We start from the raw sequence: 57,671 nt of genomic DNA, 5'->3' as shown, positions 1-57,671 counted from the left end.
AAGGCTTCAAAAAGTAATTTAAGGCCAAACTGCTGCGCTTCACTGCGCAGTTGCTGTGACTTGGGGTGAGCTTGCAACACCAGTGGTAATTGACCCTGTCCTATTTGACTGACAGCCTCCATCACCACTTTTCTCACCGAGGGGGTTTTCATCATATCGTTATACAAGGCCCCATGGGGTTTAACATGGGTAACCTTAGCGCCTTGGCAAGCAGCCATCCCCATGAGAGCGGCAATCTGATATTGAAGACAGCTTTTCAGTTCTTCTGCAGCCATGGACATAGAACGTCGACCAAACCCTTGTAAATCTGGGTAACTGGGGTGAGCACCAATACTCACATCGTGAGCCAGGGCACTGGATATGGCTTTTTCCATCACTAGCGGGTCGCCACCATGAAAACCACATGCAATGTTTGCCTGATCAATAAGTGGCATAACAGCATCGTCCACAGGCATCGTCCAGATGCCAAAGCTTTCACCTAAATCGCAATTCAACTTCATAATGGTTTTTCTGTTCAACACAATTCGTTATTATGTTACCTGCATTTCTTAAAACAGTCAGTTCCGATGATACAAATTGGCAAAATCAACACATTACAGGTTAAAGAAGCCCTTCCCTTTGGCTTTCACCTTACCTCTGGCGATCCTAACGATCCCTTGGTGTTATTGTCCCACGACAATAATCAGCTCACGGTAAAAGAAGGTGACGAGATTTCCGTGTTTGTGGCTACCGACGAAACCGGTAGTCTCACAGCCTGGACGACCCCTCCTGTAGCCCAGTGCGGTGAAACCGTTATACTAAAAGCGGTTGGCGCCACGCACTTCGGGGCATTTTTTCACTGGGGGTTAAATAAGGATCTCCTCGTCCCTTCCGGTTTACAGGAAGGCCCGATAAATGAGGGCATGAATTATGTCGTGCACATTTTTTATGATGAAAATACCCAACGGGTACTAGGGGCCACTAAGTTACACAAATTTTTAGCTGAAAGCAGTCCAGATATCCAAGCTGGTGATAACGTAAGCTGCATGGTTTACGGGAAAACCGATCTGGGGTTTAAAGTTGTCATCAACAAAAAATATTTGGGTCTTATTTTTCATAGTGATGCTTTTAAAAAGTTAAAAATCGGCGATGAAACAGACGGGGTAATTAAAACAGTTCGGCCAGACGGCAAAATTGATGTGGCCCTACAACGGGTAGACAAAGCCGGTCGGCAATCACTTGAAGAGGCTATTTTAGAAGATCTTCAAGATCACGGCGGCATCTCCACGTTAACCGATAAAAGTCAGCCAGAAGAAATCTACGCACATTTTAATGTGAGTAAAGCGGCTTACAAAAAAGCCCTGGGGGCATTGTACAAAAAACGCCTCATTACCATTGACAAAAACACCATCAGACTTATTTAAAACCAGGAATATTATGAAAGCAAATGTTGTTTGGGATAAAGATCTCACATTTACCGCAACCACCGAATCTGGCTATAAAATGGTGATGGACGGTGAAGGAAAAGCCGTATCACCCATGGAATCCGTACTACTTGCCGCTGGGGCTTGTTCTAGCATTGATGTGGTAGACATACTCAAAAAGGGGCGTTTTAATATCGCCAATTGTGAATGTGAACTAGAAGCCGAGCGTGCCGACTCTGCGCCTAAGGTTTTCACAAAAATCATCGCTAATTACAAAGTATCCGGTCAAGGGCTAACGGAAAAAGCAGTGGCTCGAGCGGTTAGCCTTTCCGCCGAAAAATACTGCTCGGTCATGCTAATGTTAGCGGGCAATGTTGAAATAGAAACCCGTTTCGAAATCACCGAAGCCTAGTCATATGTGTTAAAGCGGTATCTGTTAACGTGGTGCCGCTTCAACACCTTGTTGTGCAACCTCTCCCTTAACCAATTTCGCCATCTATTAGTGGTTATCACTAACAATTGCTTTTCTTGCGCTTTCCCCTTCCTAGCTAAAAACACTTAACTACCTGTTATTTATAGTAAATATTATTTATTCGCGGTGGCATGGCGAATGCAATTTGTCTGCAAATAAATAAAAATTCCAATAACAGGTATTTACCATGGACAAAAAACAAACACACTTACTCATTACTGGGATTCTCTCCATCGGTCTGTGCATGCTGCTTGCCGGTTGTGAAAATGCCGATGCGGTCACTGAAGCAACGGAGGATGAATCCAGTATAACCATTCCCGTGGAAACTCAACTCGTCTCCCGTGGCACCATTAGCTCTACCTATTCCACTACCGCCATATTAGAAGCGCAACAAGAGGCTTTTGTGGTAGCACGTGCTTCAGGCATCATCGAAAGCATTGCCGTGGAAGAAGGTGATTATGTAGAAAAAGGGCAAGTCCTAGCCCAACTCGATCGGCGGCGCTACGAATTAAACTTGTTGAAAGCCAACGCCGATCTAGCCGGTATCGAGCAAGAACTGGCAAAAATCAATCAGGTATATTCTCGTAAATTAGTCAGTGACGATGTGTATGAAAAGCTAAGCGCTACCTTTGAAGCCGCCAAAGCCAACGTAGAACTCGCCAAGCTTGATTTACAGGAAACCACCATAACCGCTCCCATCAGCGGTTACATAGCCGAGCGTAATGCTAAGGTGGGCAACCTTACCGAATCATTTCAACGAGAACGCATGTTCCACATTGTTCAGCAAAATACTTTGCAGGGGATTGTTTACTTACCTGAAAGTGAATTGCCTCATATTAACGTCAAACAACAAGCCACCCTCACGCTCTTGGCATTAAATAATGAAACGGTCACGGCCGTGGTATCAAGAATAAGCCCTGTCATCGATGCCACTACCGGTACTTTTAAAGTGACATTAAACGTACCGAATAGCCATGGTACATTAAAAGCCGGCATGTTTAGTGAAGTAGCGCTAAATTATGCCACCCACGAAAATACCACACTCCTTCCCCGCCAAGCGCTGATCAGTATCGACAATGAAAATACTGTCTTTGTGGTTAGAGATGGTAAGGCGCAGAAAGTCCCCGTGATACTCGGTTTTGAGCAAGGCGACATGGTAGAGATCACCAGCGGCCTTATTGGCAGTGAAACAGTCATTACCTATGGTCACCAAAACCTAAAAGATCAAACCCCTGTCGACATTGTCAACGGTTAACAGGCCCTTAGGAGTAAGCACATGAATATTGTGGATCTTGCCGTTAAGCGGCCTGTGGCTATTGCTATGTTTACCACTGCCATCTTGCTATTTGGCATGGTTTCGTTAAGCCGTTTGTCCCTCAGTTTATTACCGGAACTTTCCTATCCGACGCTCACCATACGAACGGATTACGAAGGGGCATCTCCCCCCGACGTTGAACAATTGGTAAGCCGGCCCGTAGAGGAAGCCGTTGGCGTGGTTAAAGGGGTGAAATCCGTTAAATCTGTTTCTCGGCCGGGCCAGTCTGATGTAGTACTCCAGTTTTCCTGGGGAACAGACATGGATTTTGCCAGTTTGGAAGTCAGAGAAAAGCTGGATGTACTGCAATTGCCGTTAGATGTGGACAAACCCCGTCTTCTTAAATTTAATCCCAGTATGGATCCTGTTTTAAAATTGGGTCTGGCCCTTCCAGCATCCAGTGATACAACAAGTGAAGATGCTGTTTTGCAATTAAAAAAAATGCGCATCTATGCAGATGAGCAGATAAAACGTCGTCTTGAATCCATTGACGGCGTGGCATCGGTGCGCTTAGGAGGCGGTCTTGAAAATGAAATTCAAGTAGATGTAAACCCCCGAAAAGCCAACCAAGTCAATATTAGTCTCGCCCAGGTAATAACGCGCTTACAGCAAGAGAATGTGAATACTGCAGGAGGCCGTATCGATACCGGCAGTGAAGCTTTCTTAGTGCGAACGCTAAACGAATACCAAGATATAGAAGAAATAAGAAATACCTTTATTAGACGCTTTGAAGGACGGGATATTCAGTTAAAAGACATCGCACTTGTGTCCTATCGCTACAAAGAGCCTGATGCCATTACCCGCTTTAATGGTTTATCGGGTATTGAGATTGCTATTTACAAGGAAGGTGACGCCAATTCCGTTGAGGTTGCCAAACGAGTTTCACAAAGACTGGAGACAGTGAAATCATCACTTTTACCCGGTTATCAGTTAGATGTGATTTACGACCAAAGTATTTTTATCAAGCAAGCCATTGACGACGTGAAAACGTCCGCGGTAATAGGTGGTCTATTGGCCATGCTGGTGATTTATCTCTTTTTACGTAATTTATGGACAACCCTAATTATCTCCGTTTCCATTCCTGTATCAGTTATCGCTACCTTTAATTTAATGTACGGCAACAATATCAGTCTAAATATTATGAGCTTGGGCGGTATTGCGCTGGCCGTGGGTTTATTGGTAGATAACAGCATTGTTGTACTGGAAAATATTCATCGACACCGAAGTATAAAAAACGTAACTCACGCCGAGTCAGCCCGATTAGGCACCAAAGAAGTCGCCGGTGCCATCGTCGCTTCCACCTTAACGACAATGGCAGTATTTGTACCGTTAATCTTCGTAGACGGAGTTGCGGGACAACTCTTTGGTGACCAAGCGATCACGGTTTCATTTGCCCTAGCCGCCTCATTAATTGTGGCCCTCACCGTTATTCCAGCGTTAGCAGCACGGACGGCTAATAAACCACTGAACCACGTAGAAACCTTCTCATCAGCAGCAAAAATAACACACCGCTCCCCCCTGCAAAATACAATGATAACCATCGTGTTATTGCCACTTCGCTTTGTATTTGTTTTTGTTCCCGCCGCTATGGTGACCATGCTCCTGCTATTACATAAAATATTGGCAAGGGGCTGCAAACGACTTTTTACGCCCCTTTGCACACTTGTGGCTGTGGCCTTTTCACATTTGCAAAGCGGCTACAATGGGCTTTTACAGTTAGCACTTCGCCATCGAATAACCGTCGTCTTATTGGCCTGTGGAATTACAGTCATTTCATCTTTCTTGGTTCCGCGCCTTGGCATGGCACTGATACCCCGTATGTCTCAGGGTGAATTTAACGTTGAAATCACTCTTCCTCCGGGGTCACGCGTAACCGAAACAGACCAACTGTTAGCTAACATGGCACAAGTAGCAAAAGCGACAGAGGGGGTGACCCGCACCTACTCATTAGCCGGAACAGGTAGCTTACTAAGTGCTGCGCCATCCCAAGGTGGAGAACATTGGGGGCAACTAAATGTCGTAATGTCTGCTGAACACCTGGAACAAGAATTACAGGATGTTCAACAATCGCTACGTACGTTTCTACAACAACAGGCTGGTGTACAGTTTCAGTTTGGCGAACCCGAATTATTTAGTTTTGCCCCGCCTATGCAAATTCAATTACAAGGTTATGATTTAAAGCAATTACAGCTTTACAGCCGCCAGTTAGTTGAATTAATGAACAGCCACCCGCGCTTTAACGACGTGACCACAACGCTACAAACGGGTAATCCAGAACTCAAAATTCGTTTCAACGATGCTCGATTAGCACGCCTTAATTTAACCGCCAAGGAAGTATCCGATGTGGTTGCTGCACAGGTTGGTGGCCAAGTGGCCACGCAACTAGACATCAACGATAGAAAGATCGATGTATTGGTGAGAAACCAACGTAACCTACGAGACAACATCACCGACGTGGCTAACATTATCGTTAACCCCACCAGTGACAAAGGCGTACCTTTGCGCGCGGTGGCCGATGTTTATATGAGTACCGGGCCTAGCGAAATAACCCGTGTGGATCAACAACGGGTGGTACTAATAGAGGCTAATTTAGCCTATGGTGATTTAGCCGAAGCGGTGAAAGACGCGCAACAACTACTCGACACAATTGTTCTGCCGATTTCTTTAACCGCCAGTATTGCCGGGCAAAATGAAGATATGGAAGACAGTTTTGCATCGCTGCAATTAGCATTATTGCTCGCCATATTTATGGTGTATTTGGTAATGGCATCTCAGTTTGAATCCTTGTTACACCCCTTGCTGATTTTGTTTGCGGTTCCGTTAGCCGGTGCTGGCTCAGTATTCGGATTATGGCTTACCGGTACGCATATTTCTGTGGTGGTGTTTATCGGCCTTATCATGTTGTGCGGCATTGTCGTTAATAACGCCATTGTGCTTATTGATCGCATCAATCAATTGCGCGAGACCGGGTGCAACAAACAAACGGCAATTATCGAAGCAGGTAATAGTCGGTTGCGTCCAATTGTCATGACTACACTTACCACCGTGCTGGGCTTGTTACCCATGGCGATAGGCTTTGGCGACGGCGCAGAAGTGCGCACGCCCATGGCGATAACCGTTATCTTCGGGTTGCTGTTTGCTACGGTACTAACACTTGTCTTAATCCCCGTTCTCTACAGCCTGTTCGATAATAAATCCTTCGCATCGACCCCGTCTGTTAGTCCAAGCATACACGCCAAGGAGCAGTACAATGACTGATCCGACAATACCTACAGGCGCATCTTTAGCACGCTATGCACTTAAGCACCCAGTGACAATAGGAATGTGTTTTGTATCCATGCTGCTATTTGGCATTATCGCCGCGGGTTTTTTACCATTGGAAAAATTCCCAGGCATTGATATCCCCCAAATAGTCGTAGAAGTGCCCTATCAGGACGCTACTCCCAGCCAGGTGGAAAGTTTGATCACACGACCTATTGAGGAAGTACTGGCCACCATGTCTGGCATCAAACGAATCCAAGCCACCTCTTACGAAAATCGCGCCGAGGTTTTTATTGAGTTTGATTGGGATGAAAATATTAAAGCCAAAAGCATCGAAGCTCGGGAAAAAATCGATGCCATTCGTCAAACCTTACCAGACGATGTAGAGCGTATTCTTGTTTATAAATTTAATACTAACGATATGCCTGTGTTTCAGTTACGGGTGTCGAGTACTCGGGACCTAAGTAATGCTTATGATTTATTGGAACGAAATTTAAAACGCCCGTTAGAGCGGGTGCCCGGCGTTTCTAAAGTAGAACTGTATGGCGTGCTAAAAAAACAGATCCTTATTCGCTTACAACCAGAAAAAATTTCGGCATTGCATGTCGATACCGCCGCACTAGGCCAAAAATTAGAAGGGGCAAATTTTTCTGCCACTGCCGGTACCCTTGCCACAGAACAAAAAATTGTAATCAACCCTATGGGCGAATATACCAGCGTGCAAGACTTCGAAAACATGCTTGTCAAAGATGGAGTTCGCCTTAAAGATATCGCAACCATAAGTTATGAAACCCCAACACGCACCGAAGGGCGTCATCTCGACCGCACCTATGCAGTTGGATTCAATATTTTCCGCGAATCCGGCAGCAACCTAGTCAAAGTTGCCGAAGAAGTGATGACTGTCATAAATCAAGCCCAGAGCGATCCGGAATTTAATGGCATTAATTTATTTGTCATGGATGATACGGCCAAAAGCGTTAGTTCATCCCTTGGCGATCTGATTACTGCGGGTTTACTGGGGGCCTTGTTGTCAGTGGGCGTGCTGTATTTGTTTCTAAGACAACTCACCACAACGTTTATTGTTGTTTTATCTGTCCCCTTTTCTATCTGTATCACCTTAGGGGTGATGTACCTAATGGGATATTCGCTGAACATTCTTTCATTAATGGGTTTAATGCTAGCTGTAGGCATGCTTGTTGATAATGCCGTGGTTGTCACCGAAAGTATTATTCAAGCGCGCCAAGAAGATCCTAACTCACTGCGCGCAACCCAAACCGGTATAGGCAGAGTTAGCATAGCGGTTATTGCCGGGACAGCCACCACCGCCATTGTATTTTTACCTAATATTGTGGGTGTCAAGATAGACGTAACCGTATTTCTAGAACACGTCGCCATAGCAATATGCATATCTTTGTTTGCATCGTTATTATTAGCACAAACGTTGATCCCTCTATTGGTAGCAAAAATTTCGATACCCAAAACAAAGGGGCAAGCACAACCCCGCTATATTAAAAAATATGGACGAATTTTAGATTGGGCCCTCCATCATCAAAAAACTACCGGCGGGATTGCCCTATGCATCCTGGCCAGCACCATATTCCCTCTAGGTGTAATAAGCGGCGATGATGAAGGGGATGGCGATGAAAGATTATGGCTCGATTATAATATCACTCAATACTACAGTTTGGATGAAGTAGAAAAAGCCGTGAATAAAATGGAAAACTTTCTTTATGAAAATAAAGGGAAGTTTCATATCAAGCAGGTGTATTCTTATTTCGAACCTGGCCATGCGATATCCGGTATTACGCTAGAAGACAACCTCCCCCTTCCCATCGACGAAATAAAGGCGCGAATTCGAAATGACATGCCCAAATTTGTTAGAGCAAGGCCCTCATTTCAGTGGGAAAGCGGAAATGGTGGCGGCGTTCGCCTCACACTACTGGGCGAGTCTTCAGCACGTTTACGGCAACTTGCTAGCGAAATCGTTCCTATGCTTGCAAATATAAGCGAACTAGAAGACGTAAAAGCCGATACCGGTGCCGACAAACAAGAATACCAATTATCCATCAACTCGGAACAAGCATGGCGCTTAGGCATACAACCTGACAATGTTGCTAACCTTATCAGCACGGCATTGCGAGGCACTAATTTAAGAACGTTTCGGTATGGCGATGCTGGAGAAATCGCGGTTCGTCTTATGTACGGAGAATCCACCCAAGGCTCATTAGAAGCACTGTCAAATTTACCCATCGCACAAATCAACGGTCGTCAAATTACCTTAGACATGATTGCCAATATCACTGTAGCGCCACAGTTGTCAGAAATTAAGCGGGTATATCGCCAAACAGCATTATCCATTGGCGCAAACCTAAAAGAGGGCGTCACCGTTGAACAAGCCAGACAACGTTTAGAACAGGCAATGTCACTGATCACCCTGCCAGCAGGCTACACATGGACACTTGATGGCAGCTTCCAACGTCAAGATGAAGCCTTTGCCGTTATGCAATTAAACATGTTGCTGGCCATTATTATGATTTATATCGTCATGGCTGCCTTGTTTGAATCTTTATTACTGCCCACGGCGGTAGTAACGTCGCTGTTGTTTTCCTTTACCGGTGTTTTCTGGGCGTTTTTAGTTACTGACACCCCAATGTCGGTAATGGGGATGATAGGTATGCTGATCTTGATGGGAATAGTGGTGAATAACGGCATTGTATTGGTAGACAGGATCAACCAATTAGTAAACGAAGGAAATCATTTGTATGATGCGGTAAAACAAGGATGTATGACCCGTATACGGCCGGTATTGATGACGGTAGCAACAACAGTGCTAGGCTTAGTGCCTTTGGCGATTGGTACAACCCGGGTAGGTGGGGACGGACCAACTTATGCACCAATGGCTATCGCTATTATTGGCGGACTGCTGTTCTCTACCTTAACCAGTCTAATTTTAGTACCGCTTAGCTACGTCGCGTTACTCAAATTGCGCTTTCACTTCCAGCAGCTGATGGTGTCAAGCAAACTACGGGTAAACCGTTGGCTTTGAATGTTTCAGCTCTCGCTTAAACCGGGTGGGCTACTGCATAAAAAACCGCGGCCACCCGGTATAAAAATACACACCACGTTTAGATACGTGCAATTAAGAAGTCATGAACCGCAGATGCATCCCGCTGAACAGAAAACTCTATAAGGTTTGCGCCATTACACGTTAACCCATCTTGTGCAGTAAGCATGCGTAAAACTTCACGCTCAGTGGCTGCAATACGCCCCACATTGCGACTTAAATTGGCACGCAACGCACGAACATCATCGGTGGCAACCGCTTTACAAAAACCCGCAAACTGGGTATCGCCAATAAAGCGATAATCTTTTGCGGTAACAGGTGCTACTGCAGCAGCGGCAGCAAGTGCAGCGATAAAGGTCTTAGTTAGTGCTTTCATCATCATTTCCTCAACAAGTTTTGGCGAACTTTTTTAATGCCTTTGAACGGACATGCTCAAAGGACACTATTAGTTATGCAATAAATCGAAGGAGAATGCTGTTGTATTATTGTTTCAGGTGAGTAAAGCCTAGGTAAACACAAATGTTAATCAAGTGATAATCACATAAACCACTGTTTTATATAACTTTACTAAAATTATCTATAACTAAAGATGCTTAATATTCTAAATAAAATCTAAATTAAGTCTAAAGAAATACGCCCGATTTGTTTGTATTTTATACTGCTGGTTGTTTTTTTCACAACTCCAGACAGGAGATCGCAACTAAATATGTAATTTAATAACAACTTTAGAAAGTTTACTACGCCAAGTAAAGGTAAAGAATGATGACCTAACCTATAGGGGTACCAGCGGACGCAGCAGGGTTATCGCTATCTGGACGAATACGCATAAATGTAGCGAAACGGGGAATTCCTCTTTTTGTATATCCGTAAAATTTAAACGTTACCCAACTGCCAATCGCAGGAGGATGTCGTCGCTGTTTGTCACTAAAGCCTGATCCTAATTTAAATTGTTTTCCCCCTTTTGTTTTTACCAACAGCGACCCCATCATGCCGGCGTACTTCCCTTTACCAGGAAGAATTGCCACTACTTGTGCTTCATCATCATCAAACTTTTTAAGTTTAAGGAGGTTTTTGTTCCTCCCATGATGGTAATAACTTTGTTTTAAATGCAGCATTAACCCTTCCCCGCCCCCGTTAGTGACCTCAGTTAACCGACTTTCAAGGGCAGCTAATGATGGTAACGTGGATTGGGTAATGACCTGAAGGTAGGGGCTTTGGGTGCTAGCGACAAGATCTTGCATATATTTATACCGCCAAGAAAAGGATTTACCCATAATGGGTAAATCAAACAACATGAAAGTGACCTGTTGCCAGCGATCATCGGGCTGTAGCGACATGACAATAGAGGAAATACGCTCAAAATCATTACGCTTGGTCCATAGCTCGCCATCCATGGGTTGAGAGGGCCAATTTTGGGTGAACCATTGAGGGGCGTGTATTGGGTTGCCATTGCGACTAACAAGTCGCTGGCCTGTCCACCGCGCCCTGATCCCATCAAGTTTTTCACTAACTAGGTAGTCTGGGATATTCACCCTTGCGCTGTAAGACTCAGCGAGTTGTAGTTTACCTAACACCACCGGCTTTGATGCGCTTTGGGCGCCATAGACATGAGTAAAAACGAAGAAAAACAGCACTAGAAATGTGTATTGCATATTTACCCTCCTTTTAGGAGGATAACTATAGGCTGATGTTAACAAATTCACATCCGGCGAAAGGACAGTTTGCTCAACCTTTTCTCGTTGCGCTAGTTTTGTAATAAACCCAATGCAAACCCGTTAAACGACACCTTGTTCTATCATTGCATCTGCCACCCGTTTAAATGCAGCAATATTGGCACCGAGTACAAGGTTGTTAGGTTCGCCGAAATCCTTCGCCGTATCACTGGCTTGCTGATATATGCTTTTGCTGATGCCCTGTAGCTGGTTATCGACTTTTTCAAAAGACCAACGTTGCATACTGGCATTTTGTGCCATCTCTAATTGACTTGTGGCAACGCCACCAGCATTTGCAGCCTTGCCCGGCCCGTAGGCAATACCGGAATCAATAAAACATTCAACCGCATCTTGGGTCGAGGCCATATTTGCGCCTTCACTCACTAGCTTACAGCCATTGGCTACTAACCCTTGGGCATCATTTTTGTTGATCTCATTTTGCGTCGCGCAAGGAAAAGCCGCATCAGCAGTATATTGCCACAGAGCATGACGCCCCTCGGGGTAATCATCTACCGGGGTAAATGTGGCCGACGTATGGGTGTTAAGGTAGTTGGCTAAACTCTCCCGCTTTTGTTCTTTCAGTGTTTTTATTAAGGTTAAATCCAATCCATTCTCATGGTAAAGGGTCCCCGTCGAGTCGCAGCAACCTATGGGCGTAGCACCAAGTTGATAGAGTTTTTCCATCGCATATATAGCTACGTTCCCCGCACCAGACACCAAACAGGTTTGCCCTTGCAAATTCTCACCGCGATCATTTAGCATGCAGTCTGCAAAATATACCGTTCCGTATCCTGTGGCCTCTTTACGTACCAACGAGCCGCCCCATAACAATCCCTTGCCGGTTAGCACCCCCTCATACCGGCCCGTTAAACGTTTATATTGGCCAAAAAGATACCCAATTTCTCGTGCCCCTACGCCAATATCTCCAGCAGGCACATCAGTATTGGGCCCTACATGGCGATACAGTTCTGTCATAAAAGACTGACAAAACGCCATGATTTCTCGATCCGATTTGCCCTTGGGATCGAAATTGGCCCCACCTTTTGCCGCCCCAATAGGTAAACCGGTTAAGGCATTTTTGAAAATCTGTTCAAAGCCAAGAAATTTTACAACACTGGCATTAACAGAAGGATGGAACCGCAAGCCCCCTTTGTAGGGTCCAAGCGCAGAATTAAACTCAATACGGTAGCCTTTATTCACCTGCACGACGCCACCATCATCTACCCAGGGTATGCGAAATATAATTTGCCGCTCAGGCTCCACAATACGTTGAATAATACTGTGCTGCTGATAGTGCTTATTCGTTTCCAGTACGGGAGCTAACGACCGCAGCACCTCTTCCACCGCTTGATAAAATTCTTGCTGGGCAGGACTGCTGACTTTCAGCCCTGACAATATATTGTCAATATAATTCATAGCATTACCTTAAGATAAACAATAAAACATTTTATTTTTAAGTACAGAAAAAATAATTGATTTTACGTTTAACTTCTAAAATATCGATTTTCTGCTTTCCATTTTGCGTCATCCAATGAATACTCTGCCCCCTTTTCAATCCAAGTAAAGCAGAGCCAATTGGCGCGAATACAGATATTCCATCGGGGTATTTATTCATATCAAAAGGCAAGCACAATGTTTTTGTAAAACACTTTTCACTTTTAAATATTTTAAAAGTAACTTGAGAACCAATAGATATGACATCCTTAGGCATATCCTTTGTCTTAACTACGTTAGCTCGAGCAAGTTCATCTTCTAATGCATCATACATTTCTTCAGGCAAATCAACCTCTTCCAGTTGCTTTTCAATCTCTCTCAAATCTTCATAAGAAATTGTAATGTCAGGTTTACTTTGCATAACATCCTCCTTCAAATTATCCCAAAGAAAATAAAATTTATGCACAGGCACAAACCTTCCCTTTGATAATTCATTCAAAGTTAAAATTACAACATTTATAAATGATAGTAAGTCAGCGAAGTGACAAATAGAGCGTGTTATTTTTTACAATAACAAGGAGCAGCCGAACGTAATGCTACGTTCGGCTTAATTGGGTAGGGTGAGTAAAATACTCTTAATTAATTTGCAGTATTTAAACATAATGTCCTCAAAGTCATTATTAGATATTAATGTTTGTAAAAAAAATAACAACCTATACACACAATTTTTTATACTGAATTAGCACGCTTTACAGTATTTAATTTTGCTAATAGCAAATTAACCAAGACATATCACTGATGATTATCCTCTAACCTAGTAGAATCGCGGCGATCCATACAAATTAATTCGTTAACAAACAATGTCTTTGTAGGTTGCCGACGCAATGAATGGATTTGTCTGATTTATATCAACACCTCTATCTCACTATCGGCGTATGTTGTCAGCATAAAAAGAGGTGCAAATATGTCTGATAATAAACTCCTCATGTTGTTAAAAATTATGATGTTTACTGGCATCAGCTTGATTTTGCTTGGCATTTGGTGTCATACCGTAAGTGATACCATAGCATCCATGGGTGTTACCGGCATTGTTATCAGTGCATGTTTGGTTGCCGTTGGTATGATCTTGTCGCTACCGACGAAAATGTACATCACCTTTTTACTGGTCAAAATGGAAGAGGAACATAGAAAAAAGCAGGAAAAAGGGTAATTCACGCAATAGCAAAAGGATTATCACCGCAAAATGATGATAAAGATAACAATTTAGGCTTAACAATTGCCTAGTCAATGCGATAACCTGTCAACCTCTCTCATTTAAGATAGATGCTGTAATGAAACCTGTAGAACGCTCTCATAAACTGGATAATGTATGCTATGACATCCGGGGGCCAATTGCGGCGCAAGCACGCAAGATGGAAGATGAGGGTCACCGCATACTCAAATTAAACATTGGTAACCCCGCGCCTTTTGGCTTTGAAGCTCCTGACGACATTCTTAAAGATGTGATCCATAACCTTCCCACTTCTCAAGGTTATTCAGATTCATCGGGTATTTACGCTGCTCGAGTGGCGGTCATGCAGTATTATCAGCAAATGAATATCGCCGATATACGCATTAACGATATTTTTATTGGTAATGGCGTTAGCGAAATGATCATGATGGCCATGCAGGCACTTTTGAATATGGGCGATGAAGTCTTGCTCCCTAGCCCTGACTACCCACTGTGGACGGCTGCGGTCAGTCTGTCTTCGGGGACGCCTGTGCATTATCGCTGCGATGAACAAGCCGATTGGTTCCCCGATATTGATGATATAAAAAGTAAAATAAACAGCAAAACTCGGGCAATTGTGCTGATTAACCCCAACAACCCTACAGGCGCCGTGTACGATAAAACCTTATTACAGCAAATTGTGGATGTGGCTAAAGAGCATGGTCTTGTTATTTTCTCTGACGAAATTTACGACAAGATCCTTTACGATGGGTACAAGCATACTTGTATCGCATCGTTAACCGACGATGTGTTTTGCGTAACCTTAGGCGGATTATCCAAAAACTATCGTGTAGCCGGTTTTCGTGCTGGTTGGTTGGTGGTAAGCGGCAATAAACGTATCGCAAAAGACTATATTGAAGGCTTAAATATGCTCGCCTCAATGAGGATGTGTGCCAATGTGCCTTGTCAAAGTGCTATCCAGACCGCATTAGGGGGCTATCAGAGCATAAATGATTTGGTTACCGATGGCGGCAGACTCAAACAACAGCGAGATGTTGCCGCTGATATGCTAAACAGCATACCGGGGATTCACTGTGTTAAACCGAAAGGAGCAATGTATTGTTTTGCTCGCGTTGACGCCAGCAAATTTAATATAACCAGTGATGAGCAGATGATCTTTGATTTACTGAACGAAGAGAAAATACTTTTGGTTCATGGCCGCGCCTTTAATTTGAATGAAGGATGTTACTTCAGGTTAGTATTCCTTCCTCACGTGGATATTTTAAAACCGGCGCTTTCCCGTATCGGCAATTTTTTTCAATATTACAACCAACATGATTAGCGGACTTGTTTCACCAGCATATAGGTTAGGTTTATGACCCGTTCCAAAAGCACATTCCTTGCTTGGATCTTACGTATGCCTCTTATTAAGCGATGGGCACTGATGCACACGGTTAAGCGTGAGAATATCGCGGAACATTCTCACCAAGTGGCCGTCATCGCCCATTTGCTAGCCGTTATCCGTAATGAATACTTTTCTGGCACATTAGATCCCCACAAGGCAGCGACCCTCGCGTTGTATCATGAAGTCTCTGAGACAAAGTTGTCAGATATTAACCATGTGACCAAATACCATAACCCGCAAATCACTCGAGAGTTTAAAAAGCTGGAAGAAATTTCCGAACGAGAGTGCCTTTCGTCACTGCCTGAACCGTTACAAAAGCACTTTGCCAGCTTACTGGTACAGTCTAATGTTGAGCCCGAGTATAAAACACTGGTGAAAGCCGCTGATCTTATTTCTGCTTATTTGAAGGCATGTGACGAGATCCAGCTCGGTAACAGAGAGTTCGTGCCTGTTAAACATCGCTTAGACAACATGCTCGCACAATTTAAAGACACCATGCCCGAAGTACAGTATCTATTCGATACATTTGCTGATAACTGTCTTGTCAGTGTGGATGAACTGTCCCAGCAGGACACTTAAAATAGAGAGAAAGCCGTGGATAACGCCCTAAGTGATTTCGACCTGTCCGCTTGGCATGCCAGACGCTTACCCCGTAATCAAAGTCGAGATGGTGATCATCGAAATCCCTATCAACGAGACAAAGCTCGGGTACTTCATTCCGCGGCATTTCGCCGCCTACAAGCAAAAACCCAAGTACTAGGCGCAGGATTAAGCGATTTTTATCGTACCCGCTTAACCCATTCATTAGAAGCAGCGCAAATCGGTACCGGTATTACGGCCCAACTACAAAACAAATATCCCGATGAAACCCATCGACTGCAACTAGATGCCAATCTTATCGAAACCTTGTGTTTAGCCCATGACATCGGTCATCCTCCATTTGGTCACGGTGGCGAAATTGCCCTTAATTATATGATGCATGAGCACGGTGGTTTTGAGGGAAATGCACAAACATTCCGTATAATCTGTCTATTAGAGCCTTATACTCAAGATCATGGAATGAACCTGTGTCGTCGTAGTGTGCTTGGTTTGGTTAAATACCCTAATTTTATCGATACATTAACTAACCCAGCATGTATTGGTGCTCGTCCGGCTTCCCCTAGGCAACTACAAGCGGCTCATTGGCACCCACCTAAAGGGTTGTATCGGTGTGATGAAGGGTTGTTTAACTGGTTGCTTAGCCCGCTAAATAGCGCGGATAACGAACAGTTTAGGCAATATCAGCAAGTTGAAGGCAAACACAGTAAAACCCGCTACAAATCTTTTGATTGTTCGATAATGGAACTGGCCGATGACATTGCGTATGGTATTCATGATCTTGAAGATGCCATTGTAATGAAAATGGTGAGCAAACAAGACTTTGCCACTGCCATTACCGCAGTGTTACTTGACAGTGCTGTGCCCTGGCTTTCGGACGCCATTGAATCACTGACCGAACGGTTGTTTAGCGACCAGCATCACGAACGTAAAAATGCCATTGGCGCCTTGGTAAACTGCTTTATTACCGCAATTACTATTGAAGAGGATCCCCGCTTTACTCATCCTCTTTTCCGCTATCAGGCCGTTATGCCTAGCGAGCACTATCACGCTCTTGGTCTGTTTAAAGATTTTGTCTTGCAAAAGGTCATCAAAAAGCCCGAAGTGCAGTTACTCGAATACAAAGGCCAACAGATTGTTATGGAGCTTTTTGAAGCTTTCAGTGCTGAGCCACAACGATTATTACCGGAAAATACCCGTATCCGTTGGCAACGAGCCCAACAGCAGGGTAACGGTTATCGGGTAATTGCCGATTATATCTCCGGTATGACGGATGAGTTCGCGGCGAGGTTGTACGCCACGTTGTTCACACCTAAACACACCACCCACTTTGATGGATTGATCTAATAAAAAAATAAAGCACTTGTCGTACCCAGCTTCCAGTGCGTGCCCTTGACAAGGCCTCCTATTGTAAATACTCTTTACAATAGGAGTTACGTTATAACATCTTATAAGTATTGTATGGATACAATAAATTCAATATTTTCTGCTATTTCTACAGTTTACGCCAAGTTTTCATAGTTAAGATTAATTCTCCTTTCGCTTCTGCCAATCTCTGGTACTAGATACTCGTTTTGGCGGAATGAATTCATATTCAATTAAAGGCTTTTCAAGCTAACCATGAACTCACATATTAATCGGTTCCTCGTTTTTTCCCTTAGTGTTTTAGCAACCTCAACAACAGCTCAAACGGTTTCGTCAGAAACAAATGAAGCAGCAAAAGAAGAAATTGAAAATATTGTGGTTACAGGCACCCGTTTTGGCCATCGTTTCGCTGCCGATTCCCCTTCCCCCATAGATTCACTTTCAAGAGAAGACCTGTTTGCAGGTGGTGCGATTGAGTTACAAAACATGTTACGGGTTGCAGTGCCAAGTTTTAATACCGCGAGACCGGTAACATCTGGCGTCGCTGATTTTCTGCAATCTCCCACGTTACGAGGCTTATCCACAGGTCAAACACTTGTGCTGGTCAACGGGATTCGCCGCCACACAAATAGCGATTTAAATGTGGGTAACCAAATGGGCAGAGGGGATGTTGCTTATAATTTTAATGCCATTCCTAGTATTGCGTTAAAGCGGGTTGAAATATTGCGAGATGGGGCATCAGCCCAATACGGATCTGACGCCGTGGCTGGCATTATTAATCTTATTTTAGATGATTCTATTGGCGGTGAGTTTACCGCTTTCACAGGGCTAACAAGTGAAGGCGACGGTGAAAAAACCAGTATTAGTGTGGGTTATGGCTGGCAATTAGGTAATGACGGTTTTGTTCGCTTTAGTGGGCAATTCGACAAGCAAGAATTTAGTGATCGATCGCGCTTAGATACCCGCCAACAATATTTTGGTCACGGAGGTACCACTGCTATTTCCAGCGATTATGGCTCTGGCATCGGACTGACGCCATCAAATGGAGAGCTGGATCCTAGAGAACAAACTATTGATAGAAATACCTTTATTTTTGGCCAGCCCGAACGAGACAGTTATAACCTGTTTGTTAACACAAGCCTGCAACTTAGCGACGGGATTGAACTATACGGTTTTACCGGCTATAGCAATTTGTCCGGTAAAAACCCAAACTTTTTTCGCCGCGCGGGACAAGATCAAACCATCAGATCTCTTCACCCTGATGGATTCATCCCATTCCAGAACATCGATCTAATTGATTTTTCTGCTTCCGCAGGTTTACGTGGACAAGACATGCTTGGCTTTGCATGGGATTTATCCACTGTTTTTGGTAGTAGTAAAACCGACCTGGCCTACTCAAATTCAAATAACGTATCGTTAGGTTTAGATAGTCCTACTCACTTCGAGCGTGGTGGCACTCGGCTACGACAATGGACCACTAAGTTAGATTTAACCCGGCAAATCAATTTGCGTAACGAAACCCCTATCAATGTTGCGTTTGGTGTTGAATATAGAAGCGAAAATTTCAAAGCGGTTGAAGGCGAACCGGCCTCCTATAGCTATGGCGGCATCCCTATATTAGATGGCCCGAATGCCGGTAATGTAGCACCTGCAGGCGCCCAACCGGCAGGAGGCACCTCTATGGATGAAACCGTTGATGAAGGACGCCATAATGTAGCCCTGTACGTAGAAATAGAAAAAGAATGGCATGATAGGTTTCTTGTTTCCATGGCTGGGCGATATGAAGATTATTCAGACTTTGGTTCCAGCACAGACTATAAAATTTCTACACGTTACTCTCTTACTGACGCCATTAATTTAAGAGCCACGGTGGGATCTTCTTTTCGAGCACCAGCATTACCACAGCAGTTTTTTCAGCGAGCAGAAGTAAGCTTTGCCACCGGATTGCCTGTTTTGACCCGTATTGTTTCCACTAACTCTGATCTTGCGCCATTAATTGGGGCCGCTCCCCTTAAAGCAGAAACCGCCAATAATCTTTCATTCGGGGCCACCTATAACGTCGGGGCATTTACCGCGTCAATAGATGCTTATCAAATCTCTTTAGACGATAGAATTGTTCTTTCCTCTCAATTCAGTGGCACAGGGCTCACCGATACGTTAAGGGACAATGGCTTTGGCGAAACACAAGCGGTGTCGTTTTTAACCAATGCTGTAGATACCACCACAAAGGGTATTGATTTAAATGCGAGCTACGTATCTGCCTTTTTAGGCGGTACATTACGTTCTAATTTGGCGGCTAACTTTTCCGATACTAAATTCGATCGTATCGGGCAAACTCCTGATGTATTACAAAACTTAGGGGTGACCACTGAGGTGTTTGATTTACGCTCTCAAATACGGCTAAAAGACGGTACGCCCCAATCAAAAATAGCCCTTAATTTTAAGTGGAGTATAGGTGACTGGGCGGTCGACCTGACCAACACCCGTTATGGCGAAGTTTCGCAAGCGGATCTATCGGATCGCACCCTAGCCCAAGCCGATGCTCTTGTGTCAGGGTTTAACACAACGTTAGTACCACGAGAAAACTCAGATAATGTGGATATCATCGAGACCTTTGGCGCCAAAATCGTTACCGATTTAAGTGTGGCTTATGCTTTAAATAAAAATACAACTGTCATACTGGGGGCTGACAATATTTTTGATGTTTATCCCGATGAACAAGTGGCAACCACGGTAGAAAGTACACTCGCAGGTACAAGAGGCTCAGATAACACAGGAATATTCCCGTACTCCTATCTTTCCCCTTTCGGCGTTGCCGGAACCTTTTTCTACGGCTCACTGCGTGTTTCATTTTAGCGCGCCTTTCATCTCTTTTTTGTAACAGGATAAAATCATGAACTCTCGCAGACATTTTCTTAAATTATCAGCAAGTTTAAGTACTGTTTCATTAACTGGCCTAGCCACGGCAAATACCATCACTCAGGGTATTCCTGATCCCTCAAAATCTAGTTTCGATTTGGCCAGAGATGAAAACCATTGGCAACAAATACGGGCGTTGTTTCCGGTACAAGATGAACTTATTAATTTAGAGCATGGTTACTGGGGAAAAATGGCAACGGTGGTAGAAGATGCCCTTGCAACCAATACTCACAGAATTAATAAAGAGTTGTCTTGGTACGCCAGAACCCAATACAAATCGGATTTCTTAGCGGCGAGAAAGTCTGTCGCTAGTGCACTAAACGCCAACGTCAATGAACTAATGTTAACCAGAAATGCCACCGAGTCCTTTGTTAACCTTATTACCCAGTATAAGGGATTAGAAAGTACAGATGCCATATTGTGGGCGGATTCAGATTACCCCAGCTTTCAAAAAATGATGGCGTGGTTAGCCAAAGAACATAATGTGAAGGGTCATAAGATTACGCTTCCGGCAGCGGGCACCCATGAAGATTATATCAATGTATATAAGCAGGCGTTTGATCGCATGCCAAACCTGAAGTTAATGCTACTAACCCATGTAAGCAATCAGCACGGACTGGTGCTTCCCGTTAAGGCGATATCGGAAATGGCAAAGGCACGAGGAATTCAGGTAATTTGCGACTGTGCGCAATCTTGGGGGTTGCTCGACTTTACCGTGGACGACATTGGCGCTGACTGGGCAGTGTTTAACTTGCATAAATGGATTGGTTCTCCCGTGGGTGTGGGTGCGTTATACATGCGCACCGGTACAATGGCGCCGGTTAGTCCTTTTCCAGGCGAAGATCCTAACGATGAAGATGTTGCCAATAGAGTGCACCTAGCCACCTCAGATTTCGCCGCCTTTATAACCGTGCCCAAAGCCCTAGCCGTTCATCAGGCAATTGGCGGTAGCAACAAAGAAGCGCGATTAACCTATTTAAGAGACAGTTGGGTAAATGAGGTTCAACAATTACCCCAAGTAGAAATTCTTGGCGCCAAAGAAACCGATAACGCGTCTGGCATGGGCGGCTTCAGATTACGTCATGCTACGTCAAAAGAAGCGGTATCTCAGCTTCAAAGTAGATTGCAAAATGAGTTTGGTATTTTTACCGTACTACGAGATAGTTTAACCAGCGGTTGCTGTATACGAGTAACGCCGCAAATTTTCACCCCCATTAGCCATATTCACGCCCTCTCCGATGCGATTAAAACAATTGCTAGCACCCAGTAATTAAAATAGCGCCGTCGGCACAGGTAGTAGACGGCTTAACCTCATTTAAACGGCGTCCCATCTAACAAAGCAGGTCCCTACCGCGCTAAAACGGCGAAATCAAACAATGATTGAATCATTGGCTGAGTGGGGATTTTGCTCATATTATTTATTAGCGTGAAATTTTTTACCCCGTCATAGGGTCTGTTTAAACTAATAGAGAAATAATGCTGATGAGACAAATTATGGCTAGGCGATTTACTCCTTCTGTGGTGCTTAAAGACAACGATGTAACAGATGAAGCAATTTATCAACAACGTCGCAAGATCATCAAACAAATGGGCTTTGTTGGTGCAGGTGCGTTACTCAGTAGCCGTGCCAATGCCTTCGGCTGGTTCAGTGATGACGAAAAAGCGGAGGTGGTTAAACCTCGTCCTCTTAATTTTGAAAAAAATACCACCTGGGGTCAGGATGAAACCTTAACGCCTTACGAAAAAGTCACCCAATTTAATAACTTCTATGAATTTGGCACGGGAAAAGAAGATCCCGCCAAAAATGCACAGAATTTTAAAGTGAACCCTTGGACCCTTGCCATCGATGGCATGGTAGAAAACCCCATTACTTTAGGTTATGAGGATTTATTCTCGCAGTTCGCCCTAGAAGAAAGGATTTATCGATTACGCTGCGTGGAAGCCTGGTCGATGGTGATCCCCTGGACAGGGTTTCAATTAAGTCATTTACTTGCCAAGGCCAAACCCCTTTCTAGCGCTAAATACGTGGCATTTGAAACCTTAGATTCACCCACCCAAATGCCAGGTATTAGAAACGCCTTTGTTGGCGGCGGGCTCGATTACCCGTATATAGAAGGTTTGCGTCTTGATGAAGCAACCCATCCGCTAACCATGATGTCTGTGGGTGTTTATGGCAAAACCCTGCCCGGCCAAAACGGCGCCCCCATTCGTTTGGTTGTGCCTTGGAAGTACGGATTTAAGAGTATCAAATCCATTGTTAAAATCACCTTAACGGACAAAAAGCCGCCGACGACCTGGAATCAACTGGCTAAACAAGAATACGGCTTTTATGCCAACGTTAACCCTAATGTGGATCATCCTCGGTGGAGCCAGGCCTCAGAGCGTCGCATAACCCGTGGAGGATTATTCAAGCAAACCCGCATCCCAACGCAACTGTTTAACGGATATTCCGAAGTGGCTCCGCTTTATGCCAACATGGATTTGACGAAACAATTCTGATGAAAAAACTGTTTAATCGCCCCATTAGGATCCCGGCAAAGCAACGTATTCTCACCAAGACCCTGTTTCATCTTTTTGCCGTGGGGTATTTGGTGTGGCTATTTTACGCCGGAATAAACGATCAACTTGGTGGCGATCCGGTAGAAGCGCTACTTAACGCAACGGGAATCATGGCAATCAACTTATTGCTATTTACCCTGGCCTTATCCCCCTTAGCGCAACGGCTGCCTTGTGGCGTTCTGATCACCTATCGACGGATGAGTGGTATTTATGTCTTTGTTTATGCGTTAATGCACTTTTTAACTTACATCGGTTTTGAACTCGGTTTCGATTTTTCCCTTATCGGCAGTGAACTGCTCAAGCGACCCTATATTATGGTGGGGTTTACCGCCTTAATTATTTTACTCTTATTAACCATTACCTCTGTCAATAAAGTACGCCGCAAGATGGGACGGAAATGGCAAACCCTCCACAATTTCGTGTATCTGGCCTTAGGCCTCGCCATACTCCATTACACTTGGGCATTGAAGACGGGTTGGCAATCACCGGTATTTTACTGGATAGGCGCTATCCTGCTTGTACTCAGTCGTCAACGTATTCTGAGACTATTGAAAATAAACAGCTAATCTGTCACCCATTTAAACGCCGCTTCTACAGCGGTGTTTTTTTATGCAAAAAAGACTTGCTTCCTGTTTCATTTACAACTACTGTATATCCATACACTGTACAAACAAACAGGAATGATTATGCAAATTTCAAATAACGTCGCTCAGCTTTCATTTGCCTTTGAAGGTTCCCCGGCTTCCCTTAGTCGGCCTCGGGGTTGGTCTTATTTACTTGCAAATTCCGTCGCCTTTAAAAAAGACACGCCACACAGTATTCGTATGCAAAAACCCACCGAAGAACAAGTCCCCACATGGATAGCTAAGCTCATTACCAGTGGTCAATGTAAAACCATCTATGTTGAAAACTTAATGTTAAAAGGCCAAGACCGTGACAAGATCCGTATGTTGTGCCATCGCTATGCCGTATCTATCGTGAATTTGCAGGTGGTGAATGATGACAATGGCTATGCGTTACAAAACGTGGTGATGGGGCCTTGGTAAACCATTGCTCCGTGCATTTTTGCGGTGTACACTTTTGCCATCATTAAATGTTGTCGTCACCCATGAAATGTTACTGTAATAGCGGTCGCCCCTTCGAGACCTGTTGTCAACCTATCCTACAAGGCACAAAAAAGGCAGCAACTCCCGAAAACCTAATGCGCTCACGGTTTAGCGCTTATGCGTTATCCAACTACGATTATATTTTGGCTACCTACGCTTCGGCTCCAAGAGCCACCTTAAGCCAAAATGATCTTCGCGTATCTGCCGAGCACACCAAATGGTTAACCTTAAATATTATTGCCCTGCCTACACCACACCAGGTGGAATTTAATGCTTGGTATAGCGAAAACGGTAAACTAGGGCAGCTTCACGAAACCTCTTCATTTATACTTGAAGATGATGCATGGCGATATCACTCAGGCGACTTACACAGTGATACTGGCTATGTTAAAAAGGGGCGTAACGAGCCTTGTATTTGCCTTAGCGGTAAAAAATTCAAACAATGTTGTATGTTAAAACTCACTTCATAATTTGCTCTTCTGTGCATAATGTCACTAGTCCTAATCTATGGTTGTTCCAAAGCAGCTGTTGATCCAATCACTTCCCTTAGCCGAACAAATCCCGTCTATTCTAATTAAAGGAGTCATTTATGACGGATGTGCTTGTTATAGGTGCCAGTGGTAACGTTGGTAAAAGGGTAACCAAACAACTTCTCGACAACCAGTTTACCGTTAAGGCATTGGTCCGAGACAGCAGTAAAATCAGCGACTTAAAATGTGATGGCTTAACCATTTGTGAAAGAGATCTAGAAGAAGACTTTTCTGACGCTTTTGACGGATGCAACCAGGTGGTGTTTGCGGCCGGTTCAGGAGGCAGCACAGGCGCAGATAAAACAATACTGATCGATTTGTGGGCCGCCAGAAATGCCGTGGAATATGCTAAGCGCTCCGGCACACAACGTTTCGTTATGGTTAGTTCCGTGGGCGCCGACGCGCCTGATAACCTCCCTTCTGAAATTAAACCCTACCTTGTTGCCAAACACATGGCCGATGAACATTTGATCGCCAGTGGACTTAGATACACCATATTACGTCCCGGCACCTTGCTAGATGATAACGGGACTGGCGCCGTACAAACCGAGATGCCAGAAGATCGCGACGATGCGGTGATCCCAAGAGAAGATGTAGCAACGGCGATTCGATATGCCCTGAGCTCCCAAGGCAGCGATGATCGCATTATCCCTCTGTACAGCGGCTCCCACGCCATTAAGTCGTTTTTCTAGCCATTATTATGGTAAGCACGGCGACAAGATTAGTCGCTAAGGAATAACGGACGTGACGTGCCACTGCCCTTGTTGGTGTTGGTACAGTTCCCGATGTTGAGGATTACCTTTTAAACAAAGGTAATCCCCGCTAACCACCGCAAAGGTAATCACACAAAAGTGCGGCGGAGGATCATTGGGTTGATGATTCACTTTGAGAGGATCATTACCACTTCGCGGGGTTTTAGGGACTCCCCACAAGAATTGTTTTTTACCCGGCTCGGACATGTTGTTCCAATAGGCCCGAAGGGTGTCTCCGTGATCTTGCAAAGACATAATGGTGCTTTTTACGTCAAAGCGGTATTGTTCTCGCGTATCAGAAAAATACCAGCAAATGGCACCTTTACAGTTATGGCGTAAATCGGCAATTTTGTCGGTACGTAAATCCGACACCACAGATAACTCCCCTCGCCTTTTATCCATTGCTCGAAAAACCAAGGTTCTGTTACTCGGCGCTCCTTGATTGTTACAAGTCGCTAATTGAAAGTAGCGACTTTCTGGGCTTTGACGAGTCAGTTGCAGGCTTTTTACTAGTCTCGTCACCCAAGGAATTTCCATTTTATCGACGGGATTGGACATGATGAAACAGCGTATAAAAATTGTCAGTGGTAATGCGGGCAAGTTCGCTCACGCTAACCCCTTTAAGTTGGGCAATGAATTCTGCCACTTCAACCACAAACCCCGGTTGGTTCTCTTTGCCTCTATGCGGCACAGGCGCTAACCAAGGCGAGTCAGTTTCGATAAGGAGTTTATCTAGCGGAATGGCTTTTACCACTTCCCGTAATGACTGGGCAGAATTAAAGGTCACAATACCGGAAATGGAAATATAAAAACCAAGTTCGATGGCCGCTAGTGCCATATCCAAATCTTCAGTAAAGCAATGCAGTACCCCTTTGGTTGTGGGTGCTTTGTACTGACGTAATAAATTTAGCGTGTCCTCACGGGCATCACGAGTATGGATAATTAACGGTTTTTGTAACTCATTGGCAACTTTTATATGATCAATAAACGATGTCAGCTGCACATCCTTGGTATCGGCACTGTAAAAATAGTCTAGCCCTGTTTCCCCAACCGCAACCACACTTTCGTCTGCGGCCTTTGCAAGAAGAGTGTCATAATCACAGGCATCTTCTTGATGCAACGGATGCACGCCACAAGAGATGGAAACATCAGAAAATGGGGTCACTTTTTCTTTCATACTGTCAAAATCTTGCACCGACACGCATACGCACAAAAAATGCTCTACACCCCGTTGGCGAGCAAATGCCAGTGTTTCTGGTAAGGGCGCGTTTTTATCCGAAAGACGATCTAAATGGCAATGAGAATCTACAAACAAACTGTATACACCTGTTAAATAGTTTATTGATTAACTGAGAAAACGTCGAGTAATCCAGATAGGATCACGGTTTTATTCACCCCAGCATGTTGAAGATGTTTCTTGGCTTTTTGACAACACAAGCAAAGTTGGTAATCCTTATGACTTTGCGAGTCAATATAAAGGCGATGCGCTTCAGCTTGCAACCAAGATACCACTAACAGTGCTGAATCCTGCCATTTCGATGCCAAGTGACCGGGTAAAACCTTACCCTGCTTCAGTTCAACAAGCCCTTGGGTGAAGTCTTGGTAACTTACCTCGTCACTCCCTTCATCTAAACTGTCTCGAATCCCAAGAGGAGAATAGCCATATGCCTTGGCATAGGCATCGGTAACATCACCATACCCTTGTTGTTGCAACCATGAAAGGGTGAGAGTGGGAGCAGGAAGGCCATAGGTATGTTTTTCACACCGGCTCAAAATAGTGGGTAACAAACCGTTCTTTTTATCGGTGGTAAGAATGATAAACGTGTTTTTAGTGGGCTCTTCTAAAGTCTTAAGTAATGCGTTTGATGCTGCCTCTGTCATTGTGTCAGCATGGGGTATAATCAGCACCTTATTATTACTTAACTGTGCCGTCCCCGTTAACTTACCGATACCCTCCCGTATTTTATCAACTCCCAATTGTTTCTCAGAGGTCAATAAATAGAAATCAGGGTGACTACCGGCTTTTAAAAGCTGACAACTTTGGCACTCGCCACAGGGCCCATTCACGGTAAGTTGCCGGCATAAAATTACATGACTAAGAGATTCTGCCAATGCTTGTTTACCCAAGCCTGCGGGTCCACTCAACAATAAGGCATGATGTAGATTGCCACCTATGCTGCGTGCAACAAACTGAGAATATGGACTCGTTAGCCAAGGATAAATCATGACAATTGCACCTGTAGGGTCTCTTTCACGTCACGATGTACGTCAGCCATAGGCTGCATGGCATCGATGACAAAAACAGACTTGTCATTCTTTGCCAAGGTAAGATAACGTTCCCGAGTGCGCTGAAAAAACGCAAGCCCAGAGCGTTCAATACGATCTAATTCACCTCTTCCTCGTGCTCGCTCGAGCCCTTGCTCCGGGTCCACATCCAAGTACAAGGTAAGATGAGGTTCAAACCCTTGCAAACACAATTCTCGTAGTGGTGCGATCTTTTCAGACGGGATCCCCCGCCCTCCACCTTGATAAGCCAATGAGCTCATATCATGGCGGTCGCCGATAACCCATGTTCCTTTTGCCAGTGCCGGCTGAATTACATTAACCAACAACTGACGCCGGGCAGCGTACATCAACATTAGCTCAGTTTCTTGGGAAATCGTTTCCTGCCAATCGCCCTTTACACACTCCCGAATAGCTTCCGCCATGGGGGTACCGCCGGGTTCTCGGGTACAGATACACGGTTGACCCAATGCAGTAATAAACCCTTCTACAACATTGATGACAGAGCTTTTACCCGCCCCTTCTAAGCCTTCAATGACAATGAATTTAGCCGTCATGTTACTCTCTATTTTTAGCGCGCTGATACTGATTAACCGCACGGTTGTGCGCTTCCAGCGTAGCAGAAAACTGATGACTGCCGTCACCCTTTGATACAAAATAATACTCATCCGTTAGGGCAGGATGTAACGCCGCATTAATGGCTTCCCGTCCAGGCATGGCAATGGGCGTTGGTGGTAACCCCTTTATAACATAAGTGTTATAGGGTGTTTTTTCCCGTAAATGGGCTCGCGTGAGATTACCGTCAAATTCGTCACCAATACCGTAAATCACTGTGGGGTCGGTTTGTAAGCGCATGCCTTTGCGTAACCGATTAACAAACACCCCGGCTATTCTGGGACGTTCCGTTGCCACTGCGGTCTCTTTTTCGATAATCGAAGCCATAATCAATGCATCGTATGGACTGTCGTAGGGCAAATTATCCCCTCGGTTGGGCCAAGCTTCTTCAAGAAATATCACCATGGCTTGGTTTGCTCTAAGCAAAATATCGCTAATTCGGATCCCTGCCGAGTAATGATAAGTATCAGCAAGAAAAAGTCCCTCAGGATAAGCATCATCAGGCATACCGGATACCCGCTGAAGTTTTAAACGCCATTGGCTGGGCATCTTGCCTTGGGTATCGTCCACGAGATGGGGAGCTGCCAGCAACGTAGACAGCCATTGCTGTAGGGTTAGGCCTTCCACTAAGCTAACCGGAAACTGGTATTCGTGACCCTTTGCTAGCAAGGTAAATACCGAACGTAAGCTCATGCCTGGCCGCAATTGAAATACCCCAGCACGCACTTGGCTAACTTCAGGCTCCACTTTAAACCACAGACGACTGACTACATCAGGCACCGAGGTGATCCCTTTTGTTCGCAGATCATCAATCACTGCGATGGCAGAAGCGCCCGGGCTGACCTCATAAAGCTGAGGCTGAGCAAGATCAATAGGTGTATTAAGCTTATTGACTTGTAGCCAAATATACCCGCCAGCCACCCCGACTAGAATGAATAGTATAGCGACGCCACTATAGAAGGCTTTCATGTTCGTCCAACAATCTTGTTGCCACCTTTTGTTGTAACTCTTTGATTCGCTCTAATGAAAATGTACAGTTTCCACTGGCATCAAAAAGTGTTTTTATCGGCACAATTTGCATCAGCGAATTACACAAAAACACGCTGTCTGCGTTTAATAATTTTTTTCTTGGATAAACGGCTTCACAAACAGGTAGGTTTAACTGAGCGAAAACCGTCAACAAAAAAGCGCGAAACACACCGTTTACACCACACTGGGTAAGCAACGGTGTATGCCAGGCCCCATCAGCGTACCAAAACAGATTACTGGCACTACCTTCAATGAGGTTATCATGCATATCACAGACAATGGCGTCATCGTTGACTATATGCTGTTTAATAAGCACCTGCTCTAATCGATTAAGGTGTTTGATCCCTGCCAGTAAAGGCTGATGGCCAAGTTTCACTGGACTAAAATCTACATCAATGCCTGTTTGTTGCCACTGAGAATAAAAAGGCGGTACTTCATGGGTGGTGAGTGTTACCTGTGGTACAGGCTTAGAAGGTCTAAGATACCCTCTCCCCCCTGCGCCTGCAGACACATGGATCTTTATCACGCCGGTGTCTAATAACTTTGCTTGGGAAAATACTTCTTCTTGTAAAGTATCAATATCTAGCGAAAGCAGGAGGCGACGGCTATCATCCTGTAACCGCAATTTATGCCAATGCCATAATTGTGGTTTACCGTACTTCACCGCTAGCGTAGTAAAGAGACCATCACCGTATTGAAAGGCTCTGTCCCGGTGATTATCCGCACCCATCTTTACCTGTATCCTTGATTCTCATTTGGCAAGGAGTATACCAGTACAAATCATTAAATTCATGCCAACTACTGCCAAGTTCCCTTTTTACACCCACACAAAAAAGGCAGCCGAAGCTGCCTTTTTTCATCAAAGCTTGTACTAGATCCGTTTAAATATCAGCGAACCGTTTGTACCTCCAAAACCGAATGAATTACACAAGGCGTAATCCGCTTCAAAAGGTTTGGCGGTATGGGCCACGAAATCAAGATCACACCCTTCACCAGGGTTATCAAGGTTAATCGTAGGCGGTGCCATCTTGTCTCGCAGCGCCAATACCGTAAAAATAGCTTCTACGGAGCCGGCAGCGCCTAACAAGTGCCCTGTCATTGATTTGGTGGAACTAACCAAAACGTCGTAGGCGTGATCCTTAAAGACACGTTTAACCGCAGCCACTTCAGCCACATCTCCCGCAGGGGTAGATGTCCCATGGGCATTGACGTATCCAATTTGGCTACCATCAATGTTGCTATCTTCAAGGGCGTTGATCATTGAACGAGCCGCACCTTCACCATCTGCTGGCGGAGACGTCATATGGTAAGCATCACCACTCATACCAAAACCTGTAAGCTCTGCGTAAATGGTTGCTCCTCGGGCCACTGCGGACTCGTAGGACTCAAGCATCATTACCCCAGCGCCTTCACCCATGACAAATCCATCTCTGTCTTTATCCCAGGGACGACTTGCCGCTTGAGGCGCATCATTATTTGACGACAACGCGCGAGCGGCAGCGAAGCCAGCAATACCCAGCGGCGTGATAGACGCTTCTGCGCCCCCTGCCAGCATTGCATCAGCATCACCATAGGCAATGGTACGTGCAGCCACACCAATGTTATGCACACCGGTGGTACAAGCCGTTACAATATTAAGGTTAGGACCTTTAAGCCCTTCCATGATGGAAAGAAAGCCAGAAATCATATTGGTAATGGTGGATGGCACAAAGAAGGGGGACACCCGTTTTGGTCCACTTTTCATTAGTTTGATATGATTTTGTTCGATCTGTTCAAGGCCGCCAATGCCGGATCCAATGGCAACCCCCACACGATGCGCATTGTCATCGGTGATGGCTAATCCAGAATCCGCTAAGGCCTGCTTACCCGCTGCAATTCCCAGCTGGATAAACCGATCCATTTTTTTAGCTTCTTTCTTTTCTATATAATCTTGCGGGTCAAATTCGTCGACCTGACCGGCAAAACGAGTGGAATAGTTACTGCAGTCAAACAAGGTGATGTCACCGATACCACTTTCGCCATTCATTACGCGACGCCAGGACTCATCTACCGATGAGGCTAGCGGGGAAAGCATACCCAGACCAGTAACCACTACGCGACGTTTTGTCACAAAAAGCCCTCGTATTGGAACTATGATGGTTAGATACGAAAACGGCTCTTAACAGAGCCGTTTTCGCAAAAAGTCAATGCGCGGTTAAGCGTCTTTGTTTGCGTTGATGTAATCGATAGCAGACTGAACTGTTGTGATTTTTTCAGCTTCTTCGTCTGGAATCTCAGTATCAAACTCTTCTTCCAACGCCATTACCAGCTCGACTGTGTCGAGTGAATCTGCGCCCAAATCATCTACGAAGGAAGCTTCAGCTTTTACTTCTTCTTCTTTAACGCCCAGCTGTTCTACGATGATCTTTTTTACGCGCTCTTCAATGTTACTCATAATTCTAGGTTTCCCTTAAACGTCACTAGATAAAAAGTGTCGCTAGTTTATTTTGCAAGTCTCTGCCTTGCAAGTACCAGTTTATGTAAATCTTCTGGTCGAACCAGCGACTAACCAATTAATTTCTACAATTTTTTAACACCAACGCTTAAACAACACAAGGTTTAAGCGCAAAAACACTGTAATTAATACAGTGCTAACTCATATACATCCCACCATTTACATGGATCGTTTCACCTGTAATGTAAGCGGCTCCTTCACTTACCAGAAAAGAAACGGTAGCAGCAATCTCTTTGGGATCGCCCAGCCGGTTTGCTGGAATATCCTTAAAGATCGCCTCTCGTTGGTCATCTGTCAATGCTTTCGTCATATCCGTATCAATAAACCCCGGTGCCACAACGTTAATTGTAATACCCCGAGAAGCCACTTCTCTGGCCATCGACTTAGAAAAGCCGATAACACCCGCTTTTGCTGCAGCATAGTTAGCTTGACCGGCGTTCCCTGCACTTCCGACCACAGAGCCCACATTCACAATGCGACCACAACGTTTTTTCATCATGCCCCGAAGCACCGCTTTGGATAATGTGAAAATAGACGTTAAGTTAGTATCGATAATATCCTGCCATTCGTCGTCTTTCATACGCATTAACAGGTTATCACGGGTAATTCCCGCGTTATTGATAAGAATATCAATGGCACCAAATTCCTCAGTGATTGATTTTATCACACTTTCCACCGATGCTTTATCTGTAACGTTAAGCATCAGGCCTTTTCCACCTTTATCGGCAAGATAATCCGAGATGGCGGCGGCACCTTTTTCACTTGTGGCAGTGCCAATGACTGTGGCACCTTGTTCTGCCAACGTTTCGGCAACCGCTTTACCAATGCCGCGACTAGCGCCACTGACTAAAGCAATTTTTCCAGTTAATTGAGTCATGGTATTCCTAATTCACGCTTCAACAATGCTAGCAACAGAATCCGGCGTATTTACCGCCACACTGGCTAACGATTTATCTATTCGTTTTGTCAGGCCACTGAGTACTTTCCCAGGCCCAACTTCAATAATTTTATCTACCCCTTGTGCGGCCAAGAACTCAACGGTTTTTGTCCACTGTACAGGGCAATATAGCTGTCTGACCAACGCGTCTTTAATGGCGCCAGGCTCTTGCTCTATTTTCACGTCAACGTTATTAATAACGCTTAAGTTCGGTGATGATAGGGTGATATTGGCTAACGCATCATCTAATTGGTCAGCAGCGGGACGCATAAGTTCACAATGAGACGGTACACTGACCGAAAGCGGTAAGGCCCTTTTTGCGCCCGCCTCTTTACATGCCGCAGCGGCTTGCTCAGTGGCCAGCTTTTCACCGGCGATAACCACTTGTCCGGGGGAGTTATAATTTACCGGCGACACTACATCGCCAGTGGCGATGGCAGTTTGCTGGCAACATTCAGCAATGGTTTTATCATCTAAACCGATGATGGCATACATGGCACCCGCACCGGCAGGTACTGCCTGTTGCATAAATTGGCCACGGGCTTCTACCAACTTAACGGCATCAGGGAACGATAAAACGCCCGCACATACCAGAGCAGAATACTCGCCCAAGCTATGCCCAGCTAAATAATCAACCTCTACCCCTTTTGACTGCAAAATTCGCCAAACCGCAACGCTAGCGGTTAAAAGTGCGGGTTGAGTGATATGAGTTTCGTTTAATTTACCGTCTTCGTCCTGCTGGACCAAAGCCCATAAATCGTAACCCAGAACCTCTGAAGCTTCGGCAAATGTGTCCGCAACTTCGTTATATGACTCGGCCAGTTCTTTCAACATACCGACAGATTGTGACCCCTGTCCGGGAAATACACAGGCTGTTCGACTCATACTGTTTCCTTATTATTATCATAAAGCCGCCTTTTGACGGCGTAGATTTAATATCTTACCAACGCTGAAGCCCAAGCGAAACCGCCACCAAAGGCTTCAAGTAATAAGTTTTGCCCCCGCTTAATGCGGCCATCTCTAATGGCGGTATCTAACGCAGTGGGAACGGTAGCGGCAGAGGTATTACCGTACTTTTCTAAGGTAATCACCACCTGATCCAACGACATATCTAGTTTTTTAGCAGTCGCTTTTATTATACGAAAGTTAGCTTGATGCGGCACCAACCAATCAAGGTCAGACTTAGCCATATTATTGGCCTTTAATGTTTCAAGCACCGTTTCAGAAAGCTTGGTTACGGCAACTTTAAATACTTCATTACCTTTCATCACACCCCAATTTTCATGAACAGAGGCTTCATCACCTCGGGTGGGATTACCCACGGCAAGTAAATCGCCATAAGAACCCGCCGCATGAATGTGTGTGGACAATATACCTGGCTCTTCGCTAGCCTCGATAATAGTGGCGCCGGCTCCATCACCGAATAAAATCACCATGGAGCGGTCTTTTGGATCAACCAAACGGCTAAGGCAATCGCTACCAATAACAAGCACCCGTTTAACCATACCGGTTTTAATATACTGGTCTGCCACGCTTAGCGCATAACAATAGCCGGCACAGGCGGCCGCCACATCAAAGGCGGGAATACCATCTAAACCGAGTAAACCTTGTATTTCACAGGCAGTACTAGGAAGGGAATGTCTGCCACTGGTTGTGGCACAAACAATCATATCGATGGATTTTGGATCTATTTCAGCAGCCTCTATGGCATGACGACTTGCTTCTGCGCCCATGGTCGCGGCTGTTTCGTCTTTACCGATAATACGGCGCTCTCTAATACCGGTACGATCCGTGATCCATTCATCACTGGTATCGACCATAAGTTCAAGATCGGCATTGGTACGCACCTCGCTAGGATAGTAACTGCCCGTCCCGATAATTCGTGAATAATTGCTCAAAGCTGCTCCAACAAAACCGTTTCTATTTTGCTTTTAATTTTTTCCGGAATACCCATTCGTGCTTCTAGCATCGCCTGATGAATTGCATAATAGAATGCATCGGCGGAGGCGTTTCCGTGACTCTTGATTACAATGCCGCGCAATCCTAACAGACTCGCCCCATTATACTGGTCGGGGTTCACTCTGTTGTAAATGCTTTTTAGAAGCGGCAACGCTATTCTGGCCATTATACGGGTTAAAAGGTTCACTTGTGATTGGCGCTTAACTTCAAAAATAACAAGTTTAGCCAAACCTTCGGTGGATTTTAAGGCAATGTTACCCGTAAAACCGTCTGTGACTACCACATCGGCACAATCGGTGAAGATGTCATCACCTTCCACGTAACCTATGTAATTGATCGCGTCGGCCTTGCGAAACAATTGATCGGCTATTTTAACTTGTGCATTGCCTTTGATGTCTTCTTCACCCACATTTAGCAAGGCTACTCGCGGGCGTTCAATACCGGAAACTTGTGCCGCCAATACACTGCCCATAACCCCATATTGAAACAGGGTTTCAGAGGTACAATTCACATTCGCGCCCAGATCAAGTAAGAACACTTTATGTTGGCTCGCGGTGGGCATGGCTGATACTAAAGCCGGTCTATCTACCCCTGGCAAAGTTTTTAATAAATAATAGGCCATGGCCAAAAGCGCACCTGTATTACCGGCACTCACACAAGCATCAGCATCGTGGGATGCAACCAGCTCGATACTTCGTCGCATGGATGAACGCTTTTTATTACGTAGCGCAAAAGCAGGGGCATCTCCCATATCCACCACTTCTTCACAATGAGACACACTTACACGCGCCCGCTGTTCAGGAAGCAGATCATTAAGTGCGGTTTCGATAATTTGACTATCGCCACACAAAATAAATTTGAAATCGGGATGTTGCCGAATGGCTTTTAGGGTAGCGGAAAGGATAACAGGGGGACCATGATCGCCCCCCATGATATCTAACGCAATGGTTAGTTTAGACAAAATATTGTCACCTACAGCAATTAGCGGGCGATAACTTTTTTGCCTTTGTAATAACCATCTGCGGTTACGTGATGACGACGGTGTGATTCACCTGACGTTGAATCGACAGACAAAGTCGCGCCTGTCAATGCATCGTGTGAACGACGCATACCACGCTTAGAGCGCGTTTTACGATTTTGTTGTACTGCCATAACTTACTCCTGGTCTCGCTTAAGTTCTTTCAAAACCGCGAAAGGGTTTGGTCGCTCATTCTCCGGGTCAATTTTTCCAAATGTCATATCGTCTTTACTCACATTACAATCCTCCTCTGCATGAAGGGCTACAATGGGTAGAGAGATAATCAATTCGTCTTCAAAAATCTGAAGTAAATTAACTTCTCCATGGTCGTTGACCTCAACCGGTTCATAAGCTTCGGGTAGCGCTTCGTCATCCTCTGATAATCCCTGCACTGGACTAAAAAAGAAATCACTATGAAGCGGGCGAGTTAACTCACCATTACACCGCTGACAGATTAGTGTTACGTGTGTGTCAAGATGACCGTGAAAAACAGTAAGACCCTGCGCGTCTTTTTCAAACTGTACTTCTACGTTCACCCATTCATCACAACGGACTACAGCTTCATTCAGCCTATCCAGATCCTTACTACTAATCACTCCCCGATAATCGGAGCGTTTCATAGCACTTTTGGCCGGATCGACGGTATGAGGTATTTTCACTTTCTGCATAGGGCGCGCATAATATAGATTTGGCCCCTACCTGTCAAAGTAATAATTGCAATTGTGCGACTTTTAATCGTGAAAGTTCGCTCAACAGCAGATAATTACTTGTACCCTAAGCGCGGCAACGTACAATTGCTTCCTTACGACCATCCTTAACTAAAGAAAGTTCTATGCAATCTTATCCGTTTATTCTTGCCAGCTCTTCATCTTACCGACTAAAACAATTGTCGACCTTAGGTATTCAGGCAAAAGCAATCGCACCAGAAATAAACGAGACCCCGTTAACTGGCGAGTCGCCACAACATCTGTCAGAACGATTGGCGCAGGAAAAAGCCGAAAAAATTGCCAGTCAATATCCCAATCATATTATTATCGCCGGCGACCAAGTGGCCTCTGTAACAGACAAGACAGGCAAGCAGATTTTATTAGGTAAGCCTCATACCTTTGAGGCTGCGGTCTCCCAATTGTCTTTGTGTAGCGGCCAGCATGTGACATTTCACTCTGCCTTGAGTGTAATGTGTTATGCAAAAGGGAAACAAATTACCTCTAGTGAAGTTACAGACGTTTGGTTCAATACACTAACGGCCCAGCATATTAGCGCCTACCTTGAATGCGAAGAACCCTACGACTGTGCCGGCAGCTTTAAATCCGAAGGTAAAGGCATTTTGCTATTTCAACGTATTTCGTCCCGGGACCCTAATGCCTTAATTGGTGTACCTTGCCTGTTATTACGAGACATGCTGGAGGCGTTTGGGGTGGACTTATTGCTGCTGGCTACTCGCAGCTCCGAGTAAAAAGCGTTCTAGTTCATACACACTGTGTACGAGTGCCACTGGGGCAAAACGTTCTAGATGTACTTGGCCGTGCACACCATAGGAAACCCCTATTCTGTCGATTCCCGCATCACGGGCCATCTGCATATCAAAGGTGGTGTCTCCCACCATGACTGCCTCTTCCGGTGACACCTTTGCCTCGGCTAATAGTTGTAAAATCATATCCGGCGAGGGTTTGGATTCAGCATCATCTGCCGTCCGTGAGTAGGTAAAATAGGCGCGGGTTTGGGTGTTATCCCACGCCCGTTCTAACCCTCTGCGGGCTTTTCCTGTCGCCACGGCAAGGATCCGATTGTCGTCCCCTAAGGCCGTTAATAAATCATGCACACCAGGAAATAATGGACTTGGCGTTTGATCCTGCTGCAAAAACACCGTTTTATATGCCTCTACGAGCTTGTCTGTTAACGTGTCGTCGGTAATCTGAAACAGGGTTTGGATTGCTGGACGCAAACTAATGCCAATGATTTGACCCACTTGCTCGAAAGTGGGAACGCCCACATCACAACGTTTTGCCGCCAACTGCATACAGTGTGCAATTTTGGCCGCAGAATCCATCAAGGTGCCGTCCCAATCGAAAATAACAAACTTATATACTTTCATCTAACTGCTTTAATGTATGGGTGAGTTGCCTATCAAGGGGCGCTTGAAACCGTATCGGCTCTTCTGTACCCGGATGAATAAATTGAATGCTTGCTGCATGTAAAAATAAACGCTTCAGGCCAAGCGCCTTCATTCGTTCGTCGAAAGCTAATTCGCCGTACTTCGTATCACACGCAATAGGATGACCAGCATGCAAGCAATGAACTCGGATCTGATGGGTGCGACCCGTAATCGGAGACGCTTCCACTAAAGTGGCACCTTTATATTGTTGCAAAATACGGTATCGGGTTTCAGAAGGTTTGCCGCTATCGCTTACGCTGACAAGACGCTCACCGGATTGTAATACATTCTTTTGCAATGGCGCTTTCACTTTAAAGCGATTCTTTGGCCACTCCCCTGCCACCAAGGCTTGATACCGTTTATCCATTTTCCCATCGCGAAGTTGCGCATGAAGATGGCGCAAGGCAGAACGTTTCTTGGCGATTAAAATACACCCTGAGGTGTCCCTATCCAGTCGATGCACCAGTTCCATAAAATTAGCATCTGGACGTAACGCCCTTAAACCTTCAATCAAGCCAAAACTAAGTCCACTGCCACCGTGCACTGCTGTGCCCGAAGGTTTATTAATCACCAGCAAGCGTTCATCTTCATATAAAATGCAATGTTCTAACTCGGCAACCTTTTCCAGCTTTGGATTTGGGGTGTCTTTTTCCTCTGCAACTCGCACCGGCGGAATACGAACCATATCCTCAGGCTTAAGCTTATAATCTGGCTTCACCCTACCTTTATTTACCCGTACTTCGCCTTTTCGCAAAATCCGATAGATCATGCTTTTGGGCACGCCTTTTAGCTGCGTACGTAAAAAATTGTCAATGCGCTGCCCCGCTATATCAGCGTCAACGGTAAGAAAACGAACTTTATGTTGGATATCATCTTTCATGGCTGGCAGTATACCTGAACTCTTTTTTTAACGGTAAAGCAAATTTTGAAAATATAAGTTCTACCCCGTTTTAAATAGAAGAATATAAATTCTTTACCTTCTTATTCGGCTTTTTAATAGATTATCATCATAAAAAGCGGCTTTTAATAAGAAACGGCTATATCTTTTCTTGCCATGGTTCACGGAAAGGTGAGATAATGAAATCTGATTTTGCCGCCAGACATTGCAGCAAAATCCGGTTCGAACTTAAAATCAAGAACCAACAATGTTGTGTGGGAACATGCTATTCATGTTTTACCGTTTATATCGGCAGCACAAAAGCCTTTAGAACGAAGCACAGAATTTACTGAAAAAATAAAGTTCGCCGTTTAGCAAAACAGAATTAATTTGACCTTCATCCTCCGATTCTATGAGGGTGAACAGAATAGATAGATTAAGGGCCCGTCGTTCCCGACACCCGTAAAGTATCACGCCGGCAATAATAGAAATCTGGCACTGGGTAATACGACTGTACAACAAATCCCGTACACAGCCGTGAGGCTGGGTGATGAGTGTTTGCACGCGTCATTTTGATTTTGTGTCTAAACGGCTGTATTAAACAGAGTTAGATACAATGAAAAGAATGTTAATAAACGCAACTCAACAAGAAGAGTTGCGCGTTGCCCTGGTTGACGGGCAGCGTTTGTATGATCTTGATATTGAAAGTCCTGGACACGAGCAAAAGAAGGCTAACATCTACAAGGGTAAAATTACCCGCGTCGAACCTAGCCTTGAGGCTGCTTTTGTCGATTACGGTGCAGACCGTCACGGCTTCCTCCCTCTCAAAGAAATTGCTCGCACTTATTTCCCAAAAGGCTACAAATTTGAAGGCCGTCCAAACATTAAGGACGTCATCAAAGAAGGCCAAGAAGTCATTGTTCAAATCGACAAGGAAGAACGGGGTCAAAAAGGCGCTGCATTAACCACTTTCTTGTCTTTGGCCGGTAGCTATCTTGTACTTATGCCAAATAACCCTCGTGCTGGTGGTATTTCCCGCCGTATCGAAGGTGATGAAAGAAACGACTTGAAAGACGCCCTATCCCGTCTTACTTTGCCAGATGGCATGGGTCTTATTGTTCGTACTGCGGGTGTTGGAAAATCCTTCGAAGAACTTGAATGGGATCTCAAAGTACTGTTAAAGCATTGGGACGCCATTTCAGATGTGGCTGAAAAACGTGCCGCTCCGTTCCTAATTCATCAGGAAAGCAACGTCATTGTGCGTGCTATTCGTGATTACCTTCGCCGTGATATTGGTGAGATCCTAATCGATAAAACCAGTATTTACGAAGAAGCACTTCAACATATTGAACTGGTTCGCCCTGATTTTGCCAGTCGGGTGAAGCTGTACAAAGGTGATGTTCCCTTATTTAGCCATTATCAAATTGAAAGCCAAATTGAATCGGCTTTCCAACGAGAAGTGCGTCTACCTTCTGGTGGTTCTATTGTTATTGATCCTACCGAAGCCTTAACGTCTATAGACATTAACTCGGCGAGAGCGACAAAAGGCGGCGATATTGAAGAAACCGCCTTCAATACTAACCTTGAAGCGGCGGATGAAATTGCTCGTCAGTTACGTCTTCGGGACCTTGGTGGTCTTGTAGTTATCGATTTTATTGATATGACACCGGTTCGCCATCAACGTGAAGTTGAAAACCGCATGAAAGAAGCGGTTCGTACTGATCGTGCCCGTGTGCAACTAGGACGCATTTCCCGCTTTGGTTTATTGGAAATGTCGCGCCAACGTTTACGTCCATCATTGGGTGAATCAGCGCACCACGTTTGTCCTCGTTGCTCTGGTCACGGTACTATTCGTGGCACCGAATCTCTGGCCTTGTCCATACTACGTATTATTGAAGAAGAAAGTATTAAGGATAATACAGGGCAAATTGAAGCCCAGTTGCCGGTTCCTGTTGCCACATACCTGTTAAATGAAAAACGCAAATCCATTGCTGTTATTGAAAAAAGACACAATGTATCGCTGTTATTGATCCCCAACCCTCACCTAGACACGCCTCACTATGAAGTCAGTCGTCGTCGTCCTGATGAAGTGGTTGCAGATGCAAGCTATAACGTTTCACTTACGGAAGTAGACGAAGGGGAGTCTTATCAACCCACCACGCCTCCACCTAAACGTGAAGAACCTGCACTAAAAGGTTTGGTTGCGCCAACCCAGGCACCGCCAACCAGTGTTTCTACTCCCGCACCGAAAAAGAAAGAGCAACAAGCTCCTAAAGCTAGCAATAATCTATTTACTAAGCTTGGGCAATGGATCTCTTCTATATTAGGCAGCGAAGAAGAAGCCGAAACGCCGGCCAAACCTGAACGTAAAGAGACCCACCCTAGACAGTCCCGCGACAACAGAAATAGAAAGCCGCGGAACCATCGAAACAAGCGCGGAAGAAACGCTGACGCAACGGGGACTGAGAAGGACAAGGACGAGCAAAAACCCGTACAGAAAAGACAAGATGACAAGCGTAGTCGTCCTAAAAGTCGTCGTAAGCCTCAGGAAGAGAGAAACGACAAGCCTCAAAAACAGGTTGAAAAATCGGTTGAGAAGCCCGTTGACGACCAGCAACAAGATACGGATAACGCAAAACCTGCACGTAAGAAACAGCTTGCAGAACGCCGTAAACGCAGAGACAAGCGCAGAAGTGTACGTGTTAAGCAGGAAACCCAGGATACTCTAGTAACATCTGCAACGCCTGTAACGGCACAAGATGAGCCTGAAAAATCTGCAGTCACAACCACGACCAATGAAACTGTTGTCGCCGCACCGGTTACTCCGTCTGCAGATGATACCCCACAGGTATCTCAGAGCAACGATGTTGAAACAAATCACGTTGAGTCCTCTGACGACCAAAAAGACAATGGTCAAAAGCGTGAAGCCCGTGGGCGTTCAAGACGTTCACCTCGTCATGTACGTGCTGCTGGCCAGCGCCGTAAAAAAGAGCAGGATCACGGTGTAGAAGACACCAACAGTGACAGCGCAGTTAATTCTCAGCAGGATCTTGCAAGTCAACCTGTTACTGAAAACACGCCATTGGTTAATGAAGATAATGGCTCTGTATCAGCAACAGAGACTCCTGCCGCGGAGCCTAAAGCGCCAGAGGCCGTTAAACCTGCTCCAGAAAAAACGGATGTAGCACAAGAAAATGCAGTACAAGATGAACTGCAATTTGATGCTCAGCCAGAGGAAAAGGTGGAACAAGCCCCGCAAAGCGAGTCATCTTCGGTGGATAGCGAAGAGCAAACAGCTTCTGTGAAGACTGAAGAAACCGCGCCTCAACAGGTAGAAATTAATCTAACTGAAGAAGCACAGCAAGCGCCGGTTACAGCAACGGAAGTAGAGCCTGTACCTGAAGAGCAGGTAGTAACTGACACGCCAGAGGTTGAAGTGACAGCGGCTAAAGAAGACGTTGCGGCAAAAACCGATGAGACACCCGCAACCAAAACCACTGACGTTGCGCCAGAGGCGCCAGCACCTGTTAGTACCCGCAGTTTAGGGACGAAGCATGCTTCTTTCCCAATGGCACTGCCTGCAACTGTAGAGGCCACCTTTAGAGATGCGCCTGCCACAGCAAAAGCGGATAGCGCCAGACCAGCACTGGTCATTTCAGGGAAAACGGCATCAACTAAACAAGCCAGTTCTTCGGCGTCAGCACCGGCCACCTTGCCAGGTGAAAGCGCTTCGCAACCGGCGGTTGACACCGTAGAAGAAGACGCCTAGTACTTTTTACCTTAGGTAAAATGAAATCAAAGCCGTACGTAAGTACGGCTTTTTTATAAGCGCAAATATGACTCAAGCTATTTCACCTCAACTCATTGATTGGCTAGAAGCCTTATGCAAGGTTAAGGTTGCCACTAGCACCCTAATTCAACCTTTGTGGAGCAATTACGGCGCCTGTTTTCGTGTCACCACAACCCAAGGTCATCGCTGGGTAGTAAAAGCCGTGCTTTATACCGAGCAACACCAACACCCTAAGGGCTGGCAATCCAGTCACAGCCACGAACGTAAGCGCCACTCCTTTGTGGTTGAACACTATTTTTATCAATACCTTCAGCCAAAAACCTCCCCCTTTTGCTATTGTCCGGTACTTATTGCTAGTGACACCAAGGAAAATGGTCACATACTGGTGCTTGAGGATCTGGTTGACCTGGGGTTCACACAAACCTCGCCCAGCCTGACCGTTGACAATGCAGTTTGTGTTATTAAATGGTTGGCAGCCTTTCATGCTAGGTTTGTCGGATATAACGATGATAACGTATGGCAAGAAGGAACCTATTGGCATTTAGCCACCCGACAAGATGAATGGCGGGCCATGGCCCCAAGTCGGCTAAAAGATGCTGCCCATTCTATGGCTAACACATTGGCTGCCTGTCCCTACCAAACCCTTTTACACGGCGACGCAAAAGTGGCGAACTTTTGCTTTACCCCGGCGATGAACAAGTGTGCCGCGGTGGATTTTCAATACACTGGACATGGCGTCGGCGTAAAAGATCTTGCCTACTTTATTGGCAGCGCTTTAAGTGAAGAAGATCAGGCGCACTATACCGAGTATTGTTTAAACCTGTATTTCTCGGCCTTAGCTACCCACTTAAGCTCGACATTAGATAAAGAAGAAATACGTACTTTGGTCAGCCAGTGGCGACAGTTATATCCCATCGCCTGCGCAGATTTTCATCGCTTTCTAGCCGGTTGGAGCCCTGAACACTGGAAGATAAACAATCACCTACGAGGGCTGTCTGAGCAAGTATTAAACAGCCTTAATTAACGCTGTTTAGTCGTGCCACCTTAGGTGAACCACTATCCCACGGCAACCAACTAAGCATCATTTTCAAGCTTTCTTGGATTTGGCGGTTATCTTGACACAAATACCCATATACCCGTATGCCGAAAATGGCCATCATTACTGCTGTAGCGTAAGACTCACTGTTAACCTCACCATAGGCTTGAGCAATAAACCGCTGATATATTTTTTTGCTTTCTTCAAGATGTGCGGACGCACACTGGGCTAAGTTGGGCGCAGTAGCGGACAATTCTAATTGGGTTTTCACCAGAAAACAGCTGACGTATTGTTTATCATGAATATGTGTGACCATATTGGTCAATAAGGCGACGATACCTTCCCCAACCCCCATTTCCATGGCGTTGGTTAGCTTTTGTTGGCTTAACGCTGCATATTTATCCAAACTAGCAATATACAGCGCCTCTTTATTACCAAAAGCATGATAAACGCTGCCCGGCTTTAGTCCCGTAGATTGGGTAATGTCATGCATGGATGTGCCATAGTAGCCTTGTCGCCAAAATAGCTGCATGGTTTTGTTCAGCACGTTATCTTCATTGAATTGTCTTAACGCCATGGGAGGATCTTTTTCTTGCGAGAAACGGGTTCTTTTTTAATGGGATGCTCAATATTACCACGTTCCCAGGAAAGCGGGGAGATTTTGAATGAGTGTTCAAAATAAGTTTGTAACCCAGCGCTTTTTACCTTACCATTTTGAACAATCATTCAAAATCTAAGGTACTGCATGAAAAACTTATTAGTTGCGTTTATTCTGAGTCTAGCAATACAACACGGATCCGCATTTGCTGAAGACTCAGCACCATCGCTAACCGCGCCTAAAGTCATTTTCTTCGACGTAAACGAAACCCTGCTTGATCTCACCGCAATGAAAGAGTCGGTGGGCGAAGCCCTAAATGGCCGTCGGGATTTATTGCCTTTATGGTTCTCTACCATGCTTCACCACTCGTTAGTCGATTCTACAACTCAACGTTTTCATACATTTGGTGAAATTGGCGTAGCGGCGTTATTAATGGTGGCAGAGATAGAAGGTATCCCCTTAACTCAAAAGCAAGCCAAAGAAGCCATCGTCACACCACTTCGTAGCCTTCCTCCTCATCCAGATGTTCGCGCCGGATTACAAAAATTAAAAGACAAAGGCTACACCCTAGTCAGTCTCACTAACTCCTCGAATAAAGGGGTGTATACCCAATTTAAGAATGCTGACTTATTGTCATTTTTTGACCAACGATTAAGTGTAGAAGACATAAAAAAATATAAGCCTGATCTGGCAACTTACGCGTGGGCGGCAAAACAAATGGGCATCGAACCTAAAGACGCTATGTTAGTTGCGGCCCACGGCTGGGATATTGCAGGCGCTAAGCAAGCCGGTTGGCAAGCCGTGTTTATTCAACGACCAGGTAAAGTGCTTTACCCTCTAGCACTTGAACCAAACGTTGTAATTAAGCAACTCACCACACTGGCCGACATGCTACCTTAAAAAAGAAAGGATCAGCCTTTGCTGATCCTTCCCTTCTCCTAGCAAGATGGCAAACAAGGCTCATAAATTTAACAAGATACTGTTAATGGCGCCGCCACCTACAATTAAAAAGACAAAGAGTACGGCACCTAGCAATAGTGGTTTATAACCTGCTTGCGTGACCACAGACACGTGAGTTTTAAGCCCCAATGCGACCATCGCCATTGTTAGACATAATGTATCTAGCGCCATCAACCCACGTTCAATTTGCTCAGGGATGACCATCAATGAGTTTGCGCCGATAACCAATAAAAAATACAAGGCAAACCAAGGCATATGGCGTAACGAAATGCCATTGTTAGTTCCATGGTCATGGTTGGTAGTGTGCTTATTGGGGCACAATGCCAAAACAACTAAAAACGGCGCCAGTAATATCACGCGTAGCATTTTTTCTAATACCGCTTGCTGTGCACTTTCTGGTCCAATCGCGGTACCGGCTGCCACCACTTGCGCCACTTCATGTATTGTAGAGCCGATGAAAACGCCAAAATCCGTTGCAGATACATCGATATACGGCCAAATCATGGGGTATAGAAACATACTGGCCGTGCCAAAGATAACCACGGTCGACACCGCAATAACCACAGTTTCACTTTTCGCTTTGATGACAGGTGCGGTGGCAAGAATAGCCGCTGCCCCACAAATCGCAGAGCCGGTGCCCACGAGTAAACTGGTTTGATAATCCAGCTTCAAAATAACCCGTCCTACCACCAAAGACAGACACAAAACACTAACGATAATACACAGGTCGATGGCCAATCCCCGCCACCCTAACGACAACACTTCGCCATAAGTAAAATGCAATCCAAACAAGATCACGCCCAGTTTTAACAGCCGTGATTTTGCAAAATCCACGCCGCTATCAAGCACGGGGTCATATTTGCGTCCCACCACATTAATAACCGCGATCCCAAGAACAATGCCAATGGTTAACGGGCTCACACCTACAGTCTGAACCGCCTCGATTTGCCCTAATAATACCGAAAGAGCTGCAAGTAAAAATACGCTAGCGATACCCGGCAACATTGGGTGATTGACAAAACGGTTTACTCGAATAGGTTTTTCCATGATTACTGCCTTAGGAATGAACGGGTTACTGGAAAATTACGCCCAATTCATGTATAACTCAAATTGTCTTTTTTCATAATTTCATAACCTAAAATAATACTATGAACCTTAATAGTCTTCGTGTTTTTTACCATGTGGCCACCAAACGCAGCTTTTCTTTGGCTGCACAATCCCTGTTTATTACCCAGCCTGCGGTATCGAAATCTATTCGGGAGCTAGAAAATCAAACAGGACTTGCATTACTTGAGCGTGCCGCCAAAGGAAAGGTCATTCGGCTTACCGAGCCAGGACAGGTTTTATATGCCCATGCTAAAGAAGTTTTTGCCATCGAAAAAGCGGCGGAAGAAGCATTAAAAGCTAGAGCGGGATTAACGCAAGGTAAACTTACACTGGGCGCTAGCAGTACCGTAGCGAATTATTGGCTCACTCAATATATGGCTGAGTTTACCCGCCAACATCCTGATATTTCACTTGAGTTAATAGTGGGTAATTCAGCCGATGTGGAAAACGCATTGGCTCATTGTCATATTGATATCGGCTTTATCGAAGGGGAATGTACCAGACCAGATATTCATGCCAAAAACTGGCTAAACGAGCCTATGGTTTTGATTAATGCAGCTAAAACAAATTGGACGAGCATATCGGCTCAGCAATTAAATAATGCCACCTGGTTATTACGGGAACGTGGCTCAGGCACCCGTAGCGTAGTAGATAACTACTTTTTGCAACACGGCCTCAAACCACAAAATTCCATTATTTTTGGCTCAAACGAATCCATCGTTAATGGTGTCGCCAATGGGCTTGGCATTGCCATTGTGCCCCAGGTGGTGGCAGAAAGTCTTATCAAAATTGGACAAATAACCCCGCTGACGGTTCCACCACAGTGGTTACCAAAGGTTAGGCCCTTATTCAGCCTAACCTTTAAGGGCCGCCCTTTATCGCCTTCAGCGACATCTTTTCTAGCCCAAATACAGGGTAAAACAAACAATCAAGACTAGGATTGTTGGCGTTACCAGGTAAGATCGTCAGGTATTTCGTAATCGGCGTACCAGTCGTCTTCTTCCTGTTGTTTACCCTCGTTGTCACTGGTGTCTAAATCAGCTCGATAAACAATACTTGCCTCATCACGCTGGGCAATTTTATCTGCAACTGGCGCCGGCACCAGTTCATAGGCCTCATCAAGAACAACCACCACTAAACGCCCTTTGGTGACCTGCCGATGCATATCAGCAGAAACATAAAGTCGTTTAACTAAGTTATCATGGGTAAAATTAAGTACCGTATCGCCCTTGCGTACCTGCTTATTCATTTCAATAAGTTGGCGCACTTGTGCCACAATAGAGCGCTCTTCCCGGGCACGTTGTTGTGCTTCGTTGAGCGCCCGATCACGAGACTTTTTCTCTTCTGCAGCCTGGGTGGCCGCTAAACGGGCCTCGTCTACTTCAACCTGCTTATTTTTATTCTTTAACTTTTGTTTTTTACGCTTTTCGGCGCGGGCTTTTTTAGCCGATGACTTATCTGCCAAGCCCGCTTTTAATAATTGATCTTGTAACGATGCCATGACTTACCTATTTCTTTTTCTTGTCTTGGGTTACCCATTTGCCGCCTTCGTACCAGGCAGACCAACCCGTTGACTTGCCATTCTCGTTTTCCGACATCACATACTGTTGCTTAGTCTTCCGACTGTAGCGCACAATGGCTGGATTTCCATCGGGATCTTTTTGCGGCGCGTCGGCAAGATAGTAGAATTTAGGCGATATTCTCTCCCTAAACCTAGCCAGTTCTTGCACTTTTGGCGCACGGGTTTCCCGAGACTTTGGAAAGTTATGGGCCGCGAGGAAAATACCAGAAGCCCCGTCTCTAAGCACAAAATGGGCATCAGACTTTTCACACTCCAGCTCTGGTAAATCCACCGGATCTTCTTTTGGTGGCGCAGCTTCTCCACTGCGTAAGAGCTTGCGAGTATTTTTACACGCTTCGTTGGTACAACCAAAGTATTTACCAAACCGCCCGTTCTTTAACTCCATGTCGCTGCCGCATTTATCACATTCGATAATTGGCCCGTCATAGCCTTTGATCTTAAAGGTGCCTTCCTCGACAAAGGTACCCGGACATGTGGGCGTATTACCACACACATGCAGCTTGCGCTTTTCATCCACCAAGTAGCTATCCATGGCGGTGCCGCAAATTTCACAGCGGCGTTTTGCCCGCAACGCTTCGGTCTCTAACTCTTCTTCATCATCCACCTTCACCACTTCATCGCCTGCGGTCAGGTTCATGGTATTGGTACAACGTTCTTTAGGCGGTAAATTGTAACCGGAACACCCCAAGAATACGCCGGTGGAGGCGGTACGAACATTCATTTCTCGCCCGCATTTTTCGCAGAAAATGCCGGAAGGCACCGCTTGATTTAAACGCATTCCCCCTTCTTCTGCGTCTTTCTCGGCGGTGAGCAACTTGCCATAAAAGTCTTGATAAAAGGCATCTAGCACCTGTTTCCAGTTTTTCTTACCTTCGGCGATATCATCAAGGTGTTGTTCCATGTTCGCCGTAAAATCGTAACTCATTAAATCGTCGAAGTTTTCCATCAGACGATCATTGACAATTTCACCCATTTTCTCAGCATAGAAACGCTTGTTTTCTAGCCGCACATAGCCGCGATCCTGAATGGTAGAAATGATGCTTGCATAGGTCGAAGGTCTTCCTATGCCCCGTTTTTCTAGCTCTTTTACCAGCGAAGCTTCGTTAAATCGTGCTACCGGCTTAGTAAAGTGTTGCTTAGGATCAAGCTGTTTAAGATTTAATGTGTCACCCTTTTGTACATCGGGTAACAACAGCTCTTCTTCGCCTTTTTTGCGAACCTGTGGCTGCACTTTTGTCCAACCATCAAATTTAAGAACCCGACCTTTAGCAACCAGTTCATAATCACCCGCTGCCACTTTTATGGTCGTAGCGTCATATTTGGCGTTTGTCATCTGACACGCTACAAACTGGCGCCAAATCAGCTCATACAGGCGCTGTGCGTCCCGCTCCATGTCTTTAAGCGATGCAGCCTGCACTATGACATTTGACGGGCGAATGGCTTCGTGAGCCTCCTGAGCGCCTTCTTTGCTGCCATAGCGGATCGGATCGCTAGGAAGATACTTACTACCGAAATTATCTTGGATATATCCCCGACACCCGTCTAATGCCTCTTGGCTCAGGTTGGTGGAGTCGGTTCTCATATAGGTAATGTGACCGGCTTCATACAACCGTTGCGCCATCATCATGGTCTTTTTAACCCCGAACCCTAAGCGTGTGCTGGCCGCTTGTTGTAACGTCGAGGTAATAAATGGCGCTGACGGTTTACTTTGGGTTGGCTTCGATTCTCGACTTTGAACGACAAAGTTACCGGCCTCTAGTTGGGCCAGCGCAGTATCGGTTTGTTGTTTGTTTTTGGGCTTAAAGGGTTTGTCTTTAAAGCGATTAACTAACATACGAAGCTGTTGTTGCTGCGCTGAAGTTAGATCCGCATGCACATCCCAGAACTCTTCAGGAACGAAGGCTTTAATTTCCCGTTCCCGCTCTACCACCAAGCGTACCGCTACAGATTGAACCCGACCCGCTGACAGGCCCCGGGCAATTTTCTTCCACAGCAAAGGCGACACCATAAAGCCCACCACCCGATCAAGAAAGCGGCGTGCTTGCTGAGCATTGACTCTGTCGGTGTTAAGTTCTCCGGGGTGCGAAAACGCATCCTGAATGGCATTTTTGGTGATCTCGTTAAACACTACCCGTTGATAGGTTTTATTTTTCTCGCCTAATAGCTCGCGCAAATGCCACGCAATGGCTTCTCCTTCACGGTCCAAATCCGTTGCGAGATAAACGGTGTCGGCATCCTTAGCCAGCTTTTTAAGCTCATTGACGACCTTTTCTTTGCCCTGCAACACTTGATAGTGAGCTTTCCAGTCGGCCTGAGGATCAACCCCCATACGATCAACCAGCTTGCGATATTCGTAATTACGTAAGTATTCCGCACGCGCTTCATCACTCAGCGTTTTCAGTTCTTTTGCGGGTTTTTTGGGCTCAACATTCCCTACCGCTTTTGTCGGCAAGTCGCGTACGTGGCCAACCGAAGATTTTACGATAAAATTCTTACCGAGATATTTATTTATCGTTTTCGCTTTTGCTGGAGACTCGACAATGACCAGTGATTTTGCCATAAATATTGATTAAACCTGTTCGTGATCAGAGACTTAAACTATCTCTAGGAAAATTAAAGAAAGGTAAAGACACCCATACCCCTCTTCTTTCTTTTTTTAACATATATCTATAAAGTGAATGGAAAACAAGATCTTCTTCATAGTTATTCTTCTCACGGGTTGTGAAACCACCACAAAGCGCTCGCATTTTAACCACTCACATTGGCAAGCGCATTAAAAACCGTATAATGCCGGCTAAGTAGCAGGGACATCCCCTCACCTTCACATTCTCCAGCCAGCTTTTATTTGGGTTAATTACTTATTTTCAAGCCATAGAATGTAGAACGGTCACCGAACAAAGTAAAAGAGGCAGAACATGCAGCAATTTGAAGTGAATTTTGACGGTCTAGTCGGGCCCACCCACAATTATGCTGGATTATCTGTGGGCAACGTTGCCTCACAAAGCAATGCAAACGCTGTCAGTAACCCCAAAGAAGCAGCAAAACAAGGCTTGGCAAAAATGAAAGCCCTTGCCGATATGGGCATGAAACAAGGCGTGCTTGCTCCTCAAGAAAGGCCTGATGTGGCGGCCTTACGTCGTTTGGGATTTACCGGGACCGATGCCAATGTAATTCAATCGGCGGCTAAGCAAGCACCACAAATATTCTTGGCTTGTTGCTCGGCATCGAGTATGTGGACGGCTAATGCTGCCACCGTGTCTCCCGGCGCGGATACTGCCGATGGACGCATTCATTTTACGCCGGCAAACCTGACCAATAAATTTCACCGTTCACTCGAACCTCAAGTAACGGGGAAAATACTCAAAGCCACCTTCGCCAATGAAAAATACTTCGCTCATCATACCCATTTGCCAGACAATGAACATTTCGGTGATGAAGGTGCGGCAAATCACACTCGCTTGTGTCGCAGTTACGGCAGTGCCGGTGTAGAACTTTTCGTTTACGGTCGAAGCGCATTTGATGTTCAAAAGCCAGCACCCAGTCGTTATCCTGCTAGACAAACTTTAGAAGCAAGCCAAGCCATCGCTAGACTGCATGGTCTGGATGATGACACAGTGGTGTACATTCAACAAAATCCCGATGTCATTGACCAAGGAGTGTTTCACAACGATGTGATCGCCGTGGGTAACCAAAATGTCCTGTTTTTCCACGAACAGGCATTTTTAAATACGCCGGTAGTGTTAGAGGAAATTCGCCGCAAGTTCGACGATCATCCTCTCCATTTCATCGAAGTCCCTACATCTCAAGTTTCTGTGCTTGATGCAGTCAGCACCTATTTGTTCAATACGCAAATTATCACCTTAAGCGACGATAATATGGCTATTATTGCGCCTTCAGAGTGTAAGGAAAATGCTGCCGTTTCTTCGTACCTCGACAGCCTTATTGGAATGAATACACCAATTAAAGAAGTGAAATTTTTTGATGTAAAACAAAGTATGCGAAATGGTGGCGGACCGGCTTGTTTACGTCTTCGTGTGGCGATGACAGAGCAAGAACTCAATGCCACAAATCCACGTACACTGATGAATGACATTCTGTTTGCTCGATTAAATCAGTGGGTAGAAAAACACTATCGAGACAGATTAAGTGAACAAGACTTAGCCGACCCCGCCTTACTTGATGAAAGCCGGTCCGCATTAGATGAACTGACCCAAATTATGAAATTAGGCTCGATCTACCCATTTCAGGAAAGTGAACTGTAATTCATAGACGTTTATTTTTGACGCAAAAAAAAGGGGGACATTATGTCCCCCTACTTTTTATTTACTTCAAAACTAGTCAGTCGATGAGCAATCCATAAAGGCCGTGCCGAAAGGACTAGACTGTGGCTGTAAGCTTTCGTTTGCGACATCCTCAGCTGCAATACCAAATAGGTATTCCATACTCGCGCTGGCTTCACTGCCGGTAGATTGGGCAAAAACAGCAATTTCCGCTTCGTAGAAAGCCGCGTATTCACGAGGATAACGCAGTTCTAACGTAGCCTGGCCATTTTCGTCAGTGGTGGTCACGCCATCTTGAAATGATAGTGACCCTACAATACCAGGGGTTAAAAAGGTATCGTTGTTGTTATCTTCGCCTAAATCTAAAATACCATTGGCGTTAATATCTTCGTTATCACATACCGAGGTATACCCGTACACGATTTCTTCTTCACCATCACTGTCTTCCACGATATAACCCACCACCCAGTTTGGATCCACCCACACCCAATAGCCTTTGTAATACTGGCCACCATTGGTGTATTTAACGGGCGTTAGGGATGCGGTAAGTTCAACCCCTTCAATAGGCTGACCCACAGCGTCTGTTACAAATACCGCAAACTCTTTTAAGTAGGTTGTGGTATCCGGTTTAGAAATTTCATTTCCCGTACCAATAGAGACATCAAAGGCCCTATTACCAACCGTTAAGGTAACACTATCGGTGACTGCGGTGTCGTCTAGCACACTGGCAGTGATCACCACCGCATCTTCGCTGGTAACCGCCGCGGAGGTAAACACGGTAGAAGCGATACCACTGCTGTTAGTGGTGGATTGAGACGGCGAAATAGTCCCTGTACTGGTGTCATCCACCGTAAAGCTTACCACCTTGTCTTTGACTAAGTTGCCAGCCGGATCTCTCACCACAGCAGTGATGGTGCTGGTTTGGCCATCTGGGCCAATTTGATCTGGTGATGCATCGGCATACAAGCTATCGGCAACCGTGGCAACAAATTCCACTACTACGGTGGCAGTGACGCTATTACCATCGCTGTCGACACCTGTTGCCGTAATGGTTGAAACGCCAGCGTTGGTCGAAGCAATATCGAAGCTGATTTCACCGTTACCATCCGTGAAACCGGACTCATCCCCATCGCGAATATCCCCCCGTGACGCGGTAAATGTTACCTCGCCGGCAGGGAATGGTACGTTATCTTTTTTCCACGTTAACGTTAATGTGGCGTAATCCCCGTCTTCATAGTCATTATCTGGGGCAACATCAATGTAGTCGTCAGGCACCGTGGTAAAGGCAAACTCGTCCTCTTGCACTGTTACCGTAAACTGAGACTCAACCCCTAGGGCAGCAGCAGTAATAGTAGCGACACCTGACTCAGTGGCGGTAAAGGTTACCGTATCTTGACCTTCCGTACCGGTATTCGCGGTTGTAGTACTTAACTCACCTAATGAGGTTGTTAAATCCACGTCTTGATTGGTAAGGTTATTCCCATCAGAATCTTGCACTCTAATAGTCAGCTCGGTGGAATCATTTATCGTAATGGCAGTAGCACCATTGATGGTCACTTCTGTGCCCACGACTTCAAAGGTTACGCTAGCCACTTCATCGCCAGCCGTTGCGGTAATAGTCACTTCTCTTTGTGACGCATCATTTAACGTGGTGACATAAGCCGTGGCAGTCCCATTTTCCAATGTTTCATCATCCACCTGCTGAATTTCAACATTGTCGTTAATGGAAGCAGAAAACGACACTTCCACCCCTTCCATCAAATTACTTTGGGCATTTTTAACCACCGCAATTAATTCAATTTCATCAGAGCCACTAGAGGCTAACTGTAAAGAACTGGCATACAACTCAACTTTTGCCGGTTCTTCACTTACCACCGCCGTCCCCGCTGACGTAAAGGTAGTAGTACCTGTGGTGCCATCTGGCAAGGTGGCCGTTATCTGGCCATCGCCAGCAGATGTTCCCACGGTTAACCCAATGGACGCCTGACCTGAATCATCAGTTCTTGCTGTGCCCGTATCATTACTAAAATTGGCTAATTCATCGTTAGATAGGGTGAAAGTGACAAGGGTATCCGCTAGCGCTGCCCCCTCATCGTCTGTTACCGTTACTACGATGTTTAAAGGGTTATCCGTCGCAAGATCTCGGTCAGTCTCATTATTCTGGTTTACGACGGATAAAGAAACCGTGTAAGTTGAATCAGATGAATCATCTGAGCCAGTGCTGGTATCCGAATCGCGTTCAAGCGAATCACCACCTCCACAGGCAAATAATAAGAACAGCATACTGAACAGTGTCAGAGACTTGGAAAGTGTTTTCATAGTTGTCTTCCTGGACCTCTAGTAATTGGCATTATTGAAATATTTCTGATTTCAATTTGTTATGATTCTGGCACACTAATGCTAAAACAAAATCAAAAAACAATGTTGTTTAGGAAACTTACATGTCTCAATCTTCAAAAAAGCTTAGCCTTACCGCCAGAATCTTTATCGGCATGGGAGCCGGAATCATTACAGGCGGATTACTTCAGCTTTTGTTCGATGATAGCGGAGATTTACTATTTTCGGTATTCGGGTTTAATTTTTCCACGTATGGGATTCTCGTAGAAGGTATATTCTCCACCATTGGACAGATTTTCATTAACAGTTTGAAAATGCTGGTTGTTCCTCTGGTATTTGTATCACTCGTTTGTGGTACATGCAGCTTAACCGACCCAAGTAAACTGGGCCGGCTCGGCGCAAAATCCATTTCTTTGTATATTCTCACAACGGCTATAGCCGTAACACTGGCCATTAGTTTTGGCTTACTTGTCGCCCCAGGTAATGGCGTTTCTATTCCCACAGACGCCAGTTTTGTGGCCAAAGAAGCACCATCCTTAGCCCAAGTGATTATTAACATGTTCCCCACCAATCCCATCAAAGCCATGGCCGAAGGAAATATGTTACAAATTATTATTTTCGCTGTGCTATTCGGTGTTTCTATGGCGATGACGGGGGAAGCAGGTAAGCGTTTAGGCAATATTTTTGAAGATATTAACGTCATCATTATGCGCCTTGTTACCATCATTATGAATTTAGCCCCTTACGGTGTTTTCGTTTTAATGGCGAAGTTATTTAGCACCATCGGCGCGGAAATGTTGGGCAGCTTAGCCAAGTACTTCTTCCTCGTTTTGTTTGTGTTGATTTTACACGGGCTGGTCACTTACTCACTGTTACTAAAAGGTTTTACAGGTTTAAACCCCTTACTCATGCTAGAAAAAATGCGTGATGCCTGTTTGTTCGCCTTTACCACCTCAAGCAGTAGTGCAACCTTACCGGTTACAATGGAAACAGCGCGAAACAAGTTGGGCGTAGGTAAATCTGTCTCATCTTTCACTCTGCCTTTAGGCGCGACCATAAACATGGATGGCACAGCCATCATGCAAGGGGTAGCCACCGTATTTATTGCCCAGGTGTATGGCGTTGATTTAAGCCTTGGCGACTATGTCATGGTGGTACTTACAGCCACACTGGCATCCGTGGGTACTGCAGGCGTGCCAGGTGTCGGCCTTATCATGCTTGCCATGGTATTACAGCAGGTCAATTTGCCGGTGGAAGGGATCGCGCTCATCATTGGCGTCGACCGGTTATTAGATATGACTCGTACAGCGGTGAATATCACCGGGGACTGCATGGTTTCGTGCATTGTTGCCAAAAGCGAAGGGGAATTGGATGAGGCCGTTTTCAACGACCCCAATGCAGGAGCAAAAGAAGAAACTGTTGATTTCGAGCATTTCGACCGGAATCAATAACAGCGATACCCCGCCCCAGCTAACGGTTAATCGCCTTAGCTGGGGACACTTTTACCGCCTGACTTGCCGGATACCAGGTTGCCAATACACACAGAACAAAGGCCACGCTAACGGTCACGATAACATCTTGCCATTGCAGCTGAGACGGTAAAAAATCGATAAAGTAAATATCACCGGATAACAATGTTAAACCGGTAAACGATTCCAACGCCTTCACAATGGCCGATAAATTCGGTGCCACAAGCACCGCTGCGCCTGTCCCCACCACAATGCCTAAAATACCGTTAATCAACCCTTGCAGCATAAAGGTTCGGCGGATCAGACTATCACTCGCTCCCATGGTTTTTAAAATTGCAATGGCGCTGTGTTTTTCTCGCACAGCCATCACTAGGGTAGAGACAATATTAAAACACGCCACCGCAATCACCAGTGTTAACGCGATATACACCACGGCGCGCACTAATTTAATGTCGTTATATAGATGTCCCTGGGTACGTGTCCAATTTGAGATATAAACCGCTTGTGGAAATTCATAGCCAATACTTCGCATTGTCTCGTAGGCTGAATAGGGATCTTTTAACGTAAAGCGCAGCCCTTGGGCTCCTGTGGTTATACCTGTCTCTTGTGATGCTTTTGACAAATGCATAAAGGCGAGGTAATTGTCCATTTCACCGCCTACCTGAAGTCGCCCAGCAACGGTAAGGGTCATCAAATGTGGAGCTTTAAAGGTCAGATCTTCTGTGGCAGTAGGAATGAGTACCTGTATACGCTCACCCACTTCAATACCGAGCTTTTTAATGATCCCCTGCCCCAAAAGCACTTCATCGTCTTCAGTGGTAAACCGCTGCCAATCCTCAGCAGACACCTGATCACGCCATTTATCGTGTTTGGCATCATTAACGGTTAATCCCGTTAACTCTATGGCTTTTAGCGCCCCTTTATGCTGCAACATGCCGGTGATTTTTGTATAGGGTTCGACCTGTTTAATGCGGGGATCTTTTTCAAGCCTCAGGATTTCCTTGTCCCATTGCTCTATGCCGTCGTTAACCGCATATAATTCACCATGGGGGATAACCGCGAGAATTCGATTGAGCAACTCCCGTTCAAAACCATTCATAATCGACAGCAACACAATTAGGACAAAACAGCCTAAGCCGATGCCTAATGTTGAAGAAAATGAAATAAACGATATATAGCCATTTCGTTGTTTACCCTGTCGAAAGCGCACGCCCAGTGTCCAAGCTAAATTCACAATTAGCTCCCTTCTGTCATAAGTAAACCGTTCTTAATACGTAGGGTACGATGCATTTTTTGGGCTAAACGATTATCGTGGGTAACAACCACAAAACTGGTGCCAAAACGATGGCTCAAATCAGACAACAGTTGGTAAACCTGTTCACCGGTTTTATCGTCTAAATTGCCTGTCGGTTCATCTGCTAATACCAGCGTAGGGCGTGTAACAAGCGCTCGGGCGATGGCCACCCGCTGACGCTCACCGCCAGAAAGGGCTGACGGTTTATGATCCACACGATGTGCTAACCCCACCTGTTCGAGAATATCGGCAGCGGCAGCCGTCGCCGTTTTTTTTGTCTCACCTCTTATCAGCAACGGCATAGCGGCATTTTCCAACGCGCTAAACTCGGGTAACAGATGATGAAATTGATAAATAAAGCCGATATGTTGATTGCGTAAAGCGGCTAACTGACGGCTTTTCATCGACGTGATGCTTTGCCCTTTAAACCACACTTCGCCTTCAGAAGGCGTATCTAAGCCGCCGAGAATATGCAACAGAGTGCTTTTCCCTGAACCCGAGCTACCTAAAATAGCCACATGCTCAGACGGATTAACAGTAAGGGAGACATTTGATAAAACTGCAGTTTGGTTTTCACCATCGTGATACGTTTTTGACACGTTACGACATGCTAAAACTTCATCCATTATATTAGCGCTTCTAGTTATGATTTCTACCAGAATGGATAATATCGTGAAGTCACAGCCACACCAAGGAGTAGGCGTTAAAAGATGGAAATATCGAGTTAATGGCGGAGCGGACGGGACT

General features: G+C 45.3%; 51 protein-coding genes (1 of these 51 running past the window's edge). 23 read left to right on the top strand and 28 right to left on the bottom strand.

Annotation, left to right across the window (positions count from 1 at the left end; translation table 11 throughout):
* Positions 1 to 500, bottom strand: partial view of a 5-oxoprolinase subunit PxpA gene (locus KO501_RS00750; protein WP_216027738.1) — the 5' portion only. The gene continues 244 nt to the left of window position 1, outside the view; the window shows 500 of its 744 coding nt (coding positions 1–500); its start codon is at positions 498 to 500; its stop codon lies off the left edge, out of view.
* A 66-nt stretch (positions 501 to 566) separates the two neighbouring features.
* Here KO501_RS00750 and KO501_RS00745 point away from each other — a divergent pair, with 66 nt between their 5' ends.
* From KO501_RS00745 to KO501_RS00725, 5 genes are all read left to right on the top strand, one after another.
* Positions 567 to 1,403: a S1-like domain-containing RNA-binding protein gene (locus tag KO501_RS00745; RefSeq protein WP_216027737.1), complete on the top strand. Its 837-nt coding sequence runs from the start codon at positions 567 to 569 to the stop codon at positions 1,401 to 1,403.
* 13 nt (positions 1,404 to 1,416) lie between these two features.
* The gene (locus KO501_RS00740; RefSeq protein WP_216027736.1) at positions 1,417 to 1,815 is read left to right on the top strand and encodes an OsmC family protein; all 399 of its coding nucleotides are present in this window, start codon (positions 1,417 to 1,419) and stop codon (positions 1,813 to 1,815) included.
* Positions 1,816 to 2,062: 247 nt separating this feature from the next.
* Positions 2,063 to 3,130 carry an efflux RND transporter periplasmic adaptor subunit gene (locus tag KO501_RS00735; RefSeq protein ID WP_216027735.1) on the top strand — a complete coding sequence of 356 codons (1,068 nt, stop codon included), beginning with the start codon at positions 2,063 to 2,065 and terminating at the stop codon, positions 3,128 to 3,130.
* Between the two features lie 21 nt (positions 3,131 to 3,151).
* Positions 3,152 to 6,448: an efflux RND transporter permease subunit gene (locus tag KO501_RS00730; RefSeq protein WP_216027734.1), complete on the top strand. Its 3,297-nt coding sequence runs from the start codon at positions 3,152 to 3,154 to the stop codon at positions 6,446 to 6,448.
* A complete protein-coding gene (locus KO501_RS00725; RefSeq protein ID WP_216027733.1) occupies positions 6,441 to 9,497 on the top strand; it encodes an efflux RND transporter permease subunit in 3,057 nt (1,018 codons plus the stop codon). Before KO501_RS00730 ends, KO501_RS00725 begins: the two co-directional genes overlap by 8 nt.
* A gap of 79 nt (positions 9,498 to 9,576) precedes the next feature.
* Here the strand turns inward: KO501_RS00725 and KO501_RS00720 are convergent, their stop codons facing one another.
* The 4 genes from KO501_RS00720 to rnk all read right to left on the bottom strand — a co-directional run bounded on the left by KO501_RS00720 (position 9,577) and on the right by rnk (position 13,082).
* The gene (locus tag KO501_RS00720; protein ID WP_252728046.1) at positions 9,577 to 9,891 is read right to left on the bottom strand and encodes a DUF3718 domain-containing protein; all 315 of its coding nucleotides are present in this window, start codon (positions 9,889 to 9,891) and stop codon (positions 9,577 to 9,579) included.
* 391 nt (positions 9,892 to 10,282) lie between these two features.
* Complete coding sequence (locus KO501_RS00715) at positions 10,283 to 11,167, bottom strand: DNA ligase (RefSeq protein WP_216027731.1); 885 nt, start codon at positions 11,165 to 11,167, stop codon at positions 10,283 to 10,285.
* Positions 11,168 to 11,290: 123 nt separating this feature from the next.
* The gene (gdhA, locus tag KO501_RS00710) at positions 11,291 to 12,643 is read right to left on the bottom strand and encodes an NADP-specific glutamate dehydrogenase (protein WP_216027730.1); all 1,353 of its coding nucleotides are present in this window, start codon (positions 12,641 to 12,643) and stop codon (positions 11,291 to 11,293) included.
* A gap of 37 nt (positions 12,644 to 12,680) precedes the next feature.
* Positions 12,681 to 13,082, bottom strand: a complete 402-nt coding sequence (gene rnk, locus KO501_RS00705) for a nucleoside diphosphate kinase regulator (protein WP_216027729.1) — start codon at positions 13,080 to 13,082, stop codon at positions 12,681 to 12,683.
* 543 nt (positions 13,083 to 13,625) lie between these two features.
* Here rnk and KO501_RS00700 point away from each other — a divergent pair.
* From KO501_RS00700 to KO501_RS00650, 11 genes are all read left to right on the top strand, one after another.
* Positions 13,626 to 13,871: a hypothetical protein gene (locus tag KO501_RS00700; protein ID WP_216027728.1), complete on the top strand. Its 246-nt coding sequence runs from the start codon at positions 13,626 to 13,628 to the stop codon at positions 13,869 to 13,871.
* 121 nt (positions 13,872 to 13,992) lie between these two features.
* A complete protein-coding gene (locus KO501_RS00695; RefSeq protein WP_216027727.1) occupies positions 13,993 to 15,213 on the top strand; it encodes a pyridoxal phosphate-dependent aminotransferase in 1,221 nt (406 codons plus the stop codon).
* A 33-nt stretch (positions 15,214 to 15,246) separates the two neighbouring features.
* Positions 15,247 to 15,855, top strand: coding sequence for a 5'-deoxynucleotidase (gene yfbR, locus KO501_RS00690; RefSeq protein ID WP_216027726.1), 609 nt, complete (start codon positions 15,247 to 15,249; stop codon positions 15,853 to 15,855).
* Positions 15,856 to 15,897: 42 nt separating this feature from the next.
* Entirely contained in the window at positions 15,898 to 17,220 is a 1,323-nt protein-coding gene (locus tag KO501_RS00685; protein WP_252728074.1) for an anti-phage deoxyguanosine triphosphatase, read from the top strand.
* A gap of 273 nt (positions 17,221 to 17,493) precedes the next feature.
* Positions 17,494 to 20,094 (top strand): TonB-dependent receptor, encoded by a 2,601-nt coding sequence (locus KO501_RS00680; RefSeq protein ID WP_216027724.1) that lies wholly within the window; start codon positions 17,494 to 17,496, stop codon positions 20,092 to 20,094.
* Between the two features lie 37 nt (positions 20,095 to 20,131).
* On the top strand, positions 20,132 to 21,427 hold the full coding sequence (locus KO501_RS00675; protein ID WP_216027723.1) for an aminotransferase class V-fold PLP-dependent enzyme: 1,296 nt from the start codon (positions 20,132 to 20,134) through the stop codon (positions 21,425 to 21,427).
* 224 nt (positions 21,428 to 21,651) lie between these two features.
* Positions 21,652 to 22,656: a protein-methionine-sulfoxide reductase catalytic subunit MsrP gene (gene msrP / locus KO501_RS00670; RefSeq protein ID WP_216027722.1), complete on the top strand. Its 1,005-nt coding sequence runs from the start codon at positions 21,652 to 21,654 to the stop codon at positions 22,654 to 22,656.
* A complete protein-coding gene (locus KO501_RS00665; RefSeq protein ID WP_216027721.1) occupies positions 22,656 to 23,282 on the top strand; it encodes a protein-methionine-sulfoxide reductase heme-binding subunit MsrQ in 627 nt (208 codons plus the stop codon). Before msrP ends, KO501_RS00665 begins: the two co-directional genes overlap by 1 nt.
* Before the next feature lie 120 nt (positions 23,283 to 23,402).
* Positions 23,403 to 23,762, top strand: a complete 360-nt coding sequence (locus KO501_RS00660; RefSeq protein WP_216027720.1) for a deoxyguanosinetriphosphate triphosphohydrolase — start codon at positions 23,403 to 23,405, stop codon at positions 23,760 to 23,762.
* Between the two features lie 47 nt (positions 23,763 to 23,809).
* Positions 23,810 to 24,292, top strand: a complete 483-nt coding sequence (locus KO501_RS00655; RefSeq protein ID WP_354667793.1) for a YchJ family protein — start codon at positions 23,810 to 23,812, stop codon at positions 24,290 to 24,292.
* A gap of 119 nt (positions 24,293 to 24,411) precedes the next feature.
* Positions 24,412 to 25,044 carry an SDR family oxidoreductase gene (locus tag KO501_RS00650; RefSeq protein ID WP_216027718.1) on the top strand — a complete coding sequence of 211 codons (633 nt, stop codon included), beginning with the start codon at positions 24,412 to 24,414 and terminating at the stop codon, positions 25,042 to 25,044.
* A 36-nt stretch (positions 25,045 to 25,080) separates the two neighbouring features.
* On the opposite strand, the gene KO501_RS00645 is transcribed toward KO501_RS00650, so the two are convergent.
* From KO501_RS00645 to yceD, 14 genes are all read right to left on the bottom strand, one after another.
* On the bottom strand, positions 25,081 to 25,626 hold the full coding sequence (locus KO501_RS00645) for a pyridoxamine 5'-phosphate oxidase family protein (RefSeq protein ID WP_354667792.1): 546 nt from the start codon (positions 25,624 to 25,626) through the stop codon (positions 25,081 to 25,083).
* A 16-nt stretch (positions 25,627 to 25,642) separates the two neighbouring features.
* On the bottom strand, positions 25,643 to 26,419 hold the full coding sequence (locus KO501_RS00640) for a YchF/TatD family DNA exonuclease (protein ID WP_216027717.1): 777 nt from the start codon (positions 26,417 to 26,419) through the stop codon (positions 25,643 to 25,645).
* Positions 26,420 to 26,442: 23 nt separating this feature from the next.
* Positions 26,443 to 27,330 (bottom strand): DNA polymerase III subunit delta', encoded by an 888-nt coding sequence (locus tag KO501_RS00635; RefSeq protein ID WP_216027716.1) that lies wholly within the window; start codon positions 27,328 to 27,330, stop codon positions 26,443 to 26,445.
* Complete coding sequence (tmk, locus tag KO501_RS00630; RefSeq protein ID WP_216027715.1) at positions 27,327 to 27,944, bottom strand: dTMP kinase; 618 nt, start codon at positions 27,942 to 27,944, stop codon at positions 27,327 to 27,329. The genes KO501_RS00635 and tmk overlap by 4 nt, the downstream gene beginning before the upstream one ends.
* A 1-nt stretch (position 27,945) precedes the next feature.
* Complete coding sequence (mltG, locus tag KO501_RS00625; RefSeq protein WP_216027714.1) at positions 27,946 to 28,971, bottom strand: endolytic transglycosylase MltG; 1,026 nt, start codon at positions 28,969 to 28,971, stop codon at positions 27,946 to 27,948.
* Complete coding sequence (gene pabC / locus KO501_RS00620; protein ID WP_216027713.1) at positions 28,955 to 29,761, bottom strand: aminodeoxychorismate lyase; 807 nt, start codon at positions 29,759 to 29,761, stop codon at positions 28,955 to 28,957. The genes mltG and pabC overlap by 17 nt, the downstream gene beginning before the upstream one ends.
* A gap of 141 nt (positions 29,762 to 29,902) precedes the next feature.
* Positions 29,903 to 31,141 (bottom strand): beta-ketoacyl-ACP synthase II, encoded by a 1,239-nt coding sequence (gene fabF / locus KO501_RS00615; RefSeq protein WP_216027712.1) that lies wholly within the window; start codon positions 31,139 to 31,141, stop codon positions 29,903 to 29,905.
* A gap of 84 nt (positions 31,142 to 31,225) precedes the next feature.
* The gene (gene acpP / locus KO501_RS00610; RefSeq protein ID WP_012518211.1) at positions 31,226 to 31,465 is read right to left on the bottom strand and encodes an acyl carrier protein; all 240 of its coding nucleotides are present in this window, start codon (positions 31,463 to 31,465) and stop codon (positions 31,226 to 31,228) included.
* 196 nt (positions 31,466 to 31,661) lie between these two features.
* A complete protein-coding gene (fabG, locus tag KO501_RS00605; RefSeq protein ID WP_216027711.1) occupies positions 31,662 to 32,402 on the bottom strand; it encodes a 3-oxoacyl-ACP reductase FabG in 741 nt (246 codons plus the stop codon).
* Between the two features lie 12 nt (positions 32,403 to 32,414).
* Entirely contained in the window at positions 32,415 to 33,347 is a 933-nt protein-coding gene (gene fabD / locus KO501_RS00600) for an ACP S-malonyltransferase (protein ID WP_216027710.1), read from the bottom strand.
* 47 nt (positions 33,348 to 33,394) lie between these two features.
* Complete coding sequence (locus KO501_RS00595; protein WP_216027709.1) at positions 33,395 to 34,360, bottom strand: beta-ketoacyl-ACP synthase III; 966 nt, start codon at positions 34,358 to 34,360, stop codon at positions 33,395 to 33,397.
* Positions 34,357 to 35,382, bottom strand: coding sequence for a phosphate acyltransferase PlsX (plsX, locus tag KO501_RS00590; protein ID WP_216027708.1), 1,026 nt, complete (start codon positions 35,380 to 35,382; stop codon positions 34,357 to 34,359). Before plsX ends, KO501_RS00595 begins: the two co-directional genes overlap by 4 nt.
* A 20-nt stretch (positions 35,383 to 35,402) precedes the next feature.
* Positions 35,403 to 35,573, bottom strand: a complete 171-nt coding sequence (gene rpmF, locus KO501_RS00585) for a 50S ribosomal protein L32 (protein ID WP_216027707.1) — start codon at positions 35,571 to 35,573, stop codon at positions 35,403 to 35,405.
* A gap of 3 nt (positions 35,574 to 35,576) precedes the next feature.
* Positions 35,577 to 36,107, bottom strand: a complete 531-nt coding sequence (gene yceD / locus KO501_RS00580) for a 23S rRNA accumulation protein YceD (protein ID WP_216027706.1) — start codon at positions 36,105 to 36,107, stop codon at positions 35,577 to 35,579.
* A gap of 164 nt (positions 36,108 to 36,271) precedes the next feature.
* On the opposite strand from yceD, the gene KO501_RS00575 reads away from it, so the two are divergent.
* Positions 36,272 to 36,895 carry a Maf family nucleotide pyrophosphatase gene (locus tag KO501_RS00575; RefSeq protein WP_216027705.1) on the top strand — a complete coding sequence of 208 codons (624 nt, stop codon included), beginning with the start codon at positions 36,272 to 36,274 and terminating at the stop codon, positions 36,893 to 36,895.
* On the opposite strand, the gene KO501_RS00570 is transcribed toward KO501_RS00575, so the two are convergent.
* A complete protein-coding gene (locus tag KO501_RS00570) occupies positions 36,863 to 37,534 on the bottom strand; it encodes an HAD-IA family hydrolase (RefSeq protein WP_216027704.1) in 672 nt (223 codons plus the stop codon). The genes KO501_RS00575 and KO501_RS00570 overlap by 33 nt on opposite strands.
* On the bottom strand, positions 37,521 to 38,474 hold the full coding sequence (rluC, locus tag KO501_RS00565; protein WP_216027703.1) for a 23S rRNA pseudouridine(955/2504/2580) synthase RluC: 954 nt from the start codon (positions 38,472 to 38,474) through the stop codon (positions 37,521 to 37,523). Before rluC ends, KO501_RS00570 begins: the two co-directional genes overlap by 14 nt.
* Before the next feature lie 613 nt (positions 38,475 to 39,087).
* Here rluC and rne point away from each other — a divergent pair.
* Positions 39,088 to 42,240, top strand: a complete 3,153-nt coding sequence (gene rne / locus KO501_RS00560; protein ID WP_216027702.1) for a ribonuclease E — start codon at positions 39,088 to 39,090, stop codon at positions 42,238 to 42,240.
* A gap of 67 nt (positions 42,241 to 42,307) precedes the next feature.
* A complete protein-coding gene (locus KO501_RS00555; protein ID WP_216027701.1) occupies positions 42,308 to 43,285 on the top strand; it encodes a phosphotransferase in 978 nt (325 codons plus the stop codon).
* On the opposite strand, the gene KO501_RS00550 is transcribed toward KO501_RS00555, so the two are convergent.
* Complete coding sequence (locus KO501_RS00550; protein ID WP_216027700.1) at positions 43,278 to 43,874, bottom strand: TetR/AcrR family transcriptional regulator; 597 nt, start codon at positions 43,872 to 43,874, stop codon at positions 43,278 to 43,280. The two genes, KO501_RS00555 and KO501_RS00550, sit on opposite strands and share 8 nt — an antisense overlap.
* Positions 43,875 to 44,042: 168 nt before the next feature.
* Here KO501_RS00550 and KO501_RS00545 point away from each other — a divergent pair, with 168 nt between their 5' ends.
* Positions 44,043 to 44,795, top strand: coding sequence for a haloacid dehalogenase type II (locus KO501_RS00545; RefSeq protein WP_216027699.1), 753 nt, complete (start codon positions 44,043 to 44,045; stop codon positions 44,793 to 44,795).
* Between the two features lie 60 nt (positions 44,796 to 44,855).
* On the opposite strand, the gene KO501_RS00540 is transcribed toward KO501_RS00545, so the two are convergent.
* Entirely contained in the window at positions 44,856 to 45,902 is a 1,047-nt protein-coding gene (locus KO501_RS00540; RefSeq protein WP_216027698.1) for a YeiH family protein, read from the bottom strand.
* A 101-nt stretch (positions 45,903 to 46,003) separates the two neighbouring features.
* Between KO501_RS00540 and KO501_RS00535 the strand changes: the two genes are divergently transcribed.
* Positions 46,004 to 46,900, top strand: a complete 897-nt coding sequence (locus KO501_RS00535) for a LysR family transcriptional regulator (RefSeq protein ID WP_216027697.1) — start codon at positions 46,004 to 46,006, stop codon at positions 46,898 to 46,900.
* A gap of 11 nt (positions 46,901 to 46,911) precedes the next feature.
* Here the strand turns inward: KO501_RS00535 and KO501_RS00530 are convergent, their stop codons facing one another.
* Together KO501_RS00530 and topA are read right to left on the bottom strand one after the other, a co-directional pair.
* Complete coding sequence (locus tag KO501_RS00530) at positions 46,912 to 47,463, bottom strand: DUF2058 domain-containing protein (RefSeq protein WP_216027696.1); 552 nt, start codon at positions 47,461 to 47,463, stop codon at positions 46,912 to 46,914.
* A 7-nt stretch (positions 47,464 to 47,470) separates the two neighbouring features.
* Entirely contained in the window at positions 47,471 to 50,104 is a 2,634-nt protein-coding gene (gene topA / locus KO501_RS00525; RefSeq protein WP_216027695.1) for a type I DNA topoisomerase, read from the bottom strand.
* A 355-nt stretch (positions 50,105 to 50,459) separates the two neighbouring features.
* On the opposite strand from topA, the gene astB reads away from it, so the two are divergent.
* Complete coding sequence (gene astB, locus KO501_RS00520; RefSeq protein WP_216027694.1) at positions 50,460 to 51,806, top strand: N-succinylarginine dihydrolase; 1,347 nt, start codon at positions 50,460 to 50,462, stop codon at positions 51,804 to 51,806.
* Positions 51,807 to 51,878: 72 nt separating this feature from the next.
* On the opposite strand, the gene KO501_RS00515 is transcribed toward astB, so the two are convergent.
* On the bottom strand, positions 51,879 to 54,143 hold the full coding sequence (locus KO501_RS00515; protein WP_216027693.1) for an Ig-like domain-containing protein: 2,265 nt from the start codon (positions 54,141 to 54,143) through the stop codon (positions 51,879 to 51,881).
* Positions 54,144 to 54,265: 122 nt separating this feature from the next.
* On the opposite strand from KO501_RS00515, the gene KO501_RS00510 reads away from it, so the two are divergent.
* Positions 54,266 to 55,612, top strand: coding sequence for a dicarboxylate/amino acid:cation symporter (locus tag KO501_RS00510; RefSeq protein WP_216027692.1), 1,347 nt, complete (start codon positions 54,266 to 54,268; stop codon positions 55,610 to 55,612).
* A 19-nt stretch (positions 55,613 to 55,631) separates the two neighbouring features.
* On the opposite strand, the gene lolE is transcribed toward KO501_RS00510, so the two are convergent.
* Together lolE and lolD are read right to left on the bottom strand one after the other, a co-directional pair.
* Entirely contained in the window at positions 55,632 to 56,864 is a 1,233-nt protein-coding gene (gene lolE, locus KO501_RS00505) for a lipoprotein-releasing ABC transporter permease subunit LolE (protein WP_216027691.1), read from the bottom strand.
* A gap of 2 nt (positions 56,865 to 56,866) precedes the next feature.
* Entirely contained in the window at positions 56,867 to 57,550 is a 684-nt protein-coding gene (gene lolD / locus KO501_RS00500; protein WP_216027690.1) for a lipoprotein-releasing ABC transporter ATP-binding protein LolD, read from the bottom strand.
* Positions 57,551 to 57,671: the final 121 nt, after the last annotated feature.

Origin of the sequence: Alteromonas sp. C1M14, from assembly GCF_018860965.1 — a bacterium.
Lineage (GTDB): Bacteria > Pseudomonadota > Gammaproteobacteria > Enterobacterales > Alteromonadaceae > Alteromonas.
This window is presented reverse-complemented; position numbering and strand designations above follow the sequence as displayed.

Coding starts and splice junctions, on each gene's coding strand:
- KO501_RS00665 (WP_216027721.1), top strand. CDS start 22,656: ATGAAAAAACTGTTTAATCGCCCCATTAGGATCCCGGCAAAGCAACGT.
- KO501_RS00660 (WP_216027720.1), top strand. CDS start 23,403: ATGCAAATTTCAAATAACGTCGCTCAGCTTTCATTTGCCTTTGAAGGT.
- KO501_RS00720 (WP_252728046.1), bottom strand. CDS start 9,891: ATGAAAGCACTAACTAAGACCTTTATCGCTGCACTTGCTGCCGCTGCT.
- pabC (WP_216027713.1), bottom strand. CDS start 29,761: ATGGGTGCGGATAATCACCGGGACAGAGCCTTTCAATACGGTGATGGT.
- KO501_RS00715 (WP_216027731.1), bottom strand. CDS start 11,167: ATGCAATACACATTTCTAGTGCTGTTTTTCTTCGTTTTTACTCATGTC.
- rne (WP_216027702.1), top strand. CDS start 39,088: ATGAAAAGAATGTTAATAAACGCAACTCAACAAGAAGAGTTGCGCGTT.
- KO501_RS00550 (WP_216027700.1), bottom strand. CDS start 43,874: ATGGCGTTAAGACAATTCAATGAAGATAACGTGCTGAACAAAACCATG.
- KO501_RS00735 (WP_216027735.1), top strand. CDS start 2,063: ATGGACAAAAAACAAACACACTTACTCATTACTGGGATTCTCTCCATC.
- KO501_RS00555 (WP_216027701.1), top strand. CDS start 42,308: ATGACTCAAGCTATTTCACCTCAACTCATTGATTGGCTAGAAGCCTTA.
- rluC (WP_216027703.1), bottom strand. CDS start 38,474: ATGAAAGATGATATCCAACATAAAGTTCGTTTTCTTACCGTTGACGCT.
- KO501_RS00635 (WP_216027716.1), bottom strand. CDS start 27,330: ATGATTTATCCTTGGCTAACGAGTCCATATTCTCAGTTTGTTGCACGC.
- rpmF (WP_216027707.1), bottom strand. CDS start 35,573: ATGGCAGTACAACAAAATCGTAAAACGCGCTCTAAGCGTGGTATGCGT.
- KO501_RS00730 (WP_216027734.1), top strand. CDS start 3,152: ATGAATATTGTGGATCTTGCCGTTAAGCGGCCTGTGGCTATTGCTATG.
- rnk (WP_216027729.1), bottom strand. CDS start 13,082: ATGCAAAGTAAACCTGACATTACAATTTCTTATGAAGATTTGAGAGAG.
- KO501_RS00515 (WP_216027693.1), bottom strand. CDS start 54,143: ATGAAAACACTTTCCAAGTCTCTGACACTGTTCAGTATGCTGTTCTTA.
- KO501_RS00700 (WP_216027728.1), top strand. CDS start 13,626: ATGTCTGATAATAAACTCCTCATGTTGTTAAAAATTATGATGTTTACT.
- KO501_RS00510 (WP_216027692.1), top strand. CDS start 54,266: ATGTCTCAATCTTCAAAAAAGCTTAGCCTTACCGCCAGAATCTTTATC.
- KO501_RS00655 (WP_354667793.1), top strand. CDS start 23,810: ATGTTGTCGTCACCCATGAAATGTTACTGTAATAGCGGTCGCCCCTTC.
- KO501_RS00675 (WP_216027723.1), top strand. CDS start 20,132: ATGAACTCTCGCAGACATTTTCTTAAATTATCAGCAAGTTTAAGTACT.
- KO501_RS00535 (WP_216027697.1), top strand. CDS start 46,004: ATGAACCTTAATAGTCTTCGTGTTTTTTACCATGTGGCCACCAAACGC.
- KO501_RS00570 (WP_216027704.1), bottom strand. CDS start 37,534: ATGAAAGTATATAAGTTTGTTATTTTCGATTGGGACGGCACCTTGATG.
- fabG (WP_216027711.1), bottom strand. CDS start 32,402: ATGACTCAATTAACTGGAAAAATTGCTTTAGTCAGTGGCGCTAGTCGC.
- KO501_RS00745 (WP_216027737.1), top strand. CDS start 567: ATGATACAAATTGGCAAAATCAACACATTACAGGTTAAAGAAGCCCTT.
- KO501_RS00725 (WP_216027733.1), top strand. CDS start 6,441: ATGACTGATCCGACAATACCTACAGGCGCATCTTTAGCACGCTATGCA.
- KO501_RS00680 (WP_216027724.1), top strand. CDS start 17,494: ATGAACTCACATATTAATCGGTTCCTCGTTTTTTCCCTTAGTGTTTTA.
- gdhA (WP_216027730.1), bottom strand. CDS start 12,643: ATGAATTATATTGACAATATATTGTCAGGGCTGAAAGTCAGCAGTCCT.
- KO501_RS00650 (WP_216027718.1), top strand. CDS start 24,412: ATGACGGATGTGCTTGTTATAGGTGCCAGTGGTAACGTTGGTAAAAGG.
- astB (WP_216027694.1), top strand. CDS start 50,460: ATGCAGCAATTTGAAGTGAATTTTGACGGTCTAGTCGGGCCCACCCAC.
- fabD (WP_216027710.1), bottom strand. CDS start 33,347: ATGAGTCGAACAGCCTGTGTATTTCCCGGACAGGGGTCACAATCTGTC.
- msrP (WP_216027722.1), top strand. CDS start 21,652: ATGGCTAGGCGATTTACTCCTTCTGTGGTGCTTAAAGACAACGATGTA.
- KO501_RS00540 (WP_216027698.1), bottom strand. CDS start 45,902: ATGGAAAAACCTATTCGAGTAAACCGTTTTGTCAATCACCCAATGTTG.
- lolD (WP_216027690.1), bottom strand. CDS start 57,550: ATGGATGAAGTTTTAGCATGTCGTAACGTGTCAAAAACGTATCACGAT.
- yfbR (WP_216027726.1), top strand. CDS start 15,247: ATGACCCGTTCCAAAAGCACATTCCTTGCTTGGATCTTACGTATGCCT.
- KO501_RS00740 (WP_216027736.1), top strand. CDS start 1,417: ATGAAAGCAAATGTTGTTTGGGATAAAGATCTCACATTTACCGCAACC.
- tmk (WP_216027715.1), bottom strand. CDS start 27,944: ATGACGGCTAAATTCATTGTCATTGAAGGCTTAGAAGGGGCGGGTAAA.
- acpP (WP_012518211.1), bottom strand. CDS start 31,465: ATGAGTAACATTGAAGAGCGCGTAAAAAAGATCATCGTAGAACAGCTG.
- mltG (WP_216027714.1), bottom strand. CDS start 28,971: ATGAAAGCCTTCTATAGTGGCGTCGCTATACTATTCATTCTAGTCGGG.
- KO501_RS00545 (WP_216027699.1), top strand. CDS start 44,043: ATGAAAAACTTATTAGTTGCGTTTATTCTGAGTCTAGCAATACAACAC.
- KO501_RS00695 (WP_216027727.1), top strand. CDS start 13,993: ATGAAACCTGTAGAACGCTCTCATAAACTGGATAATGTATGCTATGAC.
- KO501_RS00575 (WP_216027705.1), top strand. CDS start 36,272: ATGCAATCTTATCCGTTTATTCTTGCCAGCTCTTCATCTTACCGACTA.
- KO501_RS00530 (WP_216027696.1), bottom strand. CDS start 47,463: ATGGCATCGTTACAAGATCAATTATTAAAAGCGGGCTTGGCAGATAAG.
- yceD (WP_216027706.1), bottom strand. CDS start 36,107: ATGCAGAAAGTGAAAATACCTCATACCGTCGATCCGGCCAAAAGTGCT.
- topA (WP_216027695.1), bottom strand. CDS start 50,104: ATGGCAAAATCACTGGTCATTGTCGAGTCTCCAGCAAAAGCGAAAACG.